This is a genomic window from Chloroflexota bacterium, from assembly GCA_016219275.1.
In the GTDB taxonomy this organism is placed as follows: domain Bacteria; phylum Chloroflexota; class Anaerolineae; order UBA4142; family UBA4142; genus JACRBM01.
On the sequence record JACRBM010000021.1, the window covers coordinates 1 to 57475 of the forward strand.

Annotated in this window: 61 protein-coding genes and 1 riboswitch (1 of these 62 cut by a window edge); of the genes, 27 read left to right on the forward strand and 34 right to left on the reverse strand. The window is 56.5% G+C overall.

Features of this window, described 5'->3' with window-relative positions; all coding sequences use genetic code 11:
• Nucleotides 1–42 precede the first annotated feature (42 nt).
• The gene (locus HY868_03640; GenBank protein ID MBI5301205.1) at nt 43–222 is read left to right on the forward strand and encodes a hypothetical protein; all 180 of its coding nucleotides are present in this window, start codon (nt 43–45) and stop codon (nt 220–222) included.
• A gap of 254 nt (nt 223–476) precedes the next feature.
• Here HY868_03640 and HY868_03645 read toward each other — a convergent pair whose 3' ends face one another.
• The 26 genes from HY868_03645 to HY868_03770 form a co-directional block, all read right to left on the reverse strand.
• Nucleotides 477–1667: an aminopeptidase P family protein gene (locus HY868_03645; protein MBI5301206.1), complete on the reverse strand. Its 1191-nt coding sequence runs from the start codon at nt 1665–1667 to the stop codon at nt 477–479.
• A 5-nt stretch (nt 1668–1672) separates the two neighbouring features.
• Entirely contained in the window at nt 1673–2161 is a 489-nt protein-coding gene (locus HY868_03650; protein MBI5301207.1) for a DinB family protein, read from the reverse strand.
• Nucleotides 2162–2170: 9 nt separating this feature from the next.
• Nucleotides 2171–3067 (reverse strand): carbohydrate ABC transporter permease, encoded by an 897-nt coding sequence (locus tag HY868_03655; GenBank protein MBI5301208.1) that lies wholly within the window; start codon nt 3065–3067, stop codon nt 2171–2173.
• Nucleotides 3060–3953: a sugar ABC transporter permease gene (locus tag HY868_03660; GenBank protein ID MBI5301209.1), complete on the reverse strand. Its 894-nt coding sequence runs from the start codon at nt 3951–3953 to the stop codon at nt 3060–3062. The genes HY868_03655 and HY868_03660 overlap by 8 nt, the downstream gene beginning before the upstream one ends.
• A gap of 75 nt (nt 3954–4028) precedes the next feature.
• Complete coding sequence (locus tag HY868_03665) at nt 4029–5447, reverse strand: extracellular solute-binding protein (GenBank protein ID MBI5301210.1); 1419 nt, start codon at nt 5445–5447, stop codon at nt 4029–4031.
• 87 nt (nt 5448–5534) lie between these two features.
• Nucleotides 5535–7217 carry a methylmalonyl-CoA mutase family protein gene (locus tag HY868_03670; GenBank protein ID MBI5301211.1) on the reverse strand — a complete coding sequence of 561 codons (1683 nt, stop codon included), beginning with the start codon at nt 7215–7217 and terminating at the stop codon, nt 5535–5537.
• A gap of 76 nt (nt 7218–7293) precedes the next feature.
• On the reverse strand, nt 7294–7692 hold the full coding sequence (gene mce / locus HY868_03675) for a methylmalonyl-CoA epimerase (GenBank protein MBI5301212.1): 399 nt from the start codon (nt 7690–7692) through the stop codon (nt 7294–7296).
• 45 nt (nt 7693–7737) lie between these two features.
• Nucleotides 7738–8115 (reverse strand): GxxExxY protein, encoded by a 378-nt coding sequence (locus tag HY868_03680; GenBank protein MBI5301213.1) that lies wholly within the window; start codon nt 8113–8115, stop codon nt 7738–7740.
• A 36-nt stretch (nt 8116–8151) separates the two neighbouring features.
• A complete protein-coding gene (locus HY868_03685) occupies nt 8152–9387 on the reverse strand; it encodes a DUF362 domain-containing protein (protein MBI5301214.1) in 1236 nt (411 codons plus the stop codon).
• Complete coding sequence (locus HY868_03690; protein ID MBI5301215.1) at nt 9317–9643, reverse strand: DUF86 domain-containing protein; 327 nt, start codon at nt 9641–9643, stop codon at nt 9317–9319. The genes HY868_03685 and HY868_03690 overlap by 71 nt, the downstream gene beginning before the upstream one ends.
• Complete coding sequence (locus HY868_03695; protein ID MBI5301216.1) at nt 9640–9930, reverse strand: nucleotidyltransferase family protein; 291 nt, start codon at nt 9928–9930, stop codon at nt 9640–9642. Before HY868_03695 ends, HY868_03690 begins: the two co-directional genes overlap by 4 nt.
• Before the next feature lie 112 nt (nt 9931–10042).
• Nucleotides 10043–10615 carry a hypothetical protein gene (locus tag HY868_03700; GenBank protein MBI5301217.1) on the reverse strand — a complete coding sequence of 191 codons (573 nt, stop codon included), beginning with the start codon at nt 10613–10615 and terminating at the stop codon, nt 10043–10045.
• Nucleotides 10587–10814, reverse strand: coding sequence for a hypothetical protein (locus tag HY868_03705; protein ID MBI5301218.1), 228 nt, complete (start codon nt 10812–10814; stop codon nt 10587–10589). Before HY868_03705 ends, HY868_03700 begins: the two co-directional genes overlap by 29 nt.
• Nucleotides 10815–10874: 60 nt before the next feature.
• Nucleotides 10875–12194 carry a hypothetical protein gene (locus HY868_03710; GenBank protein MBI5301219.1) on the reverse strand — a complete coding sequence of 440 codons (1320 nt, stop codon included), beginning with the start codon at nt 12192–12194 and terminating at the stop codon, nt 10875–10877.
• A gap of 85 nt (nt 12195–12279) precedes the next feature.
• Nucleotides 12280–13878, reverse strand: a complete 1599-nt coding sequence (locus tag HY868_03715; GenBank protein ID MBI5301220.1) for a methylmalonyl-CoA mutase family protein — start codon at nt 13876–13878, stop codon at nt 12280–12282.
• Between the two features lie 60 nt (nt 13879–13938).
• Nucleotides 13939–14304, reverse strand: a complete 366-nt coding sequence (locus HY868_03720) for a DUF433 domain-containing protein (GenBank protein ID MBI5301221.1) — start codon at nt 14302–14304, stop codon at nt 13939–13941.
• Between the two features lie 11 nt (nt 14305–14315).
• The gene (locus HY868_03725) at nt 14316–14687 is read right to left on the reverse strand and encodes a DUF5615 family PIN-like protein (GenBank protein MBI5301222.1); all 372 of its coding nucleotides are present in this window, start codon (nt 14685–14687) and stop codon (nt 14316–14318) included.
• Nucleotides 14688–14773: 86 nt separating this feature from the next.
• Nucleotides 14774–15271 (reverse strand): biotin/lipoyl-binding protein, encoded by a 498-nt coding sequence (locus HY868_03730; protein MBI5301223.1) that lies wholly within the window; start codon nt 15269–15271, stop codon nt 14774–14776.
• Nucleotides 15268–16764, reverse strand: a complete 1497-nt coding sequence (gene accC / locus HY868_03735) for an acetyl-CoA carboxylase biotin carboxylase subunit (protein ID MBI5301224.1) — start codon at nt 16762–16764, stop codon at nt 15268–15270. Before accC ends, HY868_03730 begins: the two co-directional genes overlap by 4 nt.
• Before the next feature lie 91 nt (nt 16765–16855).
• Nucleotides 16856–17446, reverse strand: a complete 591-nt coding sequence (locus tag HY868_03740) for a GNAT family N-acetyltransferase (GenBank protein MBI5301225.1) — start codon at nt 17444–17446, stop codon at nt 16856–16858.
• A gap of 1 nt (nt 17447) precedes the next feature.
• The gene (locus tag HY868_03745; GenBank protein MBI5301226.1) at nt 17448–18047 is read right to left on the reverse strand and encodes a GNAT family N-acetyltransferase; all 600 of its coding nucleotides are present in this window, start codon (nt 18045–18047) and stop codon (nt 17448–17450) included.
• Entirely contained in the window at nt 18048–19553 is a 1506-nt protein-coding gene (locus HY868_03750) for a phosphatidylserine/phosphatidylglycerophosphate/cardiolipin synthase family protein (GenBank protein MBI5301227.1), read from the reverse strand. It abuts the gene before it with no gap.
• Nucleotides 19554–19600: 47 nt separating this feature from the next.
• On the reverse strand, nt 19601–20521 hold the full coding sequence (locus HY868_03755) for a site-specific DNA-methyltransferase (protein MBI5301228.1): 921 nt from the start codon (nt 20519–20521) through the stop codon (nt 19601–19603).
• Nucleotides 20522–20603: 82 nt separating this feature from the next.
• Nucleotides 20604–20918 (reverse strand): hypothetical protein, encoded by a 315-nt coding sequence (locus HY868_03760; GenBank protein MBI5301229.1) that lies wholly within the window; start codon nt 20916–20918, stop codon nt 20604–20606.
• Nucleotides 20919–20976: 58 nt separating this feature from the next.
• Nucleotides 20977–22527, reverse strand: a complete 1551-nt coding sequence (locus tag HY868_03765; protein ID MBI5301230.1) for an acyl-CoA carboxylase subunit beta — start codon at nt 22525–22527, stop codon at nt 20977–20979.
• Between the two features lie 197 nt (nt 22528–22724).
• Nucleotides 22725–23870, reverse strand: coding sequence for an acyl-CoA dehydrogenase (locus tag HY868_03770; protein ID MBI5301231.1), 1146 nt, complete (start codon nt 23868–23870; stop codon nt 22725–22727).
• 304 nt (nt 23871–24174) lie between these two features.
• Here HY868_03770 and HY868_03775 point away from each other — a divergent pair, with 304 nt between their 5' ends.
• Both HY868_03775 and HY868_03780 read left to right on the forward strand, forming a co-directional pair.
• Entirely contained in the window at nt 24175–24573 is a 399-nt protein-coding gene (locus HY868_03775) for a TIGR03618 family F420-dependent PPOX class oxidoreductase (protein ID MBI5301232.1), read from the forward strand.
• 141 nt (nt 24574–24714) lie between these two features.
• Nucleotides 24715–25197, forward strand: coding sequence for a pyridoxamine 5'-phosphate oxidase family protein (locus HY868_03780; protein ID MBI5301233.1), 483 nt, complete (start codon nt 24715–24717; stop codon nt 25195–25197).
• 132 nt (nt 25198–25329) lie between these two features.
• Here HY868_03780 and HY868_03785 read toward each other — a convergent pair whose 3' ends face one another.
• Both HY868_03785 and HY868_03790 read right to left on the reverse strand, forming a co-directional pair.
• Entirely contained in the window at nt 25330–25548 is a 219-nt protein-coding gene (locus tag HY868_03785) for a hypothetical protein (protein ID MBI5301234.1), read from the reverse strand.
• Between the two features lie 38 nt (nt 25549–25586).
• Nucleotides 25587–25871: a hypothetical protein gene (locus HY868_03790; protein MBI5301235.1), complete on the reverse strand. Its 285-nt coding sequence runs from the start codon at nt 25869–25871 to the stop codon at nt 25587–25589.
• A gap of 269 nt (nt 25872–26140) precedes the next feature.
• Here HY868_03790 and HY868_03795 point away from each other — a divergent pair, with 269 nt between their 5' ends.
• From HY868_03795 to HY868_03805, 3 genes are all read left to right on the forward strand, one after another.
• Nucleotides 26141–26788, forward strand: coding sequence for a LysE family transporter (locus HY868_03795; GenBank protein ID MBI5301236.1), 648 nt, complete (start codon nt 26141–26143; stop codon nt 26786–26788).
• A gap of 103 nt (nt 26789–26891) precedes the next feature.
• Complete coding sequence (locus tag HY868_03800; protein ID MBI5301237.1) at nt 26892–27071, forward strand: hypothetical protein; 180 nt, start codon at nt 26892–26894, stop codon at nt 27069–27071.
• 54 nt (nt 27072–27125) lie between these two features.
• Complete coding sequence (locus HY868_03805) at nt 27126–28622, forward strand: M1 family metallopeptidase (protein ID MBI5301238.1); 1497 nt, start codon at nt 27126–27128, stop codon at nt 28620–28622.
• A 35-nt stretch (nt 28623–28657) separates the two neighbouring features.
• On the opposite strand, the gene HY868_03810 is transcribed toward HY868_03805, so the two are convergent.
• From HY868_03810 to HY868_03820, 3 genes are all read right to left on the reverse strand, one after another.
• A complete protein-coding gene (locus HY868_03810; protein MBI5301239.1) occupies nt 28658–28849 on the reverse strand; it encodes a type II toxin-antitoxin system Phd/YefM family antitoxin in 192 nt (63 codons plus the stop codon).
• A gap of 153 nt (nt 28850–29002) precedes the next feature.
• Nucleotides 29003–30508, reverse strand: coding sequence for a carboxypeptidase M32 (locus HY868_03815; GenBank protein MBI5301240.1), 1506 nt, complete (start codon nt 30506–30508; stop codon nt 29003–29005).
• Nucleotides 30463–31065, reverse strand: a complete 603-nt coding sequence (locus tag HY868_03820; protein MBI5301241.1) for a DUF2227 family putative metal-binding protein — start codon at nt 31063–31065, stop codon at nt 30463–30465. Before HY868_03820 ends, HY868_03815 begins: the two co-directional genes overlap by 46 nt.
• Before the next feature lie 270 nt (nt 31066–31335).
• Between HY868_03820 and HY868_03825 the strand changes: the two genes are divergently transcribed.
• The 21 genes from HY868_03825 (at nt 31336) to HY868_03925 (ending at nt 54174) form a co-directional block, all read left to right on the forward strand.
• A complete protein-coding gene (locus tag HY868_03825) occupies nt 31336–32184 on the forward strand; it encodes an NAD(P)-dependent oxidoreductase (protein MBI5301242.1) in 849 nt (282 codons plus the stop codon).
• A 116-nt stretch (nt 32185–32300) separates the two neighbouring features.
• Nucleotides 32301–33971, forward strand: a complete 1671-nt coding sequence (gene ilvD, locus HY868_03830; protein ID MBI5301243.1) for a dihydroxy-acid dehydratase — start codon at nt 32301–32303, stop codon at nt 33969–33971.
• A gap of 182 nt (nt 33972–34153) precedes the next feature.
• A complete protein-coding gene (gene rpsO, locus HY868_03835) occupies nt 34154–34423 on the forward strand; it encodes a 30S ribosomal protein S15 (protein MBI5301244.1) in 270 nt (89 codons plus the stop codon).
• Nucleotides 34424–34772: 349 nt separating this feature from the next.
• Nucleotides 34773–37016, forward strand: a complete 2244-nt coding sequence (locus HY868_03840; GenBank protein ID MBI5301245.1) for a polyribonucleotide nucleotidyltransferase — start codon at nt 34773–34775, stop codon at nt 37014–37016.
• Between the two features lie 80 nt (nt 37017–37096).
• Nucleotides 37097–37879: a molybdenum cofactor biosynthesis protein MoaE gene (locus HY868_03845; GenBank protein ID MBI5301246.1), complete on the forward strand. Its 783-nt coding sequence runs from the start codon at nt 37097–37099 to the stop codon at nt 37877–37879.
• A 35-nt stretch (nt 37880–37914) separates the two neighbouring features.
• Entirely contained in the window at nt 37915–38886 is a 972-nt protein-coding gene (locus HY868_03850; protein ID MBI5301247.1) for a J domain-containing protein, read from the forward strand.
• A gap of 52 nt (nt 38887–38938) precedes the next feature.
• A riboswitch (cobalamin riboswitch) is annotated at nt 38939–39196 on the forward strand.
• 185 nt (nt 39197–39381) lie between these two features.
• Nucleotides 39382–40311 (forward strand): ABC transporter substrate-binding protein, encoded by a 930-nt coding sequence (locus HY868_03855; protein MBI5301248.1) that lies wholly within the window; start codon nt 39382–39384, stop codon nt 40309–40311.
• Between the two features lie 209 nt (nt 40312–40520).
• Complete coding sequence (locus HY868_03860; GenBank protein ID MBI5301249.1) at nt 40521–41612, forward strand: iron chelate uptake ABC transporter family permease subunit; 1092 nt, start codon at nt 40521–40523, stop codon at nt 41610–41612.
• On the forward strand, nt 41609–42400 hold the full coding sequence (locus HY868_03865; protein MBI5301250.1) for a heme ABC transporter ATP-binding protein: 792 nt from the start codon (nt 41609–41611) through the stop codon (nt 42398–42400). The genes HY868_03860 and HY868_03865 overlap by 4 nt, the downstream gene beginning before the upstream one ends.
• Before the next feature lie 27 nt (nt 42401–42427).
• Nucleotides 42428–42979, forward strand: a complete 552-nt coding sequence (cobO, locus tag HY868_03870) for a cob(I)yrinic acid a,c-diamide adenosyltransferase (GenBank protein ID MBI5301251.1) — start codon at nt 42428–42430, stop codon at nt 42977–42979.
• A 75-nt stretch (nt 42980–43054) separates the two neighbouring features.
• On the forward strand, nt 43055–44110 hold the full coding sequence (gene cobT / locus HY868_03875; protein ID MBI5301252.1) for a nicotinate-nucleotide--dimethylbenzimidazole phosphoribosyltransferase: 1056 nt from the start codon (nt 43055–43057) through the stop codon (nt 44108–44110).
• A 43-nt stretch (nt 44111–44153) separates the two neighbouring features.
• Nucleotides 44154–44879, forward strand: a complete 726-nt coding sequence (cobS, locus tag HY868_03880; GenBank protein ID MBI5301253.1) for an adenosylcobinamide-GDP ribazoletransferase — start codon at nt 44154–44156, stop codon at nt 44877–44879.
• Nucleotides 44852–45511, forward strand: coding sequence for an adenosylcobinamide amidohydrolase (locus tag HY868_03885; protein MBI5301254.1), 660 nt, complete (start codon nt 44852–44854; stop codon nt 45509–45511). Before cobS ends, HY868_03885 begins: the two co-directional genes overlap by 28 nt.
• Before the next feature lie 214 nt (nt 45512–45725).
• Nucleotides 45726–46652 carry a cobalamin biosynthesis protein gene (locus HY868_03890; GenBank protein ID MBI5301255.1) on the forward strand — a complete coding sequence of 309 codons (927 nt, stop codon included), beginning with the start codon at nt 45726–45728 and terminating at the stop codon, nt 46650–46652.
• A gap of 8 nt (nt 46653–46660) precedes the next feature.
• The gene (locus HY868_03895) at nt 46661–47737 is read left to right on the forward strand and encodes a histidinol-phosphate aminotransferase family protein (protein ID MBI5301256.1); all 1077 of its coding nucleotides are present in this window, start codon (nt 46661–46663) and stop codon (nt 47735–47737) included.
• 33 nt (nt 47738–47770) lie between these two features.
• Entirely contained in the window at nt 47771–48385 is a 615-nt protein-coding gene (locus tag HY868_03900; GenBank protein MBI5301257.1) for a histidine phosphatase family protein, read from the forward strand.
• Nucleotides 48386–48474: 89 nt separating this feature from the next.
• A complete protein-coding gene (locus HY868_03905) occupies nt 48475–50019 on the forward strand; it encodes a cobyric acid synthase (protein MBI5301258.1) in 1545 nt (514 codons plus the stop codon).
• A gap of 1 nt (nt 50020) precedes the next feature.
• The gene (gene cobU / locus HY868_03910) at nt 50021–50560 is read left to right on the forward strand and encodes a bifunctional adenosylcobinamide kinase/adenosylcobinamide-phosphate guanylyltransferase (protein MBI5301259.1); all 540 of its coding nucleotides are present in this window, start codon (nt 50021–50023) and stop codon (nt 50558–50560) included.
• A 502-nt stretch (nt 50561–51062) separates the two neighbouring features.
• Nucleotides 51063–51686, forward strand: coding sequence for a transposase (locus tag HY868_03915; GenBank protein MBI5301260.1), 624 nt, complete (start codon nt 51063–51065; stop codon nt 51684–51686).
• A 255-nt stretch (nt 51687–51941) separates the two neighbouring features.
• On the forward strand, nt 51942–53300 hold the full coding sequence (gene ssnA / locus HY868_03920; protein MBI5301261.1) for a putative aminohydrolase SsnA: 1359 nt from the start codon (nt 51942–51944) through the stop codon (nt 53298–53300).
• A gap of 55 nt (nt 53301–53355) precedes the next feature.
• On the forward strand, nt 53356–54174 hold the full coding sequence (locus HY868_03925) for an EF2563 family selenium-dependent molybdenum hydroxylase system protein (GenBank protein ID MBI5301262.1): 819 nt from the start codon (nt 53356–53358) through the stop codon (nt 54172–54174).
• Nucleotides 54175–54238: 64 nt separating this feature from the next.
• On the opposite strand, the gene HY868_03930 is transcribed toward HY868_03925, so the two are convergent.
• The 3 genes from HY868_03930 to HY868_03940 form a co-directional block, all read right to left on the reverse strand.
• Nucleotides 54239–55324, reverse strand: a complete 1086-nt coding sequence (locus tag HY868_03930) for an AI-2E family transporter (protein ID MBI5301263.1) — start codon at nt 55322–55324, stop codon at nt 54239–54241.
• Between the two features lie 3 nt (nt 55325–55327).
• Nucleotides 55328–57007: a beta-galactosidase gene (locus HY868_03935; GenBank protein ID MBI5301264.1), complete on the reverse strand. Its 1680-nt coding sequence runs from the start codon at nt 57005–57007 to the stop codon at nt 55328–55330.
• A 159-nt stretch (nt 57008–57166) separates the two neighbouring features.
• Nucleotides 57167–57475, reverse strand: the 3' portion of a protein-coding gene (locus HY868_03940) for a YdcF family protein (protein ID MBI5301265.1). 240 nt of this gene lie beyond the right edge of the window; 309 of the gene's 549 nt are visible here — the last part of the coding sequence; the start codon falls outside the window, past its right edge; it ends in the stop codon at nt 57167–57169.

Here is a 57475-nt window from a genome sequence, read left to right on the forward strand (position 1 = left end):
AACGTTAGAGCCGCACGACGGCGCGCGCGCTTCGATGTCCTGGTGTCACGCGCCCTCCCGCGCGCGCTGTTGGGCGGCGTATGTTTCGCGATGGGCGTCCACTCTATCGGCTATATGAATACCCACCTTTGCCATCCCAGGACATTCAAACGGAAATCGCCCATCGCGAAACTTACATTCTACGACACAACGATGGACGGTTATCACGGAAATCAAGCGTGATTTTTCCGGGTACCCGCAACAGAAATTGCGGCTATCCACTCTAGCCATCACACGGCTAGTATAAGCCCAGTTTCCTACCGTGTCAACGGTTTCTGCGCGTGGGCAAACAAAAACCCGGCATCTCGCGCCGAGACACCGGGTTTTATTTCTGCACGCGTCACGCGTTAGAGGAAACGGAAATCCACAGAAAGAATTCCGTGTGTTTCCGTGTGGCGCGTAGCGTGTGGCAAAAAAAGAAATGTGACATTGCCAAACTACTGCGCGCTAATCGTGAGACTCGCCAGGTCGCGCGGATAGTAGGTCATCGTCTCGATGCTGTCGCGCGTGATCGCAACCGTGTCCGAATGGCGAAAGCCACCGAGGTTCGGCGCGTACAACCCAGGTTCGACGGTGAAGACCATCCCAGGTTCGAGCACCGTGTCGTCGCCCGCGTCGAGGAACGGACCTTCGTGGTACCGCAAGCCAATCGCGTGACCTGAGTGATGTCGCCAGTACGGCATCAAATTATTTTTCTCGTAATACGCGCGCACTGCTGCATCCACCTCACTGCATTTGACGCCGGGTCGCATCGCGTCGAGCGCGGTCTGTTGCGCGCCGAGCATCCACTCGAAAAATGTTTTCTGTTCGACGTTTGCTTCGCCGACAATCATCGTCCGTTCGAGTTCCGACTGATAGCCCCACATCGGACAGCCCGCTTCGCTCACCAGCACGTCGCCGGGCAGAAACGTCGCGTTCGTCGTGAGCGTGTGCGGGATGGACGCGTTGCGACCGATCTGTCCGCGATACCCGGCGGTGGGTCCGCTCGACCACATGCTTTGCGAGCGATACAACGCGCCGAGTGTGTCGAGCATTGCAAGCGTCGCCTCGTTGCTCGCGCGCTGGCTCACCTCGACTTCGTGCGCGCCGACGCGCGTGTACTTAAACAACAGCCGATGCGCGAGATTCGCCCACTTGCAACTCTCGCGAATCAACGTGAGTTCGGCATCGCTCTTGACCATCATCAATTTTTCGACGAACGACGCCGCGTCCATCACTTGCGCGCCCAACAACGCGGACAGTGCGCTGCCTTGATAACCCAGGATCCAGGGATAGCCATCGTAGTCCGCGCCGACCTTGATGCGGATGTTCATCCGCGCGCAGATTTCCGCGAACTTTATCATCGGATGTGGATTGCCGGGGTACTCGAGGTACGATTCAACGCGATCTACCTGTGCTTCCGCGTTTGCGTGTTCCACTTCGAGGCGCGGGACAAATAAGACGCGTTCGCCATCCGCGTTCATCGCGAAACAAATCGGGCGTTCGGTCGGGATGAACGCGAACCCGGTCAAGTACGTGATGTGAAAATTGTCGAACAGTGCGACGCCGTACCATTCTTGCTGTTTGACGTACTCGAGCAGTTGCTTGGCGCGCGTCGAATACTCGCCCACAGGAATTTTTAGATTCATCGGTTTCAGCGTCCCATAAGATGCCAAATCATATCCAAATCGCCCGGCGAATGACCCGTATCGGTCAGCATTAACGCGATTTCACTGCGATGCTGGGTGCCGTGATTCGCGACGTGAACGAGCGCGTGCCACAGAATAACACTTTGCGTTTGTCCACGAATCGTACGCGTGAATGGTTGGGACAGTTGCTCGGGCGTGAGCGACTCGATGAAGGCGCGGCGTTCCGCCCATAGCGTTTCCCATTTTGCGCGCACCGCGTCGAGCGTGGGCAAATCGTTCACCGTGAGCGAGTCGGACATTGGTGCGCCGCTCCATGATTGATGCCAGCGCCACTCTGCGCTGACGAGATGCACGAATGAACCCAGAATCGTAAAGGCGTGTTGCGTAAAGGGATGCCGCAATTGCTCATCCGTCAGCAAACTCGCCTTCTCAAGCAATTTCTTGTTTGCCCAGATGCCGTACTCGTACATCTGTGCGATGATTTCCTTTTCCAATTTTCCTCCTTAACCTTTGACGCCGACGCTCGCGATGCCTTCGACGAATTGCTTTTGCGCGACGAGGAACAGCGCGATGATCGGCGCGGCGACGAACAACGCTGCCGCCATCAATAAATGCCACTCGACGCCTTGTTCCGTTTGCGCGAACACGGCGAGACCCAACGGCATCGTTCGCAGTTCGACCTTGGTCGTCGTGATGAGGGGCCAGAAAAAATCATTCCAGTGCCACATCGCCGAGAGCAAACCGAAACTCGCAATCGCCGGACGCGCGAGCGGAACGTAGACGTGCCACAACGTCAACAAATGTCCCGCGCCATCAATGCGCGCCGCATCACCGAGGTCGGTAGGAATGGTGAGGAATTGTTGACGAATCAGAAATGTACCGAAACCGCTGGCGAGAAACGGCAGAATCAACGCGCCGTACGTGTCGAGCAAATTGAGTTGGCGCAATGTCACAAAATTCGGGATGAGCGTGACCTGGGACGGGACCATCATAATCGAAAGGTAGAGCAAGAACAAGAGATTCTTGCCGGGAAAATTCAAACGCGCGAACGCGTACGCGGCGAGACAACTTGTCGTCACTTGAATCACGACGATGGACGTGGTCACGATGACGCTGTTCAAAAAGAATTTGTCGAAGGGCGCTTTGCTCCACGCGACGATGAAATTTTCGAAATGGAATTCATTCGGAATCCAACGCGGCGGATAGATGAACAATTCGCTCGGCGCTTTGATCGCCGTGCTGATAAGCCACAGGAACGGCAACGCGACAACGAACGTAATCGGAAGCAGGATTGCATACGATACTATTTTTGTCCAGTCGAAATTGCGAATGGCGAATAGCGAATGGCGTTTGACGTCTGTTGACTGTTGACTATTGACTGTTGACTGATTTCTAATCATACGTCACCCATCGCCGTGAGAAATAGAGTTGCAGACCCGTGAACGCCATCGCGATGCCGACGACCAACAACGCAATCGTCGAGGCGTAACCGGCTTCGAGATTATAGAATGCCTGGCGGTACAAATAAAACACGAGCGTTGCCGTGCTGTTCGCCGGACCACCCAGCCCGGCGGTCATCACGTACACGGGGTCGAACACGCGGAATGCTTGAATCATCGAAGTGATGAGCAGAAACACCATCGTCGGCGACAGCAAGGGGAGCGTCACAAAGCGAAATGACGCCCAGCGTCCCGCGCCGTCGAGCGACGCGGCTTCGTACAAATCGCGGCGAATGTTTTGCAGACCGGCGAGAAAAATGATGATGTCGTACCCAAGCGTCTGCCAAATCATCATGATGATGATCGCGGCGAGCGCGGTGCTCGGCGAATTGAGCCAGCGGCTCGGCGGCGCGCCGAAGAGACTCAGGAACCAATTCGCCAAACCGAACTCGGGATCGTAAATCCACAACCACAACGCGGAGAGCGCGGTGAGCGAGGTCACGACCGGCAAAAAGAACGTCGTGCGAAAGACCGCGCGCAAACGCAATTTTTGATTGAGCAAAATCGCGAGTGCGAGTGCGAGGACGAGCGTGATGCCGACGACCGAAATCGTATAGACGGTGGTGTTCGACATGATCTTCCACAGATCACTGTCGTCAATCAAACGTTGATAATTGCGAAACCAGACGAAACGTTTTTCGGGACTGAGCAGATCCCAACGCGTCAACGACAAATAACCCGAATAGACGAGCGGATAGAGCGTGAACACGGCAAGCCCAAGAAACGAAGGCAGCAGAAACGCGTATGCCGTGAACGCTTCGCGAACGTGATTCCAACGAATGGTCATTGAGCCACCTTGAACCGTGATAATAAGGCGGGAGAGGCATTCACCTCTCCCGCCTCATTCGCGCAACGAAAAGTTTTACTGCAGTGCGTCGTTCGATTTCTTTGCGGCGGCATCGAGCGCCGCTTTGGGTTCGGCGGTACCCAGCAAGATGTCTTGCAATGCTGGGTTCATGTACTGGTTGATCGCTTTTTCAAACACCGCGCTGACCGCGCGTGATTTGCCGTACTTGAATGCCAGCTCGATTGCCTTTAGCGTCTTGGGCGATTGCTTGCCGTAATCCACCATCGCTTGCACTTTGAGCGCGCTCGTGCGCACCGGCAAGTATCCGCTCTTGATCGAATACTCGGCGGTATTTTCCGGCGCAGTCATCCACTTGAGGAACGTCCACGCGGCTTTTTGTTTTTCCGGCGTCGTCTTGCCAAAGATCACAAAGTTGCCGCCACCCGCGTTGAGGACGGGACCCGCGGGACCACCCGGAATCGCGGCGACATCCCAATCGAACTTGGCGTCTCGTTCGATTTGCGCGCGCGAAAAGATCGAGTGCATCAACATCACGTTTTTGCCGGCGATGAAATCGGTGACGACCGCGCCGAAATCGTTGAATCCGCGAATCGAAAGCGTCTTGTCTTTTTGCGACATGTCGCGCCAGACGTTGACGGCGGTGAGCGCCTCGGGCGAATTGTATGTCGCGGTCTTGCCATCCTTGGAGAGGAGCGAGCCGCCGAACGACAGCAACTGACCTTCGAATGCCCAGTCGCTGGCGATCGCGCCGGTCATCGGGTACGCGTTCGCGTTCTTGGCTAACAAGGTCTGCGACATCTTGCGCGCATCGTCCCAGGTCAGCGGCGGTTTGTCCGGATCGAGTCCCGCGGCTTTGAACGCATCGCGATTGATGAACATCATCGTCGTCGAGCGTTGCCAGGGAATCGCGTACAGTTTATTGTTCCAGTACGAGTTGCCCAGGAGCGCGGGCGCGAGATCGTCGAATTTGAAATCGGCGTCCTTGGAGAGATCGTCGAGCGCGAGCAATTGATTCGCGCTGGCGAGTTGCGGGATTTGCAACAGTTCGACCATCGCGGCATCGGGCAACGTGTTCGCGCTCGCGGACGCGAGGATCTTTTCAAAGTTCTGACCATAGTTGCCGGTCAAGACGAGTTCGACCTTGACGCCTTGATTCGCCGCGTTGAATTTTGCGACGAGCGCGTCCATTGCTTCCTTCAACGTGCCCGCAGTCGGCAGCGGATACCACACGGTAATATTGACTGTCGCCGCCGGCTTGGGCGCTTCGGTTGGTTTCGGCGCGGCGGTCGGTTGTGGCGCCGTGGTCGGTTGCGGTGCGGCGGTTGCCGGGACTGCCGTTGGCTTGGGCGCGTCAGTCGGTTTCGGCGCGGCAGTGGGCGGCGCAGGTGTGGGCACGGGCGTCGGCGCCGGCGCGCACGCAACGATGACACCCAGGGCAATCAGTAGAACGACGAACAGTTTGAAAATACGCACAGTTCCTCCTTTTGGAATTTCAACGTGGCGGGATTATAAGTCTACGTTAGAGAGATGTCAACCGATGTTGTAAGTTTCAAACTCGCGCTACACAATCACGGGTTCTTTGTATTCGCCCCAGGTTTTTCTCAAGACATCCATCATTTCGCCGAGCGTGGCGTACGCGTTGACCGCATCAATCAAACGCGGCATCAAGTTTGCATTCTCGCGTTTCGCCGCGTCGCGAATCGCGTCGAGCGCCGCTTGTACGCGCGCGCCATCGCGTTCGCGCCGCACGCGCTCTAATCGCGCGAGGTGATGGCGCGCGCTCGCTTCGTCCACGCGCAAGAGCGGCACGCGCAAATCTTCCTTGACGACGAAATCGTTTACGCCGACGATGACGCGATCCTTTTTCTCGATTTCGGTTTGATAGCGCGCCGCGCTCTCCGCAATCTCGCGTTGGAAAAAACCTTTTTCGATGGAAGGCAGCACGCCGCCGTGTTTTTCGATGCGAGCAAAGTACGCGTTGGCTTCTTGCTCCATTCGATTCGTGAACGCTTCGACAAAATACGAACCGCCGAGCGGATCGGCGGTGTTCGCCACACCCGATTCGTGCGCGATGATTTGTTGCGTGCGAAGCGCGATCGTCGCCGCGTTCTCGCTGGGCAACGCCCACGCCTCGTCGAGCGAATTTGTGTGGAGCGATTGCGTGCCGCCGAGCACCGCGGCGAGCGCCTGCAGCGCGACGCGCGCGACGTTGTTCATCGGTTGTTGCGCGGTGAGCGAAACGCCGGCGGTCTGCGTGTGGAATCGCATCAACCACGCGCGCGGATTCTGCGCGCCCATCGTGTCGCGCATCCAGCGCGCCCAGATGCGTCGCGCCGCGCGATACTTGGCGATCTCTTCAAAGAAATCATTGTGCGCGTTGAAGAAGAACGAGAGGCGCGGCGCGAATTCGTCAATGTTCATTCCGCGTTGGATGCCCCAGCGCACGTACTCCATGCCGTCCGCCAGCGTGAACGCGAGTTCTTGGGCGGCGGTTGAACCGGCTTCGCGGATGTGATAACCGGAAATCGAGATCGTGTTCCACAGCGGCATTTCGCGCGTGCCGAATTCCATCGTGTCCACGACGAGGCGCATCGAAGGATGCGGCGGGAAGATGAATTCTTTTTGCGCGATGTACTCTTTGAGGATGTCGTTCTGAATCGTGCCGCCGAGTTTCGCGCGCGGGACGCCGCGCTTTTCCGCCGCCGCGATGTACATCGCCCAGATGATCGCGGCGGGCGAGTTGATCGTCATCGAGGTCGTGACCTGATCCACCGGGATTCCGTCGAAGAGGAGTTCCATATCCGCGAGCGACGAAATCGCGACGCCGCACTTGCCGAACTCGCCAAGTGCTTGCGGTGCATCGGTGTCGTATCCGTACAGCGTCGGCATGTCGAACGCAGTCGAAAGCCCGGTCTCGCCGTGTTCGAGCAAGTACTTGAAGCGCGCGTTCGTCGCTTCGGCGGTGCCAAAGCCGGCGAACATGCGCATCGTCCAGAATCGTCCGCGATGCATCGTCCCGTGGACGCCGCGTGTGTACGGAAACTCGCCCGGCATTCCCAGGTCGCGTTCGTAATCCATCGCGGCGAGATCGAGCGGAGTGTAGAGGCGGTCAATGTCTTCGGAGGAGGTCGTGATAAATTTTTCGCGTCGCTCCGGCGCGCGCGCGAGGGTTTGTTGCAAGGTCGTCTCTTCCCAGCGCTCCTTCGCGTGTTGGATGTCTTCGAGCTTCTTTGCGTCGAACATTTTGCCTCCTCAAGAAAAGACGGATGACCGAGGACGGAGGACGGAATTTGCTCGGTCTTCTGTCCTCCGTCCTCCGTCACTTTTGATACAACTCGATTAGCACACCATGCGCGCTCTTGGGATGGACGAACGCGTAGCGATGTCCCTGCCCGGTCAACTGCGGCGTCTCGTTGATGAGTTGCGCACCCGCCGCTTTGAGTTGCGTGAGCGCGCCCTCGATGTCATCCACTTCGAAACAGATGTGGTGCACACCTTCGCCGCGCTTGGCAAGGAACTTGGCGAGACCGCTGTCGGTGTCTTGCGGTTCAACAAGTTCGACCTCGGTGCCGCCGACTGGCATGAACGCGACCTGGGTGCGTCCGCCTTCTTCTAGTTCCATGCGGTCTAGTTTGATGCCGAGTGCGCTTTCAAAAAATCCCAGTGCGGCGCTAATGTTTTGAACTGCAATTCCGATGTGGTCAATGCGAGTAATCATAGAATCCTTTCTGCCATAGAGGGCATAGAGAGCATAGAGAAAATGTCACAGTTGGAATCGTTTGACGCCCTCAATCAAACGTGGTTTGTTGAAATTAATCAAAAGTCCGACATTGGTACGCGTTCCACGTAAATACGAAAGTATCGTCGCGTAATGGATATTTTCGAAATCCTGGACCGCTTTCAGTTCGACTATGACTTTGCCATCCACCATCAAGTCTAACCGATGGTGACCGGCAACGATGTCTTTGTATGAAATTGGAATCGGTTTTTGTCGCTCGTACGGAATTCCGCGCAAATCGAATTCATGCGCGAGTGCCTCTTCGTAAATTGCCTCTAAAAAACCAGGACCGAGAACGCGATGCACCTCAATCGCCGCCTCGATGATTTTCGATGTCAAATCTTTATGGGGGGCGTTTGCCATGTTTTTCTCTATGCTCCCTATGTCCGCTATGGCTTTTTATGTGTGAGTCACTGCGCGATCTGATCGAGTCGCCAGCACACTTTCCTGTTGATACTGCTGGAAAAGTTTCCCCCAGGTTGTGTGCGTGCGCCAGTACTCGTACACGCTTTTGAATTTGAGGGGCCAGTACATGTAATCCTGCTCGACTTCGCCAATGAATGTAGGAACGACGACGAGTGGCGTTCGCAAAACCAATTTCTGAAACACACTCGTTGGACCATACCACGCCAACCACGCGAGAAACGTATGCGTGCTGTAACCGACCTTGAAATTCCAATTCTCGTTCGACACATCATCGCCGACCAATTCGATCTCGCGTGGATCGCCGACGCCGAGACCGTGGTCGTGCGCGAGGCGAATGTACTTGATGGCGAGCGGGTCGAACCCCATCAACTTGGCTGCCACCGCGTCAATCGCAACCTGGTCGGCGGAGGCGAGGATCACGTTCTTGACGACTGGCTCCATCAAGCGCGGACCAGGACCATTGCCAGCAGTCGTGCCATCCATCACTGCGAAAATCCCAGGATGGATTTCTTTTTGAATTGCGAGCAAATCCACGAGTGTCTCGTGAATCCACGTGTGCGTGTAATGCCGATATTTGCTGAGTAGCCCGCCGAACGCGTTCTTCATCGCGCCAGTCGTCGTCGTGTACATGTGCGTCTTGACCGTCGGCAGATGCACAATGTTTTTGCCGATGAGATAATCGGGAATGTGGATGCCTTCGGGGTAGATGTGATCGAGCGCGAGCATCTTGGCTTTCGGCTTGTACGGAACCCAGGTCATATCCTGCGTGCGGAAATTGTACAGCACCGGGATGTTGTAATGCCGAAAGATCGGCACGTAGCGATTGAGGTCTTCGCCTTTGAACGCGTTCGTGACGACGGTTTGATTTTGCACGCACGTCACGTCGTTGAATCCCGCATTTCGCAACGCGAGGATTGTGCCTTCGAGTTGCCAGGGCGTTGTGTTCGCAGCGGGCATTGGAAAGTGCCACGAGATGTTGTCTTTGAGAATTGTGGTCGTGCTTGGATCGAGCGATTTCGCTCCGCCGGCGATTTCAAACAAACGCTGATAGTCATCCAAAACGGTTTCGGGTTGTGTGCGTAGAACGGCGACTTTAGATTTGGTTGGCACTAGAAAACTCCCTGAAGGAAAAATTATGTTATTTGAGCATCGCCTCGACTTGACGTTTGAGTACCGGCAAGTCAAACTCAACGGTGGACCAAACTTCATCGTGGTCAATGCCAAAATATTCGTGGACGATAATGTTGCGCATCGCAACGATGTTCGCCCACGAGATTTCAGGGTGTCGCGATTGTGCCTCGTCTGAAACTCTGCTTGCCGCTTCACCAATGATTTGAAGATGATGGACAATCCACGTTTGAATCAACTCGTCTTGTTCAAATGCTTGGCGACCTTGTGCGGCATATTTTTCGACGTGGGCAATCGCTTCCAAAATATCTTCGAGTCGTTCGCGGTCGTCTCTCATAGCGGCACTGCCTCACGCAAAACACGTTCACGCATACGCTGTTTCAATCCACGCGATGATACAACATCCACTTGCATTCCGACCAATTGTTGCAAAGCGAGCGACAACGCCGCGTGGTTGAGCAAACCTTTTCCTAGTTCAAAATCTACGAGAAGGTCAATGTCGCTTTTCTCATCCGCTTGACCGCGCGCCACTGAACCAAACACACGGACGTTGGATGCGCCGTATTGTTTTGTGATTCGAAGAATTTCTTCGCGGTTGGTTTTCAAGAGATCATAGACTGACATTGTGTCTCCTGCGTTATCGATTACAAGCCGACACCCATCATTCACAAAACCCGCATTGCGGGTTTACAGCTCATCAGCCGTCGGATTCGATCCAATGGCTGACGATGTATTCCTATGGTTGTTTTTTCCCAATCAAGAAATCAATAATGTAGTTCAAATTGATTCCCACACCGCTGATATTAGGTTGCAAAATCAACGCATCTACAATCGCTCCCCTTTGACCTTTCGACATTTCTCGAGCTATCTGGAAGTCAGACAAAGATTTCTTCTCTCGAATATCCTTGAAGACCTTTTCAATCAAAAGCACCACATCTGAAGATGACTTGCAAGTTTTGCGCAATGGAATGAGAATCATCCGATCTGTAGGTTGTCTTGGCTCGCGTTGCTTTTCAGCATTGCGAAATTGATTGGGATGTCGTGCAGTTATCAGAATAGCGGGCAACAATTGATCTCCAGGCTGTCCATTAACGTGATGCCACGAGAGGACTTCATCTTCAAAGTGACTACCTACGGTGCCTTTCAACACAATCGCATCATTGGGAGATGCCAATTCTGCCATTTTTGCGAAATTTCTCTGCAATGTTTCCCCCAATGGCTCATCCCAACCATAGTCGAGGAGGTAAATGAAGTAGCCGCGCTCAACCTTATCTGGCAATTCACCAAGCGAATGGATCATCAATCCCATTTTTACTTCCTTTCATTAGCATCTCTGTATACTCTGTTTCACCTATGAACATATTTCCGTTGACGAACGCGGCGGGATACCCAAACATCTTGCGCGTCGCCGCCATCGGAAAATCCTTCAGCGCGTTCTCAAAGCGTTTCACTAGTTCGTCCGGCGATTTGGTGAATTTGGGCATCGGCTTTTTTGCTTTCGCTGGCATTATTGTATCCCTTTTCTCCATGTTGAAAAATCAGCAATGGTTGCTTGGTCGTTCACTCTCTTACCGCGTGCGCGGCGGCTCGATCACGTTCTTGGGACCTTGGCGATTAAAGTACCAATTGCCCAGCACATCCGCCATAGACAAGCCGTTGATCTTGTACCTGTAAAAATCTTCGCCCGTCAACACAATGTGTTTGCCGCTGAATGGGCTGTATGCGCCCGGCTGATTCTTTAGCACCTCGCGCACTTGGGTCGCGAATTTTTCAATCAGCGGACGGTCTTGCAGAGAACGCAAATTCAACTGCAAAATGCCAAGCACCACCGGGTCAAGCTGATCCATGCGATTGAACAGCGGCGTGCTGAGATGATTGTTCAGAACCAGAAATGTGCCGCCTCCACACACCCAGGGTTGCGCTTGGTTTGCCGCGACGCACGATTCATCCCATACCGGCTTCCACAAATTCAGTTCCGCTTTGCCCATCGTCGTCAACAACGCCTCGCGCGTCGTATCCACGGCTGACGCAATCCCGGAATCGGCGACCGCACGCACGTCCGCGCGATTGAACTGCTTGGCGAGTCGGTCAATATTCGCGCGCAAACCGACTCCGCCCGCCGATGAACCGGCGAACAAGATGTGTGTCGCCTGCGCGAGTGTGGGCGTGCCAACCATGTCGGGGTTTTGGAGCGCATCCATCATCGCGTTCACAATATCGTGTCCGCGAAAGTGCATCCCGAATGTTTCTGACGAGGCGCTGCGCGAACCAATCCAGTTATCGGAACTACAGTACACCAAATAGACGTGATGCCAATTGTAAAAATCCGGATTGTTCGTGCGTTGATTGCTGAGAATGCCATCGGCGCGACTGTCCTCATCCAAGCCGGTGCTCAAGTCTTGGCGCATCCAAAAACCGCTGCCGGTCAGATCGCGCGTGCGTGCTTTGCATGATGCTTCATCTGAACAGTTAAAACCGCCTTTGAACCACACGACCCATTTGTTGACGCCGTCGCCGGTGCCACGCCGATAAAAAAACACCGGCGTCGAACCATCATTGCAAACCGCTTGCGGATGTTTGGTTTGGGCGATTAGGTACGGAAGCAAGACCTGGGTCGAGACGACCGGCGTCGGACGCACGATGGTTGCGGTGGGCGCGCGTGTGGATGTCGCTGTTGGCGAAAAAGCGCGTGTCGCTGTCTGGGTTGCGGTCTGGGTCGGTGATGCGGTTGCGGTGGACGCGGACGTATTCGTCGCAAGTGGTGTGCTTGTTGATGTCGCAGGGACAGGCGTAGGTTGGTTGTTGACTGGCAACGTTCTACCCCCACTGCACCCCATCAGTGAAAACAACAAAACGAACAACGTGCAGAACTTGATTTGCCTTTTCATTGTGCAACTCTCCATTCCATCACGTCATGCAACATCACAGACGCGTTCGAGAAATAGAATTGCAATGCACAGAAAAAATCTCAAGTTAGAACATTCCCCCGCCGCGATACTCGCCAAACTCTTTGCGGAGTGTATCGCAGATTTCGCCGAGTGTCGCGTAACTTTCGACGCACGCGAGAATCGCAGGCATTAGGTTGCGCGTGCCGCGCGCCGCGTCGGTCAACGCGTTCAACGCGTTTTGCGCGCGTAGATTGTCGCGCCGATTCCGCAATTCGCGCAGACGCGCGGATTGCTCATCGCGCACGCGCGGGTCCACGCGCAAACGTTTCCCGCTGTACTTTTCCGCCGTCACGAAATCATTCACACCGATGACGACGCGTTCTTTCGCTTCGACTTCGCGCTGGAACTTCCAGGATGATTCCTGAATTTCACGCGGGACAAATCCGGTCTCAACCGCCTTGAGCGCGCCACCCATTCGTTCAATTCGTTCTAGGTATTCGTTTACCTGTTTCTCGATTTCGTCGGTGAGATTTTCGACATAGTACGACCCAGCAATCGGGTCAATCGTGTTTGTCACGCCCGACTCGTGCGCGATGATTTGTTGCGTGCGCAACGCGATCTGTACCGATTCCTCGGTCGGGAGCGCGATGGCTTCGTCGAACGAATTCGTGTGCAGCGATTGCGTGCCACCCAGGACAGCAGCGAGCGCCTCAATCGCGGTGCGGACGATATTGTTCTGCGGCTGTTGCGCGGTGAGCGAGACGCCCGCGGTCTGCGTGTGAAAACGCAACATCATCGAAGTTGCGTTCTGCGCGCCGAAACGCTCCTTGATAATGCGCGCCCACAATCGCCGCGCCGCGCGAAATTTCGCGATCTCTTCGAGGAAATCCATTTGCGACACGAAAAAGAACGAGAGTTGCGGCGCGAATTCGTCAATCGTCAGTCCGCGCGCGAGCGTCGAGTTGACGTACTCGATCGCGTTCGCGAACGTGAACGCGATTTCTTGCACCGCGGTCGAACCGGCTTCGCGAATGTGATAGCCGCTGATCGAAATCGGATTCCAGTTCGGCAGTTCGCGCGCGCAGTACTCGATGATGTCGGTCGCGAGACGCATCGAAGGCGCGGGCGGAAAGATGTACGTGCCGCGCGCGATATACTCTTTGAGAATATCGTTCTGCACGGTGCCGCGTAATTGCTTCGGGTCAACGCCTTGCTTTTTTGCCACCGCGATGTAGAGCGAAAGCAAAATGCTCGCCGTCGCGTTGATCGTCATCGAGGTCGAGACCTTGTCGAGTGGAATGCCGTCAAACAATCGCTCCATATCTGCGAGCGATGAAATGGCAACGCCGACCTTGCCGACTTCTCCTTCCGCCATCGTGGCATCGGAGTCGTAACCGGTTTGCGTGGGGAGATCGAACGCGACGGACAAGCCGGTCTGTCCCTGCGCGAGCAAATACTTGTAGCGTGCGTTCGATTCGTCCGCGCTCGCGTACCCGGCGTATTGGCGCATCGTCCAAAAGCGTCCGCGATACATCGTCGCTTGGACGCCGCGCGTAAATGGGTACTCGCCGGGAAAACCCAGGTTCGTGTTGTAATTGTCGAGCACATCTTCCGGCGTGTACACGCGTTTCGCTTCAATGCCGGAGAGAGTTTCAAATTTTGGTTTGCGTTCTTGGAGAGCCATTAGGTTCCTCGATTATTTTTCTTGTTTATTTGAATGCGCCCAAATCGCGATACCTGTTTTTCATTTCGTCGGCGGTTGCCAGCCGCGCTCTAGCGCCGCGCGTTGTTCGGCGAGCGACTGTTCGATTTCTTCTGTATGATCAAAGTAATAACTGAGCGCGTCATACACTTCGGCTAAATTCAATGTGTCAGCATATTCCTCGACAATCTGTTCCGGTGTGGCGGACTGACGCCACAATGCGACGATCGTTCGCACCGTCACGCCTTTGTCGCGTATGATGGGATTGCCACCTTGAACGCCCGGCAATTTGATAATGTGCGGATGATCGGTGATGACCGTATTGACTTGGACTTCCAATCTTTGCACTGCTTCACGCAGTTGCTTTAATTCCTCTGCGACTTGTTCGAGCCGATGAGTTGTTATCACCTGTCACTCCTTTATTTGAACTCGCTCAAATTGCGAAAACTGTTTCTCATTTGGTCGGCATCTACCTGATCCAATACCTTGCGTGTGCGCCGCAATAATTCGCCAATAAATAATTGTGGCGACACGATAATTCCAAAGTGATCGCGACCGTCTTTCCAGTATTGATCATACAGCATTCGGAAATGTCCAACGTTGAATGATAAAATTGCGCGGCGTTGTCTGATTGCATATTCCAATTGGTCTGGATCCAAAATTTCAGAATTGCCCACTTCTTGCGCTGAAATCGCATCATATTTCAATCCGCGTAATTGCTCTGCTAATGTTTTGGTAATGTCTGCGTCTGTATACAGTGCTATGTAGAGACGCGGTTCGCCAGTCGCCACGATGCCTCCTAATGTTCGCGGATATACTCTTCAATCTCGCCTCCCACTCGATAACCAACGAACCAACCAACGATCCAACCATCACACTATTTCACAATCACCAACACCTGACCTTGATCTACCTTGTCGCCGGGCTTGACGCGAATTTCTTTGACGACGCCGGCGCGCGGCACGCGCAATTCGTTCTCCATCTTCATCGCTTCGAGAATCACGATGCCTTGTTTCGCCGCGACTGCATCGCCCACGCTCGCATTGATCGCGCGCACGAGTCCAGGCATCGGCGCTTTGACGATGACATCGCCGGTTGCGCCGGCGTTTTGCGCGGTGGCTTTGGCGAGTTTGCGCGTCCGCTCGTCTTGCACCTCGACGATATGCAACTCGCCGTCAATCAACACGCGATACTCGTCGCCGTTGCGTTCGGCAAGTACTTCCCAGGAAACGTTGTCGAGCAAGAGCGAGTAGAGCGTCGTGCCTTCGATGTTGCGAAAGTCCGCGTTGTGCGGCTCGCCGTTGATGAGCACGGTGTTGTTCGGACCGATTTCGATGGCGTACGATTTCTCGTTGATGATGGCGGTGTATTTCATCGCGACAATCCTTCTAACGCGCCGTAGCGTTTCCATCCGCCGCGCGCGCTACTACTCGGCGGCGGAATCGAGAGCGCGTGTTGGCGGCGGTCGTGCGTCAACAACGTCGCGACAATCGCGGCGATTTGTTCGCGTTCGTTATCGTTCGCGCCGTCCATCGTAAAACGGTCATCGAGAAACGTCGTGTCGAAATGTCCGCCGATGAAACTGGTGCTCTGGAACAATCGCTGATGAAATGGGATCGCAGTGTGGACGCCCAGGATTTTGTATTCGCTCAACGCGCGTTTCATCCGCATGATCGCCGCCGCGCGATCGGGACCCCAGACGCACAATTTTGCGATGAGCGGATCGTAGTAGAGCGACACTTCGAATCCTTCGTAGACGCCGGTTTCAAGGCGCACGCCCGGACCGGTCGGCTCGTACAAACTAATGATCCGCCCGGTCGAAGGGAGGAATCCGTTGTACGGGTCTTCGGCGGTGATGCGACATTCGATTGCCCAGCCGCGTTGACGAATGTCTTTTTGTTTGAAACTCAATGGTCGTCCCGACGCAATCCGCAACATTTCTTTCACGAGGTCAATGCCGGTCACGAGTTCAGTGACTGGGTGCTCGACTTGGAGACGCGTATTCATTTCGAGAAAATAATAATGCCCGTGCTTGTCGAGCAAAAATTCGATTGTGCCCGCGTTCATGTACTTGGCGGCTTGCGCGGCGCGCACCGCGTCCTTGCCCATCTTTTTGCGGAGATTGTTGTCGAGCGCCGGCGACGGCGATTCCTCGACCAATTTTTGATGACGCCGTTGAATCGAGCATTCGCGTTCGCCGAGGTGCACCGTGTTGCCGCGCGCGTCCGCGAGAATTTGAAACTCGATGTGCCGCGCGTTCTCGATAATCTTTTCGATGTACACGGTCGCATCGCCGAACGCGGATTGCGCCTCACTCCGCGCGCGCGCGATCGCGCCCGGCAAATCTTCGACGCGTTCGACGCGGCGCATCCCTTTGCCGCCGCCGCCTTCCGCCGCCTTGATCATCACGGGGAACCCAATCTTCTGCGCCGCCGCGACCATCTCGTCATCGCGCAACGCGTCGAAGATGCCGGGCACGACGGGCACATGTTGCTTGGCGACCATGCGCCGCGCCTCGATCTTGTTGCCCATCGCGCGGATCGAATCGGGCGACGGTCCGACGAAGGTGATGCCGGCTTCGGCGCACGCGCGCGCAAAGTGATCGTTCTCCGCGAGAAAGCCATAACCCGGATGAATCGCGTCCACTTTGGCGCGAATCGCCGCGTCAATGATGCGGTCAATCCGCAAATACGATTCGCGCGCGGGCGCGGGCCCGATGCTGTACGCTTCGTCGGCGTAACGCACATGCAACGCGTTGCGATCCACGTCGGAGTACACCGCGACGGTGCTCAGACCCAGCTCGCGGCACGCGCGCAAAATGCGTACCGCGATTTCACCGCGATTGGCGACGAGAACTTTTTTGAACATGGATAACTCCAGTGAACCGTGGTCAGTGAACCGTGGTCAGTGAAGAGTGAACAGTCGCGTTATCCACTGTTCACTCTTCACTGTTCACGGTTCACTGATTTAGTTTTTCTTCAAGGCGCGCTTTGACCGCGTGCCATTCCGTATCAATGATGCTGTACATCACCGTATCGCGAATGTAGTCGGTGCGCGTGAGCATGTGCTTGCGGAGAACGCCTTCCTTGACCGCGCCGAGTCGTTCGATGGCGCGTTGCGAGCGAATGTTGCGTGCGTCGGTTTTGAGCTGCACGCGCACGCAACCCAGGTTTTCAAAAGCGTGTTTCAGTAAAAGATATTTGCACTCGGTGTTGATTGGCGTGCGCCAGACTTCCGGCGTCAGCCACGTCCCGCCAATTTCCAGCCCGCGATCTTTGCGATGGATGTCCATGTAACTCGTCGTGCCAATCGCGCGCCCATCGCTGTTGCGAACGATGACGAACCAGATGCGTTCGCCGGATTCGGTCTGACGAATCGCGGACGCGATCCAGGCGTGCATTTCTTCGCGCGTTTGCCCAGGAGTCGTCGCGATAAATTCCCAAATCTCATTCGGTTGCGCGGCGGCAAGCAAATCGTCTGCATACCGGAAATCCGGCGGCACGAGCCGGCTGTGCGCGCCGGTGAGGGTAACCGCAGAAATATTCATCAATTCAATCGGCATGGGCTTGGTCTAAAAATCCTTTCAATTGTGATTTCACCGATTGCCATTCGGTATCAATGATACTGTATACAATCGAATCGCGCTGATAACCTCCGCGCGTAATCATGTGTTTACGCAACACCGCTTCTTTGATTGCCCCCAATCGTTCAATTGCGCGTTGCGAGCGAAGGTTGCGCGCGTCGCATTTGAGTTGGACGCGAATGCAACCCAGGTTTTCAAACGCGTTGCCGAGCATGAGATATTTTGATTCAGTGTTGATCGCCGTGCGCCATACGGCGGGAGTCAACCACGTTCCGCCGATTTCGACGGCGCAATCGGCGTGGAAAACGTAATTATAACCGGTAATGCCAACCGCGCGCGCATCAGCGCGGCGCACGACAGTGAACCACAGATTTTTACCTTGTTGGCTTGACGCGCGCCCGCGCTCGATCAACGTGCGCCATTCGTCCTGTGTGTGGAATGGACCGAATGGAAGAAATTCCCAAATTTCATCAAACTGGGACGCGCCGAGCAAATCGTCAATGTGTTTTCCGTCCGGCGGTTCGAGGCGAACATGCGCGCCGGTGAGGGTGAGGGGCTGGATGTTCATTTATACCAAAGGAAGCATCTTGAGCACATCAAGCGAGATGATGCCTCCATCCTCTTGTATGATCTTGAGTTCGTCGCGCAAATATCTTATCGCGATATCAAATTCCACGGTGGAGCCTAAAATATTTGACACGACCTCTGCAAGTTTTTCGACAGGAAGAGCCGTCTGTTCCAATCGCCAGAGAATTGCGCCACTCGCTACGTGAACAGTCTTGAGGATTTTAGATTCGCTTTTTTTCTGAATCTGTTGCGCTAGTTGAAGAATGCGATTGAACTCAGTAAGATTCCGCCGCTGGAGTGCGGTAGCAATGTGTCCAAGCAACCTTCGCGCATCAGGTTGAGTTTTGATGCCGAGGGCTTTGAGTAGCTGACTTGTGTCACGTTCTGCCTTATCATAGTACAACTGCAACGCAGGAATCCCTTGATCCAAGATTTTTTCAAAGGCAGCTTGAGCCAATGCAACGTCCTCTGCATCGTGAGATACCAACATGGTTTCAGTATTCGCCTTCCATTCGTTACGCGTACAGCGAATTCCAAGATTGATCGGGTTCAGATTTGTCGAGCCAATGACGATTGTCGAATCCGTAATCCACACTTTGGCATGCCAATTATCGAATAGCTGAAACCGAATTCCCATCCCATCAAGTCGAATCACGTTCTCGCGCATTTTGGCTTGCTTGCTGGAATCGCGCGGAAGCCGACTTCCGACAACAAGCCGAATATCCAGACCCGGCACGCGATGTTTCTTTCCGAGAATTGCATCAACTACGTCTTGATCGGTCAAGGTTTCGCCAGCAATCCAAAGCCGCATCCTGGCCTCTTCAACAAGCGACAGAAAGAGATTCCGCGCTTTGACATCAAACGGAGCGATATAGAGTCCGTTGGACAAATTGACTGCTTCGGGAATCAGTGTCGAGGGATACTGGGGCACCAGCAGACGGTTTTCGCGGCGCAATTGTTCTTGAAGTCTGTCCCCCAAAGAATCGAAAAGGCGTCCGTTAATTTTTGGATCTTGGATGCTGGCTTCACAGAATCGTCCGCTGATTTGTTTGAACTTGTCTTTGAAATTTTCAATGTGCTCACTTGATTCGGATTGAAAGAATACTTCCCAATCATTGCTGTCATTCAAATTAGCGGACAAGGCAAGCGCCACTTTTTCACTCACAATGAACTTGCCGTGTAGCGAGTACCATTTGTTGCCGCCGCCACCTTTCTGAACACCGCTACGCGAGCTACTCGTAAGAGTTGGGTCGCCGACTTCCCAAAGGCAATACTTGATTCCTGATAATTGCTGATGTTGTTTTGCAAGATGATCGCGCAAAGATTCATCACCAAGACTATCAACTGGTAAAGTAATGATTTGGACATCGGTTCCTTGTCGTTGCTTCGCAATCAAGGCGTCAATAATCTTCGTATCGGTCAGTTGAAAGGCAACCACCCAAAGAAATTGTTCTGCTGTTCGAATGGCATTGTCCAGAGTTGCCCGCGATCGCGTAATTTCAATCATTCAGCAATACTCCTTCGTTGGTTCGATTCGTCACTGTCGGGAGAAATTCATGTGCTTCGATGCCCATATCGTTTCTTGGATTCAAACAATACCATTTGACGTTTTGGTGTTTTCACCTGAATTGGATCGCCCAGCCATATCTCGCGCAATTTTTGTGTAAAGCGATAGTACTCGCGCAATGCTACGACCGAGTCTGAATCGCGTTGCGATTCAAGTCGTTCTTGGATAATTTTGATATTCTTTGGATCAATCTCGATTCCCACAGACTGACGCCCAACTTGCTCTGCGACAACCAACGTCGTTCCCGATCCGGCAAACGGATCAAGCACAAGATCGCCGGGCATTGTCGAAGATAGAATGATACGAAGCAACAGTGCGACAGGGGACTGTTGTTTATGCGCGCGTTCGCCGTTGGTTTGACGCAACGCTTCATCGCCAGCAAAATAGCCCGAAGTCAACTCACGAATATCATCCCAAACGTCAGTAACAAATATACCATCTTCGCGCGGGAGTTTGTGTTCGGGACGCAACGGCAAGTCAATCCGCAAACGATTAAAAACGCGCGGACGGTTTCCTTTCGTCGCGAAAGCAATCACTTGGTATTGCTTGCCGTAACGAATCGTACTTGGCACTGCTGATGTACGCTTGGTCCAGATTATCAAGTTCTGGAACGTCCAACCCGAATCGCGCAAGCAACGTAAAACTGCTTCGGCATTCTTCTCACGTTGCATAAAGTAAATCGCGCCGCCGTCTGTTGTCAAATCGCGAACGCGTTCGCAAATAGTTTTCATCATTTGCCAATAGTCGGATTCGGGCAACGCATCATCAAAGTAATCGTAATCTTTACCTTGATTGAATGGTGGATCGAGAAAAGTCAGACAGACTTGGCGATCACCAACTTCGCGACGGAAAACATCTTTATTCAATTTTTCGAGACAATCACCCCGAATTACTTTGGCGTTTGTCATATGTCTATTGTCTTCTGTAGCAGAATATTTCTATGTCTTCTCAATTGTCATTCCGAACTCTTTCAGACTGCTAGAGTCTGAGTCATTTTTTGGATTTCCGCAATATTTCGGGTGTTCGTCCTATTTCTCTCAATTGTCTAACCGATTCAGTTTCGACCCGGCTAAAGGACTGTCCTAACCACCCCATTTCGTTCTCAACGTAATCTCGCAGATAATCTTCGGTGTCTTGCTTCATGTCCCCAAGTTCTTCTTCACCGCGAATTCTACGAATGTCACCATCGGTTACATTAATCCGAAGCACAACACGATAGGTTTTCACCACATCATTCCCATCTTGTTTTCGATGAATCAATCCGAGTGGTCTTACTCTCACAATTGAAGCCGACTGCTTTGACATTTTGACACCTTCCTCCTCATGCATCATAAATCTACAATCGCAAGTCCAAAATCCAAAATCACAACGGAATGTTTCCATGCTTTTTTGGCGGATTCGTGTCGCGCTTGTTCTGCAACATCTCCAAACCCGCGATGAGTTTCGCGCGCGTTTGGTGCGGCTCGATCACGTCGTCAATGTAGCCGCGTCCCGCCGCGATGTACGGGTTCGCAAAGTGCTCGCGATATTCCTGGGTCAGTTTTTGCTTCATCGCGTCCGGATCCGCCGCGCTCGCGATATCTTCGCGGTACAAAATGTTCACCGCGCCGTCGGGTCCCATTACCGCGATCTCCGCCGAGGGCCACGCATAGTTCAGGTCGCCGCGAATGTGCTTGGAACTCATCACGTCGTACGCGCCGCCGTATGCTTTGCGCGTAATGACCGTGATCTTGGGCACCGTCGCTTCACAGTACGCAAACAACAATTTCGCGCCGTGCCGAATGATGCCGCCGTGCTCTTGTCCCAAGCCGGGCAAAAAGCCGGGCACATCTTCGAACGTGATGAGCGGAATGTTGAAACAATCGCAAAAGCGGACGAACCGCGCGCCCTTCGCGGATGAATTGATATCGAGCACGCCAGCGAGCACCATCGGTTGTTGCGCGACGATGCCCACCGCGCGTCCGTTCAAGCGCGCAAAGCCAACGATGATGTTGCCGGCAAAATGCTCGTGCACTTCAAAAAAATCGCCGTCGTCAACGACGAGACGAATCACTTCTTTCATATCGTACGGTTTGTTTGGCGAATCGGGAATAAGTGTGTCGAGCGCCTGGTCGGCGCGCAACGGATCGTCGCTGGGACGGACAAGCGGCGGCTCTTCCAGGTTGTTCTGGGGCAGGAACGACAATAGTTTGCGAATCATCGAAACGCAATGCTCTTCATTCTCCGCCGCAAAATGCGCGACGCCGCTTTTTTCATTATGCACCATCGCGCCGCCGAGTTGCTCAAAGGTTACGTCCTCGTGCGTCACGGTCTTGACCACATCGGGACCGGTGACGAACATGTAACTCGTGTCCTTGACCATGAAGATGAAATCGGTGAGCGCGGGCGAATAGACCGCGCCCCCGGCGCACGGTCCCATAATCGAACTGATTTGCGGAATCACGCCGCTTGCCATCGTATTCCGCAGAAAAATATCCGCGTAACCGCCGAGCGAAACGACGCCTTCTTGAATGCGCGCGCCGCCGGAATCGTTCACGCCGATCAAGGGCGCGCCGTTTTTCATCGCGAGATCCATCAGGCGCACGATTTTTTCCGCGTGCGCTTCGCCGAGCGATCCGCCGAACACGGTGAAATCCTGGGAGAACACATAGACCAAGCGTCCGTTGATCGTGCCGTACCCAGTGATGACGCCATCGCCGTAGATCGTTTGCTTGGCATTGCCGAACGCACTGCCGCGTTGGGTGACAAAGCCGCCTAGTTCCTGGAACGATCCTTCGTCGAGTAACAGGTCCACGCGTTCGCGCGCGGTCAATTTGCCGCGCGCGTGTTGTTGCTCGATGCGTTTCGTGCCCCCGCCTTGGCGCGCTTCTTCGCGTTTCTGGCGTAGTTCGAGAACTTTAGGATCAATGGACATGATGTTCTCCCGCGTTCGGAATTTCTATTTGTTGGGACTCCCAGAATATTCACGTGTTCCCGCGTGCTCTTTGCAAGATGTGCTTACGTTGCCAATGTCGGATTAGCCGCAGAACCACGCAGAAGCACGCAGATTTTTCTTTCGCCGCGAAATTCTGCGTGCTTCTGCGGCGAAAAAAGAAATATGACATTGTCGAACTACTTACTCTCCAACGCGCTCCGCGCGATGACTAGGCGTTGAATCTCGCTTGTGCCTTCGTAAATCTCGGTGATCTTGGCGTCGCGGAAATAGCGTTCGACTGGTAATTCCTTGCTGTAACCCACGCCGCCGTGCACTTGAATCGCTTTCGTCGCCACCCACATCGCCGTCTCGCTCGCGTACAGTTTCGCCATCGAGGCTTCGCGCGTAAAGCGTTCGCCGCGATCTTTTTTGTTTGCCGCGTTATAGATCAATAGACGTGACGCTTCGATACGGACCGCCATGTCCGCGATCATCCACTGAATCGCTTGAAAGTCGCCGATCTTTTGCCCGAACGCTTCGCGCTCTTTTGCGTACGCGACGCTCGCTTCGTACGCGGCTTGGGCGATGCCGAGCGCTTGCGACGCGATGCCGATACGCCCGGCGTCGAGAATGCTCATCGCGATTTTGAAACCATCGCCGTCGCCGCCGAGCATGTACGACGCCGGGAGGCGATAGTTGTCGTACGAACATTCACACGTCGCGCTCGCGCGGATGCCCAGCTTTGGTTCCTTTTTGCCGGCGGCAAAGCCGGGCAGTTTCGTGTCCACGATAAAACAAGCCGTGCCGCGATGTTTCAACTCGGGTTGGGTTGACGCGAAGAGGATGATGTAATCCGCGACGGGACCGCTCGTGACCCAGGACTTGCGACCGTTGATGACCCAGGCGTCACCTTCGCGCACCGCGCGCGTTCGCATGTTGCCGGCATCGCTGCCCGATTGCGGTTCGGTCAACGAGTACGCGCCAATTTTTTTACCGGAGGCAAGTGGAATCAGGAAATCATGTTTTTGTTGATCGGTGCCAAATTTCTTCAGACCATAGCACACGAGCGAGTTGTTGACGCTCATGATCGCGCCGTGCGCCGCGCACACTTTGGAGATTTCTTCCATCGCGAGGACGTAACTCAGACAATCTAGACCGCCGCCGCCGTACTCCTCCGGAATTTCAATCCCCATCAATCCCAGTTCGCCCATTTGCTTGACGGTCGCATGTGGAAACTCGCCCGTCTCGTCAATCTGCGCCGCAATCGGCGCGATCTCTTTTTGGGCGAAATCGCGCGCCAGGTCACGGATCGCGCGTTGTTCCTCAGTCAGTTGGAAATCCATGGTGATTCTCCTTATGCAATAACCCGCACGAGCAATTTGAGATTCTCTCGTGCGGGAGTGCGTTCCCGAAAACGCGTTGGCGGTGTGTGTCTGTCCTCGGCATGTGTCAGTCCTCGGTTGAAGAGAAAGGTCATCGAATCGGATGATTTAACATTCGGCAATCCCCATTTTACCAAATATCGCGCCGTTTGGAAAATGCCCCGGCTTGGTGCGTCCGATGTGCGCTTCTTGCCAACGCGGCGCAATCCCGCTATACTTGCGTTTCGGTGACCACAGCGAAATCCGAACGAATCAGGAGATTGCGATGCTAACGATTCCCGAAAAATTTGCCGACTTGTTCGCGCGCGAGAAAAAAGCGATTGCGAATCTCGCGCTGGTGATGAAAAACGGAACGCCGCAAGTAACGCCGATTTGGTTCGACTATGACGGCACACACATCATCATCAACACCGCGCGCGGACGCGTCAAGGACAAGATTCTGCGCCGTCATCCCAAGGTGGCGCTGGCGATTTCCGACCCGACAAATCCGTATCGCTACATCCAGGTTCGCGGCATGGTTGTTGCCGAATCCGAAGAGGGCGGCTATGAAATGATTTGCCAGTTGAATCAAAAGTATCATGGCAATCCAAATTATCCCAAACGCCCCGGCGAGGTGCGAGTGACCTACGAAATTCTGCCGGAACACATGAACACGATGGGCTGACCGCGTGTCATTGCGAGGGCGGTTTTTGCCCGAAGCAATCCCCGCACTACTATTCCGGAACGACCTGGTTGGGGATTGCTTTGCAAACGCTTCGCGGCTCGCAATGACAGATGAGATGATTAATTGCGGCAAGCGAGTAGCATGGAATCCAAATCCCAAACCACACTCGCGAGGATAATTCGCACACAACGCGTCGCCGCGCTCGGCACGTTACGCGACTCCGCGCCGTTCGTCTCGCTGGTTCTGTTCGCCGCGTCGACGGATTTCATTGTGTATTATATTCACGTCAGCCGGCTCGCGCATCACACGCAAGACCTCGCGCGAGACCCGCGCGTCAGTCTGATGATCGCCGAGCGCGACGACGACGCGCGCGATCCGCAACAACTCGCGCGCGTCTCGATCCTGGGACACGCGGCGATGCTCGCGCCGGAAGATGCCGAGTACGCGTCGGCGCGTGCGGCGTACTTGACCAGGCATCCGGAGAACCAGTTCTTGTTCGAGTTCAAGGATTTTGCGTTGTGGCGTATCGAGGCGCAAAGCGCGCGTTATGTCGCCGGGTTTGCCCAGGCATTCACGTTGAACGCGGACGACTTGCGACGCGTGGCGCAGTCAGGGCGCGAATAAATTCTGCACGCGCGGGCTTGTTCGCGATTTCATTTTGGCGTACACGTACCATGCGGGTGTATAACAAACAACTCGGTCGAGTAGTCCACTCGACCGAGTTGTTTGCTCTTGTTGCATGAGACATCTGCGCGTTCAGCGTTCGCTCAACCATTGCATCCGATTGGCATTTTGGGTGTGAATGGTGACGATCAGGATGATGCACAACGTACTGGCAAGCGTCAATGTGGTGCCGAGAGTTTGCTCTCCCAGATTGGTAATCAACCGCCAGCTTTGTTCGATGAGGTTCGCCAGGTTCGCCGCGTTCGCCGCGATGATGATCGTCAACACTAATCGCGTAATCGAAAAACTCATGCGCCTCTCCTCCTGTTGTGATAAAACTGAGGCACGCGTTACCGAAAACTACACAAACGGAAACGCCCGCCAGTTTCTTTGCTTAACCCGACTTGGTGCGCGTTCTTGAGCGCGTTCGCTTGTTGTCCGGTCAAATCAAAAACGACCGCGCGTTCCGAATACACAATCAAGTCGAAAGTGTCGTAGGTGTTCGCCAGGACCCACCAGTCGGGACGTTCGGAAGTGATCGTCGTTTGACACGGTTCGTTCGCAATCGCGCCAATCGTTAATAGGGTAAGTCCCATCAAACCGACCAAAACGAACAAAAGGGTTAGTTTTTTCATTGGATCCCTCTCTCAATTGCCTGAAAGGTTTTTATTGATAGTTGAATGAGATTCACTATCATTTTACGCATTCACGGATGCCGAGCAATAGTCCGAAAGTACGTCCTCGAATGACATTGTTTTTAGGCGAAAATATGTGCTATAATCGTCGCCAATTGCGCCCGATCAACCTTGCACAGGTTTGATGGCGCGATCCCGCCCGAACCGAACGTGTATCTTTCGTAAGGATCATCTGGGTACCATCAATTTGCAATCGGATGGAGGAGACGTTGGATTTGGTAATTTTGACTGGGATTTGGTGGTTGGTAGGTTTTTCCGGCGCGATGATGCCGGGACCGGTGACGACGCTCGTGGTAACCGAAAGCGCGCGTCGCGGATTTCGCGCGGGACCGTTGGTAACGATTGGACATGTCGTGCTCGAACTCGTCATGGTGATCGCGTTGTACTTTGGCTTGGATCAACTGCTCAACCAAAATTCCGTCGCGGGTACGATTGGAATTCTTGGCGGCGTGTTCTTGCTGTGGATGGGGTGGAGTATCGCGCGGAGCGCGTGGCGCGGCGAGGTCTCGTTCGACGCGACGCGACGCGTGCGCGGCGCGGCATCGTCCGCACATCCAACGCTGGCGGGGATGTTCGCGACGATCGCGAATCCGTACTGGGTGTTGTGGTGGGCGTCTGTCGGCGCGGCGAACCTGATCGCGTTTCGCGCGTTCGGCGTCCTCGGCATTATCGCGTTTTACATCGGGCATACGCTCGCGGATTGGGTGTGGAATTGCGTGGTTGCGTTTGTCGTCGCCACCGGTCGCCGCGTGATGACGGATCGCATTTATCGCGGCATTCTGCTGGTGTGCGGGCTTTTCCTGATCGCGTTGAGCGTGTATTTCATGCGTGCAGGCATCAACTTTTTTTTAGCGTAGACGCGCTTGCCAAGCGCGTCAATTGGTGCTAGAATGCCATCACGTTCGCTTCGGCGCGGCTCACAGTCGCGCCGATTAATTTCTATAACAGGAGGATACTCGAATGGCAGATGAAACCGTAATGGGCTACTGCGTGAAAGAAAAGGCGCAAAAGCCGATGAAGGACGCGCAGTTAATCACGCTCAAGAACGGCAAGCAAGCATTGCAGGGCGTGTGTGCTTCGTGCGGTACCAAAATGACAAAGTTCGTTTCATCCAAAAAAGCCGCTCCCGTCTCCGCCTAGTGTGACGTTGCCCGTCTCGACGGAGAGACGGGTTTTTCTTTCTTGGAGGTAACGATGCGACCTCTTCGTTTTCTGTTGTTCTTCGCGATTTTTCTCGTCGCGTGCGCCACTCCCGCCGCGCCGACTCCGCCGCCCGACCCCAAGCTGGCGATTGCCGTAGACGACCTCGCGATTTTCCGGCACGCGCTGCTCCCCTCGCACCAAAACGATCTCGCTTTGATTGACCGCCCAACGCGTTATGAATTGAATCTGCGCTACGATGCTGCCACGCCCAGTTTGAGTGGAACGCAAGAGACGCTGTACACCAACCGCACGACCAAGCCGCTCAACGAAATATATTTTCGTCTCTTCGCCAACTATCCGGATTCCGGCGGCAAGATTGTCGTTTCAAATATGACGATTGGCGACGCACTGGTCACACCGACGCTCCAAGTGAGCGACACCGCGCTGCGCGCCCCGCTCGCCAATCCGCTCGCGCCGAACGCGGCGGCGCGCGTTCGTTTCGAGTGGACGCTGACGATTCCGCGTAATTCCAAAGCGCATTATTCCGATTTCGGTTTGTTCGATAATGTGACGACCTTGCCTTCGGCGATTCCATTGATTCCGGCATACGACGCGGCGGGCTGGCACATCGAATTGCCTCCGGCGTACGGCGATTTGGTTTACGCCGAAATGGCGTTGTTCGACGTCACGCTCACCGCGCCGACCGCGATGACGGTGATCGCGTCGGGTACGACGATAGACACGCGCGCGAACAACGACGGCACGACGACCTGGCATCTCGTCGGCGCGCCGATGCGCGATTTCGACATCAACTTGACCGAGCGATTGCAAAAGACCAGCGCGACGGTTGGCGAGACGACGATCCATTCGTGGCACGAACCGACGGACGCGGAAAGCGGCAAGCAAGCGTTGCAGTTTGCGACCGACGCGTTCAAGGTGTTCACGACACGTTTTGGCGCGTATCCGTACCGCGAACTCGACGTGATCGAAACGCCGACGACCGCGGGCGGCATCGAGTATCCGGGTGTGATCGTCATCGCGCGCGGGTTGTACCGCGAAACACGCCAGCGCGACTTTTTCGAGTTCGCGACGGCGCACGAAATTTCGCATCAGTGGTGGTACGCGCTTGTCGGCAACGATCAGGTGAACGCGCCCTGGGTAGACGAAGCGCTCGCGCAGTATAGTTCGCTCCTCTACTACGAGGACCTGCGCGGCGCGAATGCCGGACCGAACATCGTCAAGCAAGTGTTTCAGGGTCCGTACGAACGCGCGAAAAAAGAGGGACGCGACGCGGCGGTGAATCAACCGGTCAGTGCGTTCAACGAGCAGGGGTATGGTGAAATTGTGTACGGCAAAGCGCCGCTGTTCTACGATGCGATTCGCAAAAAGATGGGCGACGACGCGTTTTTCAAATTTCTGCGGACGTACTTTGAACGATTCCGCTACCGCGTCGCGACGCCGGAGGATGTGATTCGTATGGCGGAAGAGGTCGCGGGCGCAAGTCTGCGCGCGGAATATCAACAGTGGATTTTGAGTGGGGCAAAATAAAATATGGCGAAGGCAATATGCCTTCGCCATATTTCTTACCGGCGTCTTTTGGATTGCTTCAATGCGCGTTTTTCCAATGCATCCATTTTTTTCACGGTTTGCATACTCACAAATACCGCGACGGGCTTGTTGTATTTGGTAATGGTGATTGGTTCGTGATCGCGCGCGAATTGTTCGATCAATTGCTCCAAGTGCCGTCTGGCAAATGTGACACTGACTGTGGTCATTCTGCCCTCCGTTATCTTGCCGGTAATTTGGTAGTGTCGGTAGGGAACGCTCGCCGGAGCGTTCCCATGTATGTGGCGCAACCCGGGAACGGAACGGCGTCCGTTCCCTACGCCGACCGAATACCGAATTTGAAAATCAAAATTCATTACCGATTACACCCCGTAAATCTCCCCGAACTTGGTTTTGATGTACCGCATCCACGACTGCGTTTGCAGTGGTTCGCCGGTAATATCGCGCGCCAGTTTGTCGAGCGTAAACTTGCGCCCGTGCTGATGGACGTTCGCGCGGAGCCACGCGAGCAATTCCACAAACTCACCGCGTTCGATTTGCGCGGCCAGAGTCGGAATGTCGCGCGACGCTTTTTCCCACAACTGCGCGGAGAAGAATGTGCCGAGCGCGTACGTCGAGAAGTATCCGAAACTCGCGCTCGACCAGTGAATATCTTGCAAGCATCCCTGTGCGTCATTCGGCGGCGTAATACCGAGATACTCGCGCATCTTGGCGTTCCACGCGTCGGGCACATCCGCGACTTTAAGTTTACCGCTGATGAGCGCGATTTCCAATTCAAAGCGCAGCATGATGTGCAGGTTGTACGTCACTTCGTCCGCTTCGACGCGAATGTACGATGGCTTGACCTTGTTGATCGCGCGGTAGAACGATTCGGCGGTTTGGTCCGCGAGCTGTTCGGGAAAGATTTCGCGCAGACGCGGGAAAGAGTGCATCCAAAAACCGCGACTGCGTCCGACGATATTTTCCCACAAACGCGATTGCGATTCGTGTGTGCCGAGCGACGCGCCGCCTTCGAGCGGCGAGCGGTCGAGTTCGGCGCGATAGCCCATATCGTACAGCGCGTGTCCGCATTCGTGAATCGTGCCCATCAACGCGGTCGGCAGAAACTCGCGATCAATCCGCGTGGTGATGCGCGTGTCGCCCATGCCAAAACCAATCGTGAACGGATGCACCGATTTGTCCTGACGTCCGCCTTTGAAATCGAAACCGAGTTGCTGAATGACCGCGACGCCGAAATCCCACTGCTTTTGTTCGTCGTAGGCGCGATGCAACACCGCGTCGTCCACACGAGCCGAGTTGGCGATGACCGCGCGCGCAAAGGGCACGAGTTCTTTTTTCACACCGGCGAAAATCGCTTGCACTTGCGCGGTCGTCATTTCCGGTTCGTACTGATCGAGCAACGCGTCGTAGATTTGCTCGGTGTAACCGAGATAGTTCGCCTCTTGAATTTCGAGCGCGACGATTTTTTCGAGGTGCGGTTGGAACAACTTGAAATTCGATTCTTTGCGCGCCTGCGTCCACGCTTCGAGCGCGAGCGCGCTCGTGCGCGAGATTTCCTCGATGAGCGCGGGCGGGATGCGTTTCGCCTTTTCGTAATCGCGCCGCGTCACCCGAATCAAACTTGCGTCGTCCGAGTTGTACGGCAATTGCGCCGCGTATCCCGCGAGGTCGTCGAGCAAGGTGCCGATTTCGTCGGTGATGAAGAATTCGTGTGCGAGTTTATCGAGTATAGCGAGTTGCTCGGCGCGCGCTGCCGCACCTTTTGCCGGCATGTACGTCTGCTGGTCCCAGCCCAGCACTGCCGACGCGCGATGCAGATCGCTTACCGTCGCCAATCGTTTTTTGAGTTCTGCCAATTTCTGTTCCATTCATCTGCTCCATGTTGGTGATTTTCTTCGTGTTCTAATCCAGACGCCTGACGCGGTCGGCGCAAACGTCCGCTCATTTTGATTTCCGTCGTCACGATGTCGAGAACATAATGCGTCGCGTCAGCAATGACCGCGCCGACGTACACATCCACCAGAAAAAGTAGATTGTAAATCATATCCGCGCGGTCGCCTTCGAAATCGAAATCAATTTGCAAACCGATGCGCCGGAAAATATAGCGGAAGAGGATGATAAAGACGCTGAGAATCAATGCGGTGTACAAAAATCGCGCAGTCGTGCCGATGACCGGGATGTGCAAGCGGTCGCGATGCTTGACGAGTTTCGAGTAGGGCCACCAGAAGATCCGCAAGACGCCCCAGCCCTGGTTCGGTCGCGAATTGAACAAGTCCATATCCGGCGATAGGACGAACGTGGCGAGCGCGATGCCGGCATTGACGACGAGAATATCGGATGAAGACCAATGATCGTACACCATGTAGGCGGTCGTTGCTGTCGCCGCGACGCCACTGCCGAGCGTGTGACCCCAAAAACCGGGCATTTCAACTCCCCTAAAAATGTAGGACAAGTTGGAAACTTGTCCTGCTCCAAAAACGCGGGGACGATTATACTCTAGCGACGCGCAATTTGCAAACGATTTTTTGACGATACCGCGTCACGCGGCTATAATCGCACCATTCCGAGAATCGCGGGGTAGCGCTGTTCCGCGCGTACGAGACCGTTGGATTTTTTCTCCCACGAAGATCACGAAGAACACGAAATTTTAATTTTCTTGGTGACCTTTGTGTCCTTTGTGGACAAGGATATTTGAATGAGTTTTTCGGTTTCGGTATTCGGTCTGGGTTTGATGGGACGCCCGATGGCGCGTGTTCTTGTTGCGGCGGGGTTCGATGTACGCGGTTGGAATCGCTCGCAACTAGCCGACGAATTGACGCGCGGGATTCCACTCTGCGCGAATCTCATTGATGCCGCGCGCGCAGACGTGTGCTTGCTGATGCTCGCGGATTCGAACGCGGTGGATGCCGTGCTCGCGCAAATCGAACCGCACTTGTGCGCGGGACAACTTGTACTCGATATGAGTTCGTCCGATGCAATGCACTCGCGCGCGCACGCACAACGACTCGCCGCGAAAAATATCGGCTGGGTGGATGCGCCGGTGTCGGGCGGACCTGAGGGTGCGGCGGCGCACACACTCGCGATCATGGCAGGCGCGACGCAAGCCGATTTCGCGCGCGCCAAGCCGGTGCTCGACGCGCTGGGCGGCAACGTCGTGCATGTGGGCGAACCGGGCGCAGGGCACACCGTCAAAGCGATCAATCAACTCATCGTCGGGCTGACCATCGAAGCGGTCGCGGAAGCGTTGACGCTCGCCGAAAAACTGGGTCTCGATCCGCGCCGCGTGCAGCAAGCGTTGAAGGGCGGCTTTGCCGATTCCAAGATTCTACAGATTCACGGCACGCGAATGATCCATCGCGCGTACACACCCGGCGCCAAAGTTTGGTCGCACCTCAAAGATTTACGGCTCGCCAAGTCGCTCGCGGATTCAGCGCGTGTGCGCCTGCCGCATCTCGAAAGTACGCTCGCGATCTACGAGCGACTGGCGACACAAGGCGACGGTGAACTCGATCATTCTGCGCCGCACAAATTATTTTGGAAATAATACCTGGCAAGGGAGCAGGGGAGCGGTGGGGCAGGGGAGAGCAATTCTCCTTTGCACCCTTGCTCCCCAGCGCCCTGCGGATTTTCTGGAGGAATCAGATGAGCACAAACAAAACGATGCGCTCGGATATGGTTAAGAAAGGATTCGAGCGCGCGCCGCATCGCAGTCTCTTGCGCGCGACCGGCGTGATTCAGAGCGAGGACGATTGGAACAAGCCGTTCATCGCGATTGCGAATTCGTACACCGATATCATCCCAGGTCACGTGCATCTCAACGAGTTCGGCGAAGTCGTGCGCGCGGCGGTGCGCGAGGCGGGCGGCGTACCGTTCATGTTCAACACGATTGGCGTGGACGATGGCATCGCGATGGGACACATTGGGATGAAATACAGTCTCGCCTCGCGCGAACTCATCGCGGATTGCGTCGAGACGATGCTGAACGCGCACTGGTTCGACGGCGTTATTTGCATTCCGAACTGCGACAAGATTGTCCCAGGTATGTTGATGGCTTGTATGCGCGTCAACATCCCCACGATTTTTGTTAGCGGTGGTCCGATGGCGGCTGGCAAAATGGCGGACGGTCGCATCGTGGATTTGATTAGCGTGTTCGAAGGTGTTGGCGCGTTGCGCGCGGGCAAGATTGATCAGAAAGAGCTCGACGCGCTCGAACAGGTCGCGTGTCCCACGTGCGGCTCGTGCTCCGGCATGTTCACCGCGAACTCGATGAACTGTTTGTGCGAGGCGCTCGGCATGGCGTTGCCCGGTAATGGCACGATTCTCGCGATTGATCCGCGCCGCCACGAACTCGCACGCGCGGCGGCGAAGCAGTTGCTGAAATTGATTGACCTCGATTTGCGTCCGCGCGATATTGTCACGCCAGAAGCGATTGACAACGCGTTCGCGCTTGACATGGCGATGGGCGGCTCGACGAACACGGTGCTGCACACGCTCGCGCTCGCGCGTGAAGCCGGCGTTGAGTATCCGCTAGCGCGGCTCAACCAAGTGGCTCAACGTGTGCCGAACATCTGCAAGGTGTCGCCGTCATCGTCGTATCACGTCGAGGATGTTGAACGCGCCGGCGGCGTGTCCGCGATTTTGTCGGAGTTGTTCAAGCGCGAAGGCATTTTGCATCGCGATACGCGCACCGTCACCGGCAAATCGTTGTTCGAAAATGTGCAGGGCGTCGAGAGCCAGGACAAGCAGTGTGTTCGTTCGCTCGATAATCCGTACAGCGAACGCGGTGGGCTTGCGGTTTTGTTTGGCAATCTCGCACCCGAAGGCGCGGTCATCAAGTCCGCGGGTGTTGTGCCGGAGATGATGAAACATCGCGGACCCGCCGTCGTGTTCGAATCGCACGATGAAGCGAACGCGGGCATTCTTGCCGGCAAGGTCAAGGCGGGCGATGTCGTCGTGATTCGGTACGAAGGACCCAAGGGCGGACCCGGAATGCAAGAAATGCTCGCGCCCACTTCGAACATCATGGGTTTGGGCTTGGGCACATCCGTCGCGCTCATCACCGATGGACGATTCAGCGGCGGCACGCGCGGCGCGTGTATCGGGCACGTTTCGCCGGAAGCCGCGGCGGGCGGACCGATCGGTTTGATTCGCGATGGCGACATGATCGCGATTGATATTCCTGGGTGCGCGCTCAACGTCGAGGTGTCGGATGAAGAACTCGCGCGGCGTCGCGCCGAGTGGAATCCGGTGAGACGCGAGTTGAATGGTTGGCTCAAACGCTACGCGGCGATGGTCACATCCGGCAGTCAGGGCGCGGTGTTGGCAGTCTAATCGGCGCGATGTTTCACGTTAAGCACAAGATACAGTGTTTAGTTCGTTTGTGCGACACAACATCTTGTATTTGCGAAAACAGTCCTGAAATGGTCAAAAATCAATCAATTTGCCAACCATTTTGACTTGTGCTATAATGCGCCCACTTTCGGACAAGGAAATTCACTGGAAGGGAGAAGCGCATGGCGCTCAAGAAGGCAGAAAAGACTGCCATAATGGAAAAATTCCACACGCACGACAAGGACACCGGATCACCTGAAGTGCAAATCGCGTTGTTGACCACGCGCATCAACCAGCTTGTCGAGCACCTCAAAGGACACAAACAAGATAATCACTCTCGTCGGGGTCTTTTGAAAATGGTCGGTGAACGCCGACGCCACCTGAGCTACCTCAGCAAAAAAGACGCAACTCGCTACAAGGAAATTGTCGGTCGGCTAGGGTTGCGCAAATAACAGGCGACACTTAACGAGTAGATGCGGCGCGCGGCAGACCCATCTACTCGTTTGTTTGTTGCTTGCGAATTAACAATCGAATAAACAAAAAAATTTTTGCCCCATCGTCGAGGGCGGGAATTGGAGAGTGCCTCTCAGTAAATAGTAAACAGTGAACAGTAAACAGTCTTGACTGTTCACTGTTCACTGTTCACTGCATACTGGGGTTCACTCTCCAGTCCCTGACCTCCGATGCGGGCTACTAGTTCAATAGAGCAATAGTTGATAGTGCGAGTGTTCATTCTTGCCGCGCACGACAACTATCGCACTAACGCACTATTGCACTATCGAACTAACTCGGAGGTTCTGAATGAACAACATCCACACTCTCTCGATTCCGTTCGGCGATGGAACGCTGACAGTCGAGACCGGCAAGCTTGCCGGACAAGCCAGCGGCGCGGTCACGGTTCGCCACGGCGACACGATGATTCTCGCGACCGCAACGGGCGCGTCTGCACCGCGTGAAGGTACAGACTTTTTTCCGCTCACCGTTGATTACGAAGAGCGACTCTATGCCGCCGGTAAAATTCCCGGTGGTTTCTTCAAACGCGAAGGTAGACCCGGCGAACAAGCCATTCTGCTCTGCCGTTTGACTGACCGTCCCCTACGCCCCATGTTCCCCAAAGGGTTCCGCAACGACGTCAACATCGTCATCACCGCGCTTTCCGCCGACCAGGAACACTACATTGACATCCTCTCGATCATCGGCGCGTCCGCCGCGTTGACGATCAGCGAGTTGCCGTTTGCCGGTCCCGTCGGCGCGGTGCGGGTTGGTTACATTGACGGACAGTTCGTCTTCAATCCGACCAACACGCAAATGGAAAAATCACTGCTCGATTTGCGTCTCGCCGGAACTAAGGACGCGGTCATCATGGTCGAAGCCGGCGCGAGCGAAGTGACCGAAGAGTTGATGCTCGAAGCGTTGCAAAAAGGTCACGATGCGATGCAAGCGGTGATCGCGCTGCAAAATCAATTGCGCGATCAAGTTGGCAAGCCGAAGAAGGATTATGCGCTCCACACCTTGAGCGAAGAATTGAAAAGCGGCTTGCGCGAAAAACTTGGTTCGCGCATCACCGACACGATCAAGACCGTCGGCGTGAAATCGGAACGCAACGAATCGCTCGACGCGCTCAAAGCCGAAATGGTCGCCGCGTTCGCGGAGAAATTCTCGGCGGCGGATGTCGCCGAAGCGTTCGAGTACCAGGTCAAAGCCGAACTGCGTGCGATGGTGCTCAACGAAGGTCGCCGCGCGGACGGACGCGATTACACGACGATTCGCCCGATCAGTATCGAATCCGGTTTGCTCCCGCGCGCGCACGGTTCCGGTTTGTTCACGCGCGGCGAGACCCAGGTTCTCACGATTGCGACGCTGGGTATGCCGAGCGAATCGCAAACGATTGATTCGCTTTCGCCCGAGGACGAAAAGCGCTACATGCACCATTATAATTTCCCGCCGTACTCGGTCGGCGAAGCGCGTTCCTCGCGCGGACCCGGTCGGCGCGAGATCGGGCACGGCGCGCTCGCGGAACGCGCGCTCGCTGAAGTGATTCCGGACGCGAGCGAATTTCCGTACACGATTCGCCTCGTCTCCGAAGTCATGTCGTCGAACGGTTCGACCTCGATGGCGAGCGTGTGCGGCTCGACGCTCGCGTTGATGGACGCGGGCGTGCCGATCAAAGCGCCGGTCGCCGGTGTCGCGATGGGTCTCATCGCCGAAGGCGACCGCTATGCGATTCTTACTGACATCATCGGCATGGAAGATTTTCTCGGCGACATGGATTTCAAAGTTGCGGGCAGCGCGGACGGCATCACCGCGTTGCAACTCGATTTGAAATTGCAAGGCGTCGCCCCAGACTTGTTGCACAAGGCGATGATGCAAGCGAAGCAAGCGCGCTTGTTCATCCTCGGCAAAATGCTCGATGTGTTGCCCGAGCCGCGTCAGACGATCTCGCCGTTTGCGCCGCGCATCATGACGGTCAAGATTGATCAGGAAAAAATCGGCGCGGTGATCGGTCCGGGCGGCAAGACGATTCGCAAACTGCAAGAAGAATTCGGCGTCAAGATTGACATTGAAGAAGATGGCACCGTGTTCATCTCGTCGGTCAACGGCGAAGGCGCGGCGCTCGCGCAAGAACGCGTGCGCGCGATGACCGAATCGCCCAAGGTCGGCGCGATTTACACCGGCAAGATCACGCGCATCGAAGATTATGGCGTGTTCGTCGAGTTGGTGCCGGGCACGGACGGCATGGTGCACGTTTCGCAGTTGGATACCGAGCCGGTCAAGAGTCCGCGCGACCAATTCAAACTCGGCGATGACATGATGGTGATGGTCATCGCGATTGACGATGCCGGCAAGATTCGCCTTTCGCGTCAAGCCGTGCTCGAAGGGTGGACGGCGGAGCAAGCCGCGGAGCGCGATCGCGGTCCGCGCGGCGGCGGTGATCGCGGTGATCGCGGCGGACGCGGCGGTGGTGATCGCGGCGGCTATCGCGGCGCACGCGGACGCGATGATGATCGCGGCGAACGGCGCGGCGGCTTCCGACCACGACGATAATCGCGAGTGGCGAGTGACGGGTGACGAGTGGCGGATCATTTTTGCGACACGTCACTCGTCCTTTTTTATCAGAGGATGCGATGCAAGTGCAAGTCAAGTTCTTTGCGATTTTCCGCGAGATGGTCGGTAAGAAAAACGACGCGAAAGAAATCGCGGAGGGTACGACCGTTGAAGCGTTGTGGCGCGAGTACGCGGTCGCGAGTCCGCGTCTCGGTAATCTGCGCGCGGCGTACTCGGTGAATCAACACCTCGTCAAAGGCGATCATGTTTTGCGTGATGGCGACGAGGTGGGTTTCTTGCCGCCCGTCAGCGGCGGGCAAGTAAAAAGTAAAAAGGTAAAAGCTAAAAGTAAAATTCGCGTGCATTCGCGTAATTCGCGGATAACCAAGAACGCGTTGATCACGACTCGTCGGCTCGACTTGAACGCGCTCGTCGAGCGCGTCGAGTTTTCCGGCGCGGGTGCGATCCTGGTGTTTAGCGGCGTCGTGCGCGATAACGCGCGTGGCAAATCGGTCAAGCACCTCGAGTACGAAGCATACCCCGAAATGGCGGAACGCTCGCTGAACCAAATCATCGCCGAGATTCACGAACGCTGGGGCGACGTGCGCGTCGCGATGGCGCATCGCGTCGGCAAACTAAAAATCGGTGAGGCGAGTCTTGTGATCGCGGTTGCGTCGCCGCATCGTCCCGACGCGTATGCCGCGTCGCGTTATGCCATCGAGCGCGTCAAGGCGATCGTGCCGGTCTGGAAAAAAGAATTCACGCTCGACGGTGAAGACTGGGTCGAGGGTCCTATCGCCGGTGAGTTATCGCCGGACAAGGCGGAACAGATTGTCGCCGACGCGGAACGCGCGCATCCGTAGGGGATGCTACGGCGAGCGTTCCCTACTAAATTGCCATGTCCTCAGATTTTTACAAAATCCTGCAAGTTGATCCATCGGCGGAACCGGAAATCATCGAAGCCGCGTACAAACGATTGGTGCGCAAATACCACCCCGATGTCAACACGCTGCCCGACGCGACCGCGCGCATCCAAGAGATCAACGACGCGTACGAGGTGTTGAGCAATCCAGCTCTCCGCGCCGAGTACGATTGGCAGAGACAGGTCGCACTGTTACCCCCACCGGCTCGGCGCAAGCCGGTCTCCGCCCCGCGTTGGTGGTTAATCACTACGTTGGGAGTGGCGGGTGCGTTACTGATCCTGGGTGCGTGTGCGTTCTTTTCCGGCGCGTTCGTCTTCTTGCGCGAGCAACTCGCGCCCACATCCACGCGCGTCGCGCGGATCGCTACCGCCATCACGATTGTCGCGCCATCGCCTACGCTCACGCGCACGTTCACCCCGGAACCCACTTTCACGCGCACGCGCACGCCGCGTCCCACCCTGCGACCTTCGGCAACGCCAACGTCCGCGCCGCTTGGTTTCGCGCGCGAGCGACCGATGCCGCTGGGACAGGGTGTTGTGTGGACTGGACGCGAAGGCGAGCAAATCCGTTTCACGCTACTCAACGCGTATCGCGGCGATGAAGCGCGGATGTTGATTCAATCCGCGAATCCCGCGAACCCCGCGCCGCCGCCGGACTGGGTGTACCTGTTGTTCAAAGTGCGCGCGGAATTTGTGAAAGCGGGACTCAAGTCATCGGTTCAGCTTTCGGAGTATGATTTTCGCGCGCTCGCATCCCAGGAATACGCGGTGACCGACGCGCCGACGCTCGCGCCGCCCTCGCCGCGTTTGATGAAGACGCTCGCCGCCGGCGAATCGCTCGAGGGTTGGATCGCGTTCGCGATTCCCGCGGACGAAGCGGACGCGGTTCTTGCGTACGGTCAAACGATTTTTCCGAACGAGATGCGCGTGTGGATGAGTGTGCGGTGAGACTGCGATTTTTTGACTAGCCGGCGTTATGTGATATAATCGAATCAAGTTTAACAATCGAAATCGCAAAGGTGACCCGACCGCAAGGTCGCACTCGACGGTGCGCGTGGGTCTCAATAGGGCAAGTCCGGTTCCAGTCCGGCGCTGTCCCGCAACTGTAAGTTAGTCTAGTGCAATAGTGCGATAGTGTGTTAGTGCGTTAGTTCGTTCAGTCTCTCTACATCCTTCCACTACCGCACTATCGAACTATCCAACTATCGCACTAGAACACTAACAAGCCAGAACACCTGCCTTTGCAAGCGAACGTCTTGTTTCATGCGTTCGTATTCCGAGCAACCTTCGCGAGAAAGGGGGCAGGGTCATGAACAACACGGTTTAACCCCCTCTGCCTTTCGTAAGGCAGAGGGATTTTTTATTTCGACGGCGGACGCGTTCTGGTAGGGAACGCTCGCCGGAGCGTGCATCCGAATTTGAAAATCAAGATAGGAGCAAGTGATGAATAAGCGAATCGTTTTTCTGATCGGATTTCTCGCGCTGGTGTTGAGCGCATGTGCGCCGACTCCACCCCCGACCCAGGTTCCGCCGACGAGCGCGCCCGCGGCATTCCCGCTGACGATCACGGACGACGCGGGACGGGCGGTCACGATCAAAGCGGAACCCAAGCGCGTCGTCTCGCTCGCGCCGAGCAACACCGAAACGATCTACGCGCTCGGCAAAGGCGCGACCGTCGTCGGTGTGACCGAGTATTGCAATTTTCCGCCGGAAGCAAAAGAGAAACCCAAGGTCGGCGGGTTTGCGAAAATAGATCTCGAAAAAGTCGTCGGACTCTCGCCCGATCTTGTGCTCGCGACGAACATTCACGCAAAAAGCATCGTGCCCGAACTCGAAAAACGCGGACTGACTGTCGTGGTCATGGATCCGAAGAATATGACGGAAGTGATCGGCAAGCTCACGACGTTTGGCAAAATGCTCGGCGCGAATGAGGACGCGGGCAAACTCGCCGCGCAACTCAAGAGCCGGATGGACGCGATTATTTCTCAAGTGGCAACGGCGAAGACCAAGCCGCGCGTCTTTTACGAAATTGACAAGAGTCTCTACACGCCCGGTCCGGGTTCCTTCATTGACGATATGCTCGTACAAGCCGGCGGCGTGAACATTGCCGCCGCCGCGAAAGGCAACTTTGTTCAACTGAGCGTCGAAACGATCATCGCGCAAGACCCCGAAGTGATTTTCCTGGGCGATATGAATTTTGGCGAGACACCCGAAAAAATCAAGGTGCGTCCTGGTTGGGCAAATATCACCGCGGTCAAAACCGGGCGCATCGTTCCGCTGCCGAATGAGGATGTCATTTCGCGTCCGGGTCCGCGCATCGTCGAGGGATTCGAAATGCTCGCGCGCGGGCTGTATCCCGATTTATTCAAATGATGTAAAACGCAACTGGGTTGTCATTGCGAGGGCGGTTTTCGCCCGAAGCAATCACCCCTCCCAACCCTCCCCTTGTTAAGGGGAGGGCTAGGGCTCCCAATCCTCCCCTTAACAAGGGGAGGGCTAGGGTGGGGTTGAAGATTGCTTCGCCGCTTCGCGGCTCGCAATGACATGCTGAATCGAAATGACAAACCGCACACAGAATTCAAATGATTGAAGTACCGCGCGAAGCAAGGGCGCAATCTAATGCGCCCGATAAAACTGAAAACATCATTCCTGGGTCGCGTCATCGCGGCACAATCTTGTTGATCGCCGCGCTCGGCGTCATCATAACCGGCGCGGTTGCCGCAACCTTCGGCTCGGTCGCGATTCCGTTAGAGACGCTCGCGCGCATGATCGTGGTCAAATTGCCGGGCGCGCCCATCGCAGTGACGTGGCAAGCGAGCTGGGAAACGATTCTGTTCGACATTCGTTTGCCGCGCGTCGTGCTCGCGGGCTTGGTCGGCATCGCGCTCGCGACATCGGGCGCGACCTACCAGGGTCTGTTACGCAACCCGCTCGCCGATCCGTACTTGATCGGTGTGTCGTCCGGCGCGGCGCTCGGCGCGACGATTGCCATCGTCTTTTCTGTGGAGTTTGCAGGCGCGCTGCCGCTGTTCGCATTCCTGGGTGCGATCGGCGCGACGTTCGGCATCTACGCGCTCGCGCAATCCGACGGACGCGCCACGCCGACGACGTTGATTCTCGCGGGCGTCGCGCTCGGCGCGTTCCTCTCGGCGATCACGTCGTTCTTGATGTTTCGCAGTGACAGCGCGTTTCGTTCGTTTCAAATTATCGCGTGGATGATGGGCAGTTTTTCGTTGAGCAATTGGCAACAAGTACTCATTCTGTTGCCGTACCTCGCGCTGGGTTGGTTCGTCTTGTTCCTGCACGCGCGGTACTTGAACGTGTTGCAACTCGGCGAGACGCAGGCGCAGCAACTCGGCGTGCCGGTCGAGCGCGTGACGTTGACGCTCGTCGTCGCAACCTCGCTCGTCACCGCGGCGGCGGTCGCGGTGAGCGGCTTGATCGGTTTCGTCGGTTTGATCGTGCCGCACGCGGTTCGCCTCGTGTGGGGACCCGATCACCGGTTTCTCTTGCCGATGTGCGCGTTGCTTGGCGCGATGTTTCTCATTATCGCGGACACGCTCGCGCGCACACTGCTCGCGCCGAGCGAATTGCCGGTCGGCATCATTACGGCGTTTTGCGGTGCGCCGTTTTTTCTGTACTTGCTGCGGCGCAAAAGGGAGGTGCTGGGATGAACGCGATTCAATTGCGCGCGGAAGACGTGGAGTTCTCGTACAACCACAAACCGATTCTCGATGGGGTGAGCATGCAAGTGGAACCCGGCGAGATGGTCGGTTTGGTCGGTCCAAATGGCGCGGGCAAGTCCACGCTGATTAAATTGTTGAGCCGCGTGCTCACGCCGCAACGCGGACACGTCTGGCTCGATGGTCAGACCCTTGATCAACTCGCGCCCGACCTGGTCGCGCGTCGCGTCGCTGTCGTGCCGCAAATGTTCGACGTGCCGAACGGATTCACCGCGTTCGAAATCGTGATGATGGGGCGCACACCGCACCTGGGTTGGCTCAAGAGCGAAAGCGCGCGGGATGTTGAAATCGCGCGCGAGGCGATGCGCGCGACCGGCACCTGGGCGTTGGCGAATCGGATGATGCATCAACTTTCCGGCGGCGAGCGACAACGCGTCATCATCGCGCGCGCGCTCGCGCAAGAACCCAGGGTGCTCTTGCTCGACGAACCGACCGCGCACCTCGACGTGACGCATCAAATCGAAGTGATGGAGATCACGCGACGACTGAAGCACGCACGCGCACTCGCGATCCTGGGTGTCTTTCACGATCTGAATCTCGCCACGCAGTACTGCGACCGCATCGTTCTATTGAAAGAGGGACGCGTGTTTGCGGCGGGCAAACCGAGCGACGTCATCACGAGCGAAATCTTGCGTGCGGTGTACGGCATCGAGATGTGCGTGTTCCCGCACCCGCGCAACCAATTGCCCGCGGCGTTGATTGTAGGGAATGGCGGATAGCAAATGGCGGAGGACGCAATATGCAATATGCCATCTGTCCTTCGCAGAGGATATGACATGCGACAAGGGTTAGTGATTGTCAATACGGGAAACGGCAAAGGGAAAAGCACGGCGGCATTCGGCACGGTGTTGCGCGCGTGGGGACGTGGAATGCGCGTCTGCGTGATTCAATTCATCAAAGCGGAAACCGGCAACTGGGGCGAGACGCAAGCCGCGCGCAAAATGCAACTCGAATGGCATACGATGGGCGACGGATTTACGTGGCTGTCGAAAGACATCGAGGCGACGAAGGATAAAGTGCGCGCGGCGTGGCAACTCGCGCAAGAAAAAATCGCGAGCAGCGCGTTCGATCTCGTCGTGCTCGATGAAATGACGTACGCGTTTCACTACCAATGGCTCGACATCAATCAAGTGATCGCGTGGTTGCGCGAACACAAGCCGGCGGAGATGCATCTCATCATCACCGGGCGCGACGCGCCGGACGAACTCATCGAGTATGCCGATCTCGTCACCGAAATGCGCGAGATCAAACATCCGTACGCGCGCGGCATCAAAGCGCAAGCGGGAATCGAATTTTAACCAGACTGCCGACCACCGCCCACTGTTTTGCGGGCTACTCTCAGCGGTCGGCAGTTACATCATCAAAGGAGCAACGTGAACTTTCTCAATGAAACAATTGCGCAGATCCAACCGCTCGACGCGAACGCGCTGAATGCGGCGCGCGCGCGGCAAGACCAACTGACCAAACCCCAGGGCGCGATGGGACGACTCGAAACGCTTTCGATTCAACTTGCCGGCATCACCGCGCAGCCGCGTCCGCGATTCAAACAGCCCGCGGTCATTATGATGGCGGGCGATCACGGCGTCGCGCGGCAAGGCGTCAGTGCGTATCCCGCCGAAGTGACCCCACAAATGGTGTTCAACTTTTTGCAGGGCGGCGCGGCGATCAACGTGCTCGCGCGACACGTCGGCGCGCGCGTCGTCGTCGTAGATATGGGCGTCGCGAGCGACATGCCGGCGCATCCGAATTTGGTCAACGCGAAAATCGCGCTCGGCACGCGCGATTTTTCGGTTGGTCCGGCGATGACGCGCGAGGAAGCGCAACGCGCGGTCGAAGCCGGGATTCGTGTGGTAACACACGAGATCGAACGCGGCGTGGACATTGTCGGCACTGGCGATATGGGCATCGGCAATACGACGCCGTCCGCCGCGATTGCCTCTGTCATCACGCGGCGCGCGGTGCGCGAAGTGACCGGGCGCGGCACAGGTGTGGACGACGCGGGACTCGCACGCAAGGTCGCGATGATTGAACGCGCGATTCAAGTCAATCAGCCGAACGCGAGCGACGCGCTCGACGTGCTCGGTGATGTCGGTGGATTCGAAATCGCCGGACTCGCGGGCGTGATGATCGGTGCGGCGTCCAAGCGCGTGCCGGTCGTGATTGACGGATTTATTTCCGGCGCGGCGGCGCTCATCGCGTACGGACTCACGCCGGCGGTGCAGCCGTACTTGATCGCCGCGCATCGCTCCGTCGAAATCGGTCATCGCGCGATTCTCGACCATCTGCGCGTCGAACCCTTGCTCGATCTCGATTTGCGATTGGGCGAAGGCACCGGCGCGGCGCTCGGCATTTCGTTGTGTCTCGCCGCCGCGAAAATTCTCGACGAGATGGCGACGTTCGCGGATGCCGGCGTCTCTGAAAAAGCGTAATTGGTAATTGGTTATTACCAATTACCAATTACCAAATTTTGTCATGCGACTACTCGCCGCGCTCAGTTTCCTAACTTCAATCCCGATTCGCCGCGAATTCACGCCGAACCAGGTGGGACGTTCACTCGCGTTCTTTCCGGTCGTCGGCGCGCTGCTCGGCGCGATCCTGGTCGCGCTCGACGTGGTACTCGCGCGCGTCTTTCCATCGCTCGTCGTGAACGCGGGGTTGCTCGTGGCAACGATTCTGCTGACCGCCGCGCTGCATCTCGACGGGTGGATGGATTGTTGCGATGGATTGTTCGGACACAAGACGCTCGACGCGCGATTGCGAATCATGCGCGAGCCGCAGGTCGGCGCGTTCGGTGTGGCGGGCGGCGTGTTGATGGTGTTACTCAAATTCGCCGCGCTCGCAAGTTTGACGAGTCCACTGCGAACGCTCGCGCTCGTGATCGCCCCGGTCTTTTCGCGTTGGGCGATGGCGTACGCGGTGTTCGTTTATCCGTACGGACGCGCGTCGGGCAAGGGCAGTGTGTTCAAAGAAAACGCGCGCCGCGTGGATTTAATTATCGCGACGATTCTCGCGCTCGCGTTCACGCTTCCGCTGGTCGGCGGCGTCGCGATAGCCATCCTGGGTCTCGCGTGGCTCATCGCGATTCTCGTCGCGCGCTTTGCGATCGCACGCATCGAAGGATTGACCGGCGACGTGTACGGCGCGATCAACGAGTGCGTTGAGGTTTTGCTGTGGCTGATGTTAACGATCCAATTCTAATTCCCGGTATCGCGCTCGCGATAGATGAACGCGCGGTGCGTGTGGCGAGCGAGCGACCGCTCGCCGTGTTGAGTTCCGCCGTCGTTGGCGCAGAGTTGCGCGCGACGCGACACATCGTCAACATGCACGTCGTCAAGGGTTATCATTGCGCGAATCCCGAAGACGATCTCACCGCGTTTGCCGCGCAGTGTGGCATCACTGAATTGTTCGTCGGTATGATGACGGCGGCGTGGACGCAGAACGCGCGCGTTGCCATCGAAACGCACGCGGACATCTCGGTTGCCGCGATTGTCACCGCGGGCTTGGGCAACGCGATGAATGTGGGCGTCTCTCCGCCGCGCGCGCTGAGCGCGGGAACGATCAACATCATCTTGCTGATTGACGCCGCGTTGACGCAAGCCGCGCAAGCAAACGCGATCATCACCGCGACCGAAGCGAAAACGATGACACTGATCGAACGCGATGCGCGCACACGCGACGGCGACCGTGCAAGTGGCACGTCCACCGATTCCGTCGTCGTCGCGTGTACAAATCGCGGCGAGCCGATGCGCTACGCCGGTTCGGCGACAGTTGTCGGTTGGCTCATCGGTCGCGCGGTGCGCCGCGCGCTGGGATGGATGCCGGGGAAATAGTGTTCGGTGTCTAGTATTCAGTGTTCAGTGTTCAGTCTCAACACTGAATACTGAATAGACTTTATTGGAAACAACTTTTGTCTCTCGCCAAGACGCAAAGCACGCAAAGAAGCATATTGAAAAAACTTGCGTTCTTGGCGGCTTGGCGAGATATGCCTTATTCCCGATAATGTCTAATACTGTTGACTGCTGACTATCCCACTGTCTCACTGAAATGACTGCTCTCCTGATACTCTTGCTTGCAATCGCAATTGACCTCGCGCTCGGCGATCCGCCAACGGCGCTGCACCCGACTGGTTGGATGGGGCAGTGGCTTTACCTTGGCAAGAAGTGTTCGCCGCAACGGGGTGCGCTCGCGCAATTTGTTTTTGGCGTTTTGCTCATCATCCTGGGTGCGCTCTTGTTCGCGTTGCCCGCGTATTTTGGTTTGAACGCATTGCACGCGTGGAACGACATCGCCTTTGTCATTGTCAGCGCGATGATTTTGAAGACGACCTTCACGTTGCGCGGCTTGATGCGCGCCGCGCGCGATACGCAACGCGCGCTCGACGCGCACGACCTGGTTGAAGCGCGACGGCTCGTCGCGTGGCATCTCGTCAGCCGCGATACGCGCACACTCGACGAGCCGCATGTCGTTTCGGCGACGGTCGAATCGGTCGCCGAAAATATCGCGGATAGTTTTGTCGCGCCGCTGTTGTTTTTTGCGTTGTTCGGCGTGCCTGGCGCGCTCGCGTATCGTTTGGTCAATACCGCCGACGCGATCATCGGTTATCACGGCGCGACCGAGTATCTGGGCAAGTTCGCCGCGCGGCTCGACGATGTGCTCAACTGGATTCCCGCGCGCGTGTCCGGCGCGCTCGTGGTGATCGCCGCGTTCATCGCGCGTGCGAATGCGCGCAACGCGTGGCGCGTGATGCTGCGCGATTACGCGCGCACCGAAAGCCCCAACGCCGGGTGGACGATGAGCGCGATGGCGGGCGCGCTCGATACGCAACTCGAAAAAATCGCGCACTACCAACTTGGCGACGCAACGCGCGCGACTGTACCTGGGATGATCTCGCAATCGTTGTGCGTGATGTTCATTGCATCGTTATCCTGGGTCGTATTGCTTTCTGCCTACTGCCTACTGCTTTCTGAATAATCACTGCCATGTCTATCAAACCCCGCCCAGAACTAGACGCTGTCCGCGCCGCAACGCACGGCGGCTTTCATGCCGACGAGTGGAACGCGCTCGGTGCGGTGATTGATTTTTCGTCGAACGTCAATCCGTTCGGCGTGTCGCCGCGCGTGCGCGAGGCGTTGGCGCGCGTTTCGTTCGAGCGACATCCCGACCCGGACGCGAGCGAACTGCGCGACGCGATTGCAAATCGTTTGGGAGTTTCGCCCGATCACATCGTCGTCGGCAACGGCTCGCTCGAATCGATTCGCGGCGTTGCGCTCGCGTACTTGCGTCCAGGGGACACCGCGCTCATCGTCGGTCCCACGTTCGGCGAGTATCGCGTCGGCGCGCAGATCATGGGCGCGCGCATCGTCCAGGTTGATGCACGCGCGCGCGACGAGTTTCGCCTGGATGTGAACGCGCTTGCCGCGCGCGTCGCCAAAGAAAAACCGCGCCTCGCGTTCATCTGCAATCCGAACAATCCGACCGGCGCGTACTTGACGCGCGAGCAAATCGAAATGCTCGTCGCCGCGTCCGACGAAACGTTGTGGGTACTCGACGAGGCGTTTGTCGCGTTTATGCAAGACGAAGAACGCGTGATTGCGAAGCGGGCAAACGTGGTTGCGATGCGTTCGATGACCAAGCATTACGCGATCCCTGGGTTACGACTTGGGTACGCAGTCGCGCATCCCGACATCGTTGCCGCGCTTGCCAAGGTGCGCGCGCCGTGGAGCGTCAACGCGATGGCGCAAGCCGCTGGACTCGCGGTGTTGCAAGACGACGCGTTTCTGCGCGACACGCTCGCGCGCATTCGCGCGGCATCGCAAGAATTGCGCGATGGCATCACGCGGCTCGGTTGGCGCGTGATACCATCGGCGGTTCACTTTTTTCTCGTCGAGGTCGGCGACGCGCGCGCGTTTCGCGCCGCGCTCGCGCAACGCGGATGCCTCGTGCGCGATTGCGCGTCATTCGGCTTGCCGGAATTCGTGCGCCTCGCGACGCGTACACCCGCAGAAAACACGCGCTTGATCACGGCGTTGGAATCACTCAACCTTGCGAAGGTTTAGAACCTTCGCAAGGATTTCTGCATAATCCTCGAAATGACGAAACTGATTTTGGTTCGGCACGGCGAAACGACGTGGAACGACGAGCGACGTTTTCAGGGACACCTGGATGTGCCGCTCAACGCGCGCGGTTGGCGACAGGCGGAGCAACTCGGCGCGCGTTTTGCGGGCGAAACGATTCACGCGATTTACACGAGCGATCTGCGGCGTGCGCGCGACACGGCAGAGGTGATCGCGTCGCGCGCGAACAAGCCACTTGTCGTCGAGCCGCGCTTGCGCGAAGCGTGCATGGGCGAATTGCAGGGGATGACGTACGCCGACGTTCACGCGCGCTGGTTCCCCAACGTCGCGACGATGCCGAGTTATTTTGTGGACGATGCGCCAGCGGGTGTCGAGTCGTTGCGTGAATTGCAAGCGCGGTTGGTCAGTGCGGTCAACGACATCGCCGCACGGTATGTAAACGAAACGGTGTTGATTGTCAATCACGGCGCGGGCTTGCGCGCGCTCTTTTGTGCGTGGCTCGGTATTGAGTTGTCCGCGTACTGGAAGTTGTGTTCCGACAGCGGCTCGGTTTCCATCGTGCGTGTGACCGAAGCGGGTGTGGTCGTCGAGTTGTTGAACGATACATCGCATTTGGGGAACGACCGCTGACGACTGACCGCCGACCGCCGCGAATCATCTGCGGTCGGCGGTCGGTGGTCGGCGGTCACTCGGAGAGTTTAGTGACAGCCAGACTACTCATGTTGCAAGGCACGGCGTCGAACGTCGGCAAAAGTTTGCTTGTTGCCGCGCTGTGTCGAATGTACAAACAAGCAGGCGTGCGCGTCGCGCCGTTCAAGGCGCAGAATATGGCGCTCAATTCTTTCGTCACGCGCGACGGGCTGGAGATCGGTCGCGCGCAAGCGGTGCAAGCCGAAGCGGCGGGGATTCCGGTGACGGTCGAGATGAATCCGATCCTGCTCAAGCCGGAAGCGGATTCGCTGTCCCAGGTTGTCGTGATGGGCAAGCCGCGCGCGCGGTTGCACTCGCGCGATTACAATCGCGACAAGCAAGAGTTGTGGCAGATCGTCACCGACGCGCTCGCGCGTTTGCGCGCTGAGTACGAGTTGGTCATTATCGAAGGCGCGGGCAGTCCCGCCGAGCCGAACCTCAAAGCGGGCGACATTGTGAACATGCGCGTGGCGCGTCACGCGAATGCGCCCGTGTTGCTCATCGGCGATATTGATCGCGGCGGCGTGTTCGCATCGCTCGTCGGCACGCTCGATTTGCTCGAACCTGATGAACGCGCGCTCGTGCGCGGCATTCTCATCAACAAGTTTCGCGGCGATGTTGCGTTGCTCAAGCCCGGGCTCGATTGGCTCGAAGCAAGGGTCGGCGTACCAACTGTCGGCGTCGTGCCGTTTCTGCGCGATCTCAAAATCGCCGAAGAAGATTCTGTTGCGTTGGACTCGACCCTCACCCCAGCCCTCTCCCTGGCAGGGAGAGGAGGCATTGATGTCGCGGTGATTCGTTTGCCGCACATTTCCAACTTTGACGATTTCGATCCGCTCGCGCTCGAAGCGAACGTGCGCGTGCGTTACATCACATCGCTGCAAGACCTGGGTGAGCCGCACGCGATCATTTTGCCGGGCACCAAAAGTACACTCGCCGATTTGGATTGGCTGAACGCGCGCGGTTTCGCGGCGGCGATTCGCGCGCACGCACATCGCGGCGCGACGGTCGTCGGCATCTGCGGCGGCTATCAAATGCTGGGTCGCGTCGTGCGCGATCCCGACCGCGTTGAGTCGGAACGCGAGGTGAGCGAAGGGTTGGGCTTGCTCGATGTCGAAACGATTTTCTTGCCGGACAAGGCGACGCATCAAGTCCGCGCGCGCGTGACGGGCACGCGCGGATTTTGGCGCGAGTTGCAGAGCCAAGAGGTACGCGGGTACGAGATTCACATGGGTAAGACGATTGGCGGCGACGCGGCTCTGCAAATCATCGAGCGCGGCGACGATGCGTGCGACGAAGCGGATGGCGCAGTGAGCGCGGACGGAAAAATCTTCGGCACGTACTTGCACGGCTTGTTCGACAACGCGAATTTGCGGCGCGCGTGGTTAAACTCAATTGGGACGCAGACGAACGCGGACGAACGCGGACAAGACGATTATTCATCCGCGTCAATCCGCGTTGATCCGCGTCCAATTGAAATGCAAGATATACGCGAACGCGAGTACGATCGCCTTGCCGCGCATGTTCGCCAGCACGTTGATTTCACGCGGATTCGCCAGATCGCGGGAGTGTGAGATGAACAAACGATTCGTGTTCATTCTCGGCGGCGCGCGGAGCGGCAAGACGCGCCATGCGCTTGAACTCGCGCCGCAACTTGGCGCGCGCGTGACCTATCTCGCGACTGCCGAGCCGGGCGACGACGAGATGCGGACGCGCATCGCGCATCATCGCACCGAACGACCCGCGCACTGGCAGACCATCGAAGCCGCGCGCAACATTGGCGATGCGCTCGCGCGTGTGGACGCGGATGTGGTCTTGCTCGATTGCATCACCTTGCTCGTCACGAACGCGATGCTCGCGGCTGGCGAGCACGCGACGTTCGAGGAGCAACAGGCGTGCGTGAACGCGGAGATCGAAGCATTGCTCGCAGCGTATCGCGCCGGCAATTTCACGCTCGTCGCCGTATCGAACGAGGTCGGGCTAGGCGTTGTGCCGGAGTATCCGCTCGGACGCGCGTATCGCGATTTGCTCGGCTGGGCGAATCAACATCTCGCGCGCGCGGCGGATGAGGCGCTGTTTATGGTTGCCGGGCTAGCGATGAAGGTCAAGGGGTAGGAACATCCACGAGTGTCGTTGCGATCGAAGCGAAGCAATCCCTAATTCGCTTGTGGGGGATTGCTTCGTCGGCACAAACCGCCTTCTCCATTAGACTACAGTAAGGTATAATGTGGACTGACCGAAGACGGATGGAACAAGTCTATACGCTCCTTTAAGCATCGAGCTCCGATTGCGAATCAGACTCCATTGTCTACAACCCGTTATTTTGTAGGTCTCGACATTGCCGCGGAGACCTTCATGGCAGCCCTTGGTACGACGCCGTGGAAGTTGCTCGTCCGAGCCAACCAGTTTCCAAACTCGGCGGACGGGTTTCGGCAGTTGACCCAATGGTTGCACGAGCACGACTGCACGCTCGAGCAAACGGTTTTGTGATGGAAGAGATGGGCGTGTATGGCGAAGCCCTCGCCTATTACCTGGTGGCTCAAAAATATGCCATAGTGATCGAGCCGCCTTTGAGGGTCCGCGTGCCTTCACGCCCGCGAGTCCTAAAACGGATGCGGTGGACAGTGAGCAAATTGCCGAATACGCCTGTCGCTACAGCGACGAACTGATGCTCTGGCAGCCGTCGAGCGAACTGGTCGAACAATTGCAGGGCTGGCTCACCACGCGCGAACAGTTGGTTCAGCAAGCGACCGCACAGCAGAACGCCTTGCGCGGGTTACGGCGCCAAGTCGTCCGCATCGCGTTCGCCGAGCAGGTCTATGAACACATGATCACCGAAACTCGCTCGCGCAATAAAGCCCTGGAGCAAGAAATCTATTGCTTGATTGACCAACATCCCACCGCACATCGTTTGCTGACTTGGCTCGTCACCATTCCGGGCGTGGGGCTCTTGCTGGCGGCGCACATCTTGGTACTCACGCACTGTGCGATGCACCCGTTTCCAGCCCCCAAACTCGCGACGCATCTTGGGATTGCGCCCATTGCTCGCGAAAGTGGCACATCCGTCTATGCCCACCTCACCTCGCGTCATTATGGTCCGAGCCAACCGCGCAAGTTACTGCATTTGGCGGCGCGTTCGGTCAGCACGCACGACAAACACTTTCGGGCGTACTACGCGAGGAAGGTCGCGGAAAGCAAAGCCAAAAAACTTGTTTTGAATAATAGACATTATCGGGAATAAGACATCTCTCGCCAAGCCGCCAAGAACGCCAAGTTTTTTAAGATGATTCTTTACGTGCCTTGCGTCTTGGCGCGAGGTAAAAGTTGTTTCCGATAAAGTCTAATGTGGCGAACAAGCTCGTGCGCATTATTTGCGCCATCCTGGAAAGCCAGACGGACTATGACGCGAACGATGGCAGGCGCAAATCAGCATTGGTCAAAAATTAGCCAAAAATTAGGTCTGGACAAAATCATCAATGACAGGCGGAGGGGGGCTATGCTCATCACGAACGGCACAGTCATTATGCTTGGCGCGCAAAACCGCGTCATCGAAAACGGCGGGGTGTATGTTCGCGGCGACAAGATCGCAGACATTGGCACAACCAAATTACTACTTACCAATTACCCGGATGCCGAACGCCTCGACGCGCGCGGCAAACTCATCATGCCCGGCAGTATCGTTGGGCACACGCATTTCTACGGCGCGTTCGCGCGCGGCATGGCGATCCCAGGTTCTGCGCCCGCGAACCAGCCGCGAAATTTTCCGCAGATTCTCGAAAACCTGTGGTGGAAGATTGATCGCGCGCTCACGCTCGACGATTGCAAACTCTCCGCGCTCGTCTGCCTCGCGGACGCAATTCGCAATGGTACGACCACCCTGATTGACCATCACGCCAGTCCCAACGCGATTGACGGCTCGCTTGACGCGATTGCGGATGCGGTGCTCGAATCCGGCTTGCGCGCATCGTTGTGCTACGAAGTGACGGATCGGAATGGCAGCGCGGGTGCAAGAGCCGGGATCGAGGAAAATATCCGGTTCATCAAACGAATTCGCCATTCGCCATTCGCCATTCGCCAGCGCCTCGGCGCTTCGTTCGGCTTGCACGCATCGTTCACCGTGTCTGACAAAACATTGGAAAAGTGTCTCGATGAAGTTGAGGGGTTGCCCACCGGCTTTCACGTTCACGTTGGCGAAGACGTTGCGGACGAGGATGATTCACTGAGCAAGTACGGAATGCGCGTCGTAGATCGCTTGCACGCGCGCGGTGTGCTTGGCGCGAAATCTATCGCGGTGCATTGCGTCAACGCGGACATCGGCGAAATCGAATTGCTGCGCCAAACGAAAACGCACGTCGCGCACAATCCGCGCTCGAATATGAACAACGCGGTCGGCGTTGCCGACATCCTGGGTATGTTGCGGCGCGGCGTGAATGTCGGCTTGGGCAACGATGGGTTCTCCAACAATCATTTTGCGGAAATGAAATTCGCGTACCTCTTGCACAAAGCCACGCGACGCGATCCGCGTGTGATGGGCGCGGACCAGGTTTTGCAAATGGCGTACGCGAACAATGCAAACATCGCGCAAGTGTTTTGGAAGCCGCGTGTAGGCGAGTTGTCGGTCGGCGCGTTCGCGGACATTATCCTCCTCGACTATGTTCCATTCACGCCGTTGACTGCTGGCAATTTCCCGTGGCAACTCATTTTTGGCATTGATGGCGGACATGTCACGCACACAATTTGCGCCGGCAAACTGCTGATGAAAGACCGCGAACTGCTCACGCTCGACGAAGAAGCGATTGCGGCGCGAGCGCGTGAACGCGCGGCGCAAGTTTGGAAGCGCGTGCAAACGATGTAGCCGGTGTGTCGGATCGGCAATCCCAATTTCCAACATCTGATTTCCAATCTCGATCATGTCTCTCTTTTCCCAAATCCGCATTCTCATCAAAGGTTCCGGCGACCTCGGCACCGGCGTGGCGTGGCGGTTACACAAGACTGGATTTCCCGTCGTTATCACCGAACTTGCCCAGCCACTCGTTGTCCGCCGCACGGTCGCATTTGCGAGCGCGGTGTACGACGGCGCGATCACGGTTGAGGGCGTCACCGCGCGCCGCGCTGAATCATTCGAACACGCGCGCACACTTTTGGGTGCGGATGTGATTCCGGTGTTGGTTGATCCAGAGATGCGCGCGTGCGAATTTTTTGCGCCCCGCGTGTTGATTGATGCGGTCATGGCGAAGCGCAACACCGGCACGCGCATCACGGACGCGCGCTTGGTGCTCGCGCTCGGTCCGGGATTTATACCGGGCGTGAACTGTCACGCGGTCGTCGAAACGCGTCGCGGGCACAACCTGGGACGCGTGTGGTGGCATCGCGCGGCGGAAGCGAATACGGGCACGCCGGGCGAAATCGGCGGCAAGAGCACGGAACGCGTGCTACGCGCGCCGGTGGATGGGCGCATCATCGCGTTGCGTGAGATTGGCGATTACGTCGCGACGGGCGAAGTGATCGCGCGCGTGAGTGGTGCCGATGTGAGTGCGCCGTTCGATGGAATCTTGCGCGGACTCGTGCACGCGAGTTTGCCGGTTCACGCGGGCATGAAAATCGGCGACGTGGACCCGCGCGCAAATCGCGAGACGTGTTTTACGATCAGCGACAAGTCGCGCGCGATTGGCGGCGGCGCGCTCGAAGCGATTCTCACGTGGATGAATGGAAACCAGAATTCAGAATAAAAAAACTCTTCGAGAAATCGAGGAGTTTGTTTTTTTGCGGCGGTTGGCGGTCCGTCGTCGTCGGTCACTTTGCCAGCGGACGTGAATCTTTTTGTGCGCTTTGCCAACGCTCGAAAAAAAATCGGAACATTGCCCAGAGCACGCCGACAATTGGAATGCCAAAAAACGCGCCCCAAAATCCGGCGACCTTGACACTCAGAAAAATCGCCGCGAGCACGAGTAGCGGGTGCATATCGAGCGAGTCGCTCAACAGCCGCGGCATGATCACGTTCGTGATGACGAATTGATAGATGAACAGCGCGACCAAAACCCAGATGGTCAGATTCGGCGCTTGAATCAACGCGACAAAGAGCGGCGGCAGGAGCGCGAGGAACGGACCGACCAAGGGAATCAGCATGAACAGCCCAGCGAACAAACTGATGACGAGTGAGAAATTCAATCCCAGGATCGTCATGACCAGCAATGTGCCAATGCTGATGGCGATAGATTGAATCAACTGACCGCGCATGAATCCGCCGAACGTGCGATCCACACTGCGCGCAAAAAAACTCGCTTCGTCTTTATATTCCGAGGGAATGACATCCCTGATCACGGCGCGCAAGCGCGGACCATCCAGTGTAAAGTAAAATCCCAGGATCAACACGAACAAAAAATTCGCGACAAAGCCGAGCAGACTAGTGAAAATGCCGAGCGCGTTTTGCACGATGGCGGTAACGTACCCTTGCAAACTATTGACCGCGGCGCGCAGCGCCTCGTCTATTTTGATCGGCGCGCCAATGCGCGCGAGCCGATCTTCGAGCCACGCCATTGCCGGCGGCGCTTGCGACGCGAGCGCCGGCAAGCGCCGCGCGATATCCGACAATTGTTGAATCGCGATCGGCGCGAGCAATGCAATGCCAATCACAATGATGAGGGCGAACGCGAGATAAATGATCGCGATGGATGCCGCGCGCGGCAGGCGAAAGGAGGAATTCTCGCCGAGCCACGAGACAATCGGGTTGAGGATGAACGACACGAGCCAACCGAGCAGGAACAACAACAATACGTCGGCATAGTCGCTCAAGAGATGCCACACCATTTGCGCGACGATGAGCGTGATGAGGATGATGATGAGCACGAGCACGATGTTGATGAGTTGATTGCGTTCCACGAATTACTTTCTCGGTGAAAAGCCGCGGCGCGCGCGCACGAGACTCCCGATGAACAACGTTACAGCCAGCACGAACGTAGCGCCGAATCCGCCCAACAAAGCCCAGGGCAAATCGTTTGTCCCATCTGCTTGCACTTGAAAACCATCGAGCGCGATTTCGCCCCCTTGTCCGGCAACTACTTCGAGTTTGTGCGAACCGCGTAATAGATTTTTCGCAATCGGCAAATGAACCTGGGCTTGATCGTTCGGCGCGGACAAATCAATGTAGCTGTTCCCATTCGTGTCGAGCGGCAGGTTGGGCACGCGCTGTCCGTCGAGCGTCACCCACGCGCGTCCTTCGGTCGGTCCGCGGCGCATCACTAGTTCGATGCCGTCGCCCCAGAACCGAATCGTTGCGCGCGCGCCGGGCTGGCGCGTCACGAGTTCGCGTCCCAGGTTTGCGCGCGGGGTCAAGTACGGTTGCCACACGCCGCTGTACTCGATGGCGGGATTCGTCTCTTGATAACAACCGGGTTGCGCGACCGCCGCGGGCGAAGCCAGGTCTTTCAACCGATAATACACCAGGCGCGGCGTAAAGTCCACGTCCACCATTCGAAAATAATAATCGGAACGATCCGGCGTCATGTCGCCGACCTGGCGAAAATACCAAATGTTGACGACGCCCAGCCAAGCCCATTTCGCGCGCGCGTCGCTGATGCCGCGCAACGTGTACTCGGCTTGTTGTTGCTCGGTGACACGTCCCCAGACGAGTTGGTCATTCTTGAAATCCGGCGGCGACGCGTTCCAACCGTACTCGTTGATCCATATCGCTTTGTGCGCGTCGTTATTCTGCTCCATGATTTGCCGCGCGAGCGCGACGCGTTGAAAGTTGAGTTTGTTCGGATCGGGCGGATCGTCGGGCGACGCGCGCAAGCCGAACGCGTTTGCGGAGAGAATGTCGAAATAGTCTTTCGCGCCGGCTTGGTACAGTGCGGTGAGATAATCGAGGTCATTCATGTGCCGCCACTGATCGGACGTGGCGTCCCAGCCCTCGCCGAGCGTGATCGCGAGCGGCGCGGACAGTACGCGGATGCTGGGGTCGGCGGCTTTGGCGCGTTGGTACGCGATTTCCAACAAGGCGGCGTAACCTGCCGGGTCCACCGGGCGATTGCCCCATTCCGGAAAAATATTCGGCTCGTTCCAAATTTGGATAAAGTGGATACGTCCCAAATAACGCCGGACGAACGCGTCCACAAAATCGCCGTAATCGTTGAAATTGTCCGGCGGTGATTGCGGCAGGTTCTTGTCTTTGCGCGCCCATGCCGGGGGACGATCCAAACGCGCGATGATTTGGACGCCGTACTTTTCAAACGTCGCGACGATTTGATCCGACTTGTCCCAATCGAAACTATTTTTGCGTTTCTCGATTTCTTCCCAGGAAAATTCTTGCTTTGCCCACACGATGCCGGCTTCGCGCGCCATCCGCACCGTGCGATCGCGTTTCCATTCTTCCACTTCGCGGTCGAGGAAAAAATTCGCGCCATACGGATTCACGTCGGTGTCGGGAATGACGCGCGCGGGCACAATCGCCGGACCGGGGTTATGCGACTGGACCCACGTGGCAACGCTCCACGACAAACCGACGAGCGAGGCGAGCACAATCAGCGCGAGGAAAAATCGAAAGAGGCGATCTCGAAATCTCAAGGTTTGGACTCCTTTGATTTCATCTTAACACAAGGCGTGGCGCGCGTCAAAAAAGTAAGAGCGAGGCATTTGCCCAATCAAGATTCTCCAATTCACGCGACTCGTTTTGCAGGTGCGTTGCTTGAAGATGGGCGGTTATGCAAATGCCTCGCCCCTACGTCAAACCCAACCAACAATTTTGCTGTACACGTACGCGCCAAACTCGTAACAAAAAATCGTCAAGCGCGAGTGCGTTTGAACCGCCTTCCAGCCGTACGCCGGTTCGCCCGAGGCGATGACGGAGAGCCAGTGAAAATTGCGCCAGCCCATCTTGCGCGCAGTTGCGACCGCGCGCCGCGTGTAGAGGTCGAGTGTGACGAGCGTCGGCTGACCCAGGTTTTCGCGTTCGATAATGTCGTGCGCGAACCGCAGATTTTCCCAAGTGTTGATCGAACGATCTTCGCCGATGAGATTCGCGCGCGGCACGCC

What these genes read in the sequence shown, in the direction of transcription:
- HY868_03715 (MBI5301220.1), bottom strand. Translation starts at nt 13,878, where the DNA reads ATGGCTCTCCAAGAACGCAAACCAAAATTTGAAACTCTCTCCGGCATT.
- ssnA (MBI5301261.1), top strand. Translation starts at nt 51,942, where the DNA reads ATGCTCATCACGAACGGCACAGTCATTATGCTTGGCGCGCAAAACCGC.
- mce (MBI5301212.1), bottom strand. Translation starts at nt 7,692, where the DNA reads ATGATTACTCGCATTGACCACATCGGAATTGCAGTTCAAAACATTAGC.
- HY868_03695 (MBI5301216.1), bottom strand. Translation starts at nt 9,930, where the DNA reads ATGTCAGTCTATGATCTCTTGAAAACCAACCGCGAAGAAATTCTTCGA.
- HY868_03660 (MBI5301209.1), bottom strand. Translation starts at nt 3,953, where the DNA reads ATGACCATTCGTTGGAATCACGTTCGCGAAGCGTTCACGGCATACGCG.
- cobS (MBI5301253.1), top strand. Translation starts at nt 44,154, where the DNA reads ATGCGACTACTCGCCGCGCTCAGTTTCCTAACTTCAATCCCGATTCGC.
- HY868_03895 (MBI5301256.1), top strand. Translation starts at nt 46,661, where the DNA reads ATGTCTATCAAACCCCGCCCAGAACTAGACGCTGTCCGCGCCGCAACG.
- HY868_03860 (MBI5301249.1), top strand. Translation starts at nt 40,521, where the DNA reads ATGATTGAAGTACCGCGCGAAGCAAGGGCGCAATCTAATGCGCCCGAT.
- HY868_03820 (MBI5301241.1), bottom strand. Translation starts at nt 31,065, where the DNA reads ATGCCCGGTTTTTGGGGTCACACGCTCGGCAGTGGCGTCGCGGCGACA.
- HY868_03750 (MBI5301227.1), bottom strand. Translation starts at nt 19,553, where the DNA reads ATGATTGAAATTACGCGATCGCGGGCAACTCTGGACAATGCCATTCGA.
- HY868_03805 (MBI5301238.1), top strand. Translation starts at nt 27,126, where the DNA reads ATGCGACCTCTTCGTTTTCTGTTGTTCTTCGCGATTTTTCTCGTCGCG.
- HY868_03800 (MBI5301237.1), top strand. Translation starts at nt 26,892, where the DNA reads ATGGCAGATGAAACCGTAATGGGCTACTGCGTGAAAGAAAAGGCGCAA.
- HY868_03730 (MBI5301223.1), bottom strand. Translation starts at nt 15,271, where the DNA reads ATGAAATACACCGCCATCATCAACGAGAAATCGTACGCCATCGAAATC.
- HY868_03765 (MBI5301230.1), bottom strand. Translation starts at nt 22,527, where the DNA reads ATGTCCATTGATCCTAAAGTTCTCGAACTACGCCAGAAACGCGAAGAA.
- HY868_03925 (MBI5301262.1), top strand. Translation starts at nt 53,356, where the DNA reads ATGTCTCTCTTTTCCCAAATCCGCATTCTCATCAAAGGTTCCGGCGAC.
- HY868_03745 (MBI5301226.1), bottom strand. Translation starts at nt 18,047, where the DNA reads ATGAACATCCAGCCCCTCACCCTCACCGGCGCGCATGTTCGCCTCGAA.
- HY868_03770 (MBI5301231.1), bottom strand. Translation starts at nt 23,870, where the DNA reads ATGGATTTCCAACTGACTGAGGAACAACGCGCGATCCGTGACCTGGCG.
- HY868_03890 (MBI5301255.1), top strand. Translation starts at nt 45,726, where the DNA reads ATGACTGCTCTCCTGATACTCTTGCTTGCAATCGCAATTGACCTCGCG.
- HY868_03845 (MBI5301246.1), top strand. Translation starts at nt 37,097, where the DNA reads ATGCAAGTGCAAGTCAAGTTCTTTGCGATTTTCCGCGAGATGGTCGGT.
- HY868_03775 (MBI5301232.1), top strand. Translation starts at nt 24,175, where the DNA reads ATGCTAACGATTCCCGAAAAATTTGCCGACTTGTTCGCGCGCGAGAAA.
- HY868_03670 (MBI5301211.1), bottom strand. Translation starts at nt 7,217, where the DNA reads ATGTTCGACGCAAAGAAGCTCGAAGACATCCAACACGCGAAGGAGCGC.
- HY868_03790 (MBI5301235.1), bottom strand. Translation starts at nt 25,871, where the DNA reads ATGAAAAAACTAACCCTTTTGTTCGTTTTGGTCGGTTTGATGGGACTT.
- HY868_03700 (MBI5301217.1), bottom strand. Translation starts at nt 10,615, where the DNA reads ATGGGATTGATGATCCATTCGCTTGGTGAATTGCCAGATAAGGTTGAG.
- HY868_03865 (MBI5301250.1), top strand. Translation starts at nt 41,609, where the DNA reads ATGAACGCGATTCAATTGCGCGCGGAAGACGTGGAGTTCTCGTACAAC.
- HY868_03760 (MBI5301229.1), bottom strand. Translation starts at nt 20,918, where the DNA reads ATGTCAAAGCAGTCGGCTTCAATTGTGAGAGTAAGACCACTCGGATTG.
- HY868_03780 (MBI5301233.1), top strand. Translation starts at nt 24,715, where the DNA reads ATGGAATCCAAATCCCAAACCACACTCGCGAGGATAATTCGCACACAA.
- accC (MBI5301224.1), bottom strand. Translation starts at nt 16,764, where the DNA reads ATGTTCAAAAAAGTTCTCGTCGCCAATCGCGGTGAAATCGCGGTACGC.
- HY868_03710 (MBI5301219.1), bottom strand. Translation starts at nt 12,194, where the DNA reads ATGAAAAGGCAAATCAAGTTCTGCACGTTGTTCGTTTTGTTGTTTTCA.
- HY868_03655 (MBI5301208.1), bottom strand. Translation starts at nt 3,067, where the DNA reads ATGATTAGAAATCAGTCAACAGTCAATAGTCAACAGTCAACAGACGTC.
- HY868_03855 (MBI5301248.1), top strand. Translation starts at nt 39,382, where the DNA reads ATGAATAAGCGAATCGTTTTTCTGATCGGATTTCTCGCGCTGGTGTTG.
- HY868_03785 (MBI5301234.1), bottom strand. Translation starts at nt 25,548, where the DNA reads ATGAGTTTTTCGATTACGCGATTAGTGTTGACGATCATCATCGCGGCG.
- HY868_03685 (MBI5301214.1), bottom strand. Translation starts at nt 9,387, where the DNA reads ATGAAGTTTGGTCCACCGTTGAGTTTGACTTGCCGGTACTCAAACGTC.
- HY868_03810 (MBI5301239.1), bottom strand. Translation starts at nt 28,849, where the DNA reads ATGACCACAGTCAGTGTCACATTTGCCAGACGGCACTTGGAGCAATTG.
- HY868_03690 (MBI5301215.1), bottom strand. Translation starts at nt 9,643, where the DNA reads ATGAGAGACGACCGCGAACGACTCGAAGATATTTTGGAAGCGATTGCC.
- HY868_03815 (MBI5301240.1), bottom strand. Translation starts at nt 30,508, where the DNA reads ATGGAACAGAAATTGGCAGAACTCAAAAAACGATTGGCGACGGTAAGC.
- HY868_03825 (MBI5301242.1), top strand. Translation starts at nt 31,336, where the DNA reads ATGAGTTTTTCGGTTTCGGTATTCGGTCTGGGTTTGATGGGACGCCCG.
- HY868_03755 (MBI5301228.1), bottom strand. Translation starts at nt 20,521, where the DNA reads ATGACAAACGCCAAAGTAATTCGGGGTGATTGTCTCGAAAAATTGAAT.
- cobU (MBI5301259.1), top strand. Translation starts at nt 50,021, where the DNA reads ATGAACAAACGATTCGTGTTCATTCTCGGCGGCGCGCGGAGCGGCAAG.
- ilvD (MBI5301243.1), top strand. Translation starts at nt 32,301, where the DNA reads ATGCGCTCGGATATGGTTAAGAAAGGATTCGAGCGCGCGCCGCATCGC.
- cobO (MBI5301251.1), top strand. Translation starts at nt 42,428, where the DNA reads ATGCCATCTGTCCTTCGCAGAGGATATGACATGCGACAAGGGTTAGTG.
- rpsO (MBI5301244.1), top strand. Translation starts at nt 34,154, where the DNA reads ATGGCGCTCAAGAAGGCAGAAAAGACTGCCATAATGGAAAAATTCCAC.
- HY868_03645 (MBI5301206.1), bottom strand. Translation starts at nt 1,667, where the DNA reads ATGAATCTAAAAATTCCTGTGGGCGAGTATTCGACGCGCGCCAAGCAA.
- HY868_03850 (MBI5301247.1), top strand. Translation starts at nt 37,915, where the DNA reads ATGTCCTCAGATTTTTACAAAATCCTGCAAGTTGATCCATCGGCGGAA.
- HY868_03840 (MBI5301245.1), top strand. Translation starts at nt 34,773, where the DNA reads ATGAACAACATCCACACTCTCTCGATTCCGTTCGGCGATGGAACGCTG.
- HY868_03680 (MBI5301213.1), bottom strand. Translation starts at nt 8,115, where the DNA reads ATGGCAAACGCCCCCCATAAAGATTTGACATCGAAAATCATCGAGGCG.
- HY868_03705 (MBI5301218.1), bottom strand. Translation starts at nt 10,814, where the DNA reads ATGCCAGCGAAAGCAAAAAAGCCGATGCCCAAATTCACCAAATCGCCG.
- HY868_03905 (MBI5301258.1), top strand. Translation starts at nt 48,475, where the DNA reads ATGTTGCAAGGCACGGCGTCGAACGTCGGCAAAAGTTTGCTTGTTGCC.
- HY868_03900 (MBI5301257.1), top strand. Translation starts at nt 47,771, where the DNA reads ATGACGAAACTGATTTTGGTTCGGCACGGCGAAACGACGTGGAACGAC.